Source organism: Amycolatopsis pigmentata (genome assembly GCF_042684065.1).
GTDB lineage: Bacteria > Actinomycetota > Actinomycetes > Mycobacteriales > Pseudonocardiaceae > Amycolatopsis_E > Amycolatopsis_E pigmentata.
Genome location: NZ_JBHUKR010000021.1, coordinates 654409 through 712079 on the forward strand (window position 1 = coordinate 654409; position 57671 = coordinate 712079).

Sequence of the window (57671 nt, forward strand, 5' to 3'; positions counted from 1 at the left end):
CGTGGTGTGGTGGACCAGCTCGTGTTCGCGGCGCCGCGCGCTGACGGTCTGCCCAATCTCGGCGTTCTGCACCGGTTCTGCAACCAGGTGTCGCGGACCGGGCGGCCGGGCTGCGGCCGGATCCTGCGGCGCGCGTGGCTCGGCTGGGCGACCGAGCAGTTCGAGGCACGCGGGTGGGAAAGGCGCTACGGCTTCAGGCATTACGACCGGCTCGGCCTGCACCCGGGCCGGGTGGCCTCGCCGCGGCTCTACCGCAAGTACTGGCGGATTCGCAAGATGCGCTGCGCTTCCCGAGCCTGCGACTACTACTCGGCGTAGCCGACTTTCCCCGCAAGCTACTAGGCGGTAGCGTGATCTCCGTCCGCGACGGGATGACGATGTGCGACGGAGGACTCGTGGTGGTTCGGTTGATCCTCGGTCTGGCGCTCACCGCGGTGGGAGTCGCCTTCGCCGCCGCCCGGGTGCGGTGGCTCTACCGCTTGATCCGCACCGGTCAGCCCGCTCACGGGCGCACCGAGCATGTCGGCGAGCGCATCCGGACGCATCTGGTGGAGGTCTTCGGTCAGCGAAGGCTGCTCAAGTGGACAGTGCCCGGCCTCGCGCACTTCTTCACCTTCTGGGGCTTCGTCATTCTCGCCTCGGTGTACCTGGAGGCCTACGGCGCGCTGTTCAATCCCGACTTCCACATCCCGCTCATCGGCCGGTGGCCGGTGCTCGGTTTCCTGCAGGACTTCATCGCGGTCGCGGTGTTCCTGTCGCTGATCGCGTTCACGATCATCCGGATCCGCCAGGCGCCGGAACGCAAGGAGCGGGCGTCCCGGTTCTACGGCTCGCACCTCGGCGGTGCCTGGCTGATCCTGTTCATGATCTTCAACGTCGTCTGGACGATGTTCCTGTTCCGGGGCGCGTCCGCGGCGGCGGGCACGTTCCCCTACGACTCCGGCGCCTACGTCTCGCTCGGGGTGGGTGACGCGCTGCGGCCGCTCGGCACCGGGTTCAACGATGTGCTCGAAACGGTCGGCCTGATGCTGCACCTCGGCGTCATGCTGTCGTTCCTGGTCATCGTGCTGCACTCCAAGCACCTGCACATCTTCCTGGCGCCGGTCAACGTCACGGTCAAGCGCATGCCCGACGGACTCGGCCCGGTGCTGCCGATGGAATCCGGCGGGAAGCCGATCGACTTCGAGGATCCCGGTGAGGACGACGTCTTCGGGCGCGGCAAGATCGAGGACTTCACCTGGAAGGGCATGCTCGACTTCGCCACCTGCACCGAGTGCGGGCGGTGCCAGAGCCAGTGCCCGGCGTGGAACACCGGGAAGCCGCTCTCGCCGAAGATGGTGATCATGGATCTGCGTGACCACCTGTTCGAGACGGCGCCTTACCTCATCGGAGGCAAACAGGACCGGCCCGAGGTGCCGCTCGTAGGCCCCGAGAGCGACGGTGGCGTCATCGACCCGGACGTGCTGTGGTCGTGCACCACCTGCGGCGCGTGCGTCGAGCAGTGCCCCGTGGACATCGAGCACGTCGACCACATCATCGACATGCGCCGTCATCAGGTGCTGATCGAGTCTGCGTTCCCGACCGAACTGGGCACGTTGTTCCGCAATCTGGAGAACAAGGGCAACCCCTGGGGCCAGAACAATTCGGAGCGTCTCGACTGGGCCAAGGACCTCGATTTCGAGGTTCCGGTCGTGGAGGGCGAACTCGGGGAAGACGTCGAATACCTGTTCTGGGTCGGTTGTGCCGGCGCGTTCGATGACAACGCACGCAAGACCGTGCGCGCCACGGCGGAGCTGCTGCACCTTGCCGGAGTGGACTACGCGGTGCTGGGCAACGGCGAAACCTGCACGGGCGACCCGGCCCGCCGGTCGGGCAACGAGTTCCTGTTCCAGATGCTGGCCCAGGAAACCAAGGAGAACCTCAACGCGCTGTTCGAGGGGCGTGAGCCCGCGCGTCGCAAGATCGTCACGACCTGCCCTCACTGCCTGAACACGTTGGGCCGCGAATATCCGCAGCTCGAAGGGCATTACGAGGTCGTGCACCACACCCAGCTCCTGAACAGGCTGGTGCGCGAGAGCAAGCTGACGCCGGTGGCACCGGAGAGCGGAACGCCGGTCACCTACCACGATCCCTGCTACCTGGGCCGCCACAACAAGGTCTACACGCCGCCGCGCGAGCTGGTCGGCGCCACCGGAGCCACGCTGTCCGAAATGCCGCGGCACGCCGACCGCGCCCTGTGCTGCGGCGCGGGCGGGGCGCGCATGTGGATGGAGGAGAAGATCGGCAAGCGGATCAACCTGGAACGGGTGGACGAGGCGATCGCGACCGAGGCGGGCACGATCGTGACCGGCTGCCCGTTCTGCAAGGTCATGATCAGCGACGGGCTGGTCCAGCGGCAGAGCGAGAGCACCGGTGAGGGCATGGACGTCCGCGACGTCGCCCAGTTGTTGCTCGAATCGGTCCATCGGGGGACCAAGTCTCCGGAACCGACCTCTTCGTGAACCCGGTGCGGTCGGCGGAGGGCCGGAAAATGGGTGGTTACTGGTTACGCCGGATCGAGCAGCTCGACCCGGTCGCCGACCATCACGAGATCTATCGCATCTCGATCGGTTTCGAATTCCCCTGGGACTACAACAGGGCACTGGAGTTCGCCCTGTTCCGGACCTACTGCGTGCCGAGTATCTCGCGGCTGCTGGACGCGACCGGGAATTCGAGAAGCGGCCGCAGAAACGTTACGACGACACGTCGCTGTTGATGGTCGCTGTTGATGGCGGAAATGGCCGAGCACGGCTACAACTCCCCGCGGGGCCGTGCCGCGCTCAGCGCGGTCAACCGCCAGCACGGTCATTACGCCATCAGTAACGACGACATGCGCTACGTGCTGTCCACCTTCGTATACGACCCGATCGACTGGATCGACGAGTTCGGCTGGCGTCCGTTGCACGACCACGAGCGGCAGGCCGCTTTTCATTACTTCCGCGAAGTCGGCAAACGCATGGCGATTCGCGAAATTCCGGAGGACTACGAGGAGTTCCGCGCTTTCAAGACGAAGTACGAGCGGGAGAACTTCCGTTTCTCGCCGACGAACCAGCGGGTCGGCACCTACACCCTGAACCTGTTCTGTTCGTGGTACCCCAAGCCGTTGCGGCCCGCTGCGGGCATGGCGGTACGCGGCCTGCTCGACCAGCCGATGCTGACCGCGTTCGGTTTCGAGCCTGCCCCAGCGTGGGTTGTCAGGCTGGTGCGCACGGGACTGCGCATCCGTGCCGCGGTGGTTCGTCTGCTTCCGCGCCGCCGCCACTCCAAGCTGATGAATCCCGTCACCCGTAGCTATCCCGGATACCCGGACGGGTACGAGCCCGGTCAGCTCGGCGCTTACGGACCTCCGGCGGAGATCGATCCGGAACTGCTCCGCCGATCCCGCGACTGATCACCGACGGCATCCGCACACCGCGCCGGGACTCATGAGCGTGAGTTCCGCGCCTACGCCTCCCAGTCGGTGAGCACGGCTTCGGTGTCGGCACCGGGAACCGGTGGGGGTGCGGGAGTCGCGGTGGGAGTGCGGGAAAAGCGGGGAGCGGGTGCTGCCTGGGGCACCCCGTCGATCGTGACGATCGTGTCCCGCGCGGCCAGGTGGGGGTGGGTCGCGACCTCCGAGAAGGAGAGCACGGGCGTGACGCACGCGTCCGTGCCGGCGAAGATCTCCGCCCACTCGTCCCGGGTCTTGGTGACGAACACCGCGGTGAACCGGGCGCGCAGTTTCGGCCAGCCCGACTGGTCGAGTTGCGCGGGCAGATCCTCACCGTCCAGCCCCAGACCGCTCAGCAAAGCCGCGTAGAACTGGGGTTCCAGCGCGCCGACGGCGACCCAGCGGCCGTCCGCGCAGGTGTAGGTGTCGTAGAAGGGCGCGCCCGTGTCGAGGAGATTGGCCCCGCGTTCGTCGGTCCACGCCCCGGCGCCGCGCAGCGCCCACATCATCTGCAGCAGCACGCTGGTGCCGTCGACCATCGCGGCGTCGACGACCTGGCCCCGGCCGGAGCGCTGCCGCTCCCACAGCGCCGCGAGGACGCCGGCGACCAGGAACATCGACCCGCCACCGAAATCGCCGACGAGGTTGAGCGGGGCCGTGGGCCGTTCACCGGCCCGGCCGAACGCGTGCAGCGCGCCGGTGAGCGAGATGTAGTTGATGTCGTGTCCGGCGCGCTGGGCCAAGGGGCCGTCCTGGCCCCAGCCGGTCATCCGGCCGTAGACCAGTCCGGGATTGACCTCGTGGCACTGTTCCGGACCGACGCCGAGCCGCTCCGCCACGCCGGGCCGCAGGCCTTCGAGGAGCACATCGGCCTTCGCGACCAGCCTGAGCACGATTTCGCGGCCCTCGTCGGTCTTGAGGTTCGCGGCCACCGACCGCCGTCCGCGCACCAGGTGATCGGGCTTGCCGCCGGCGACCTGGAGACCGCCCGACGGGCGTTCGACCCGGACCACGTCCGCGCCGAGGTCGGCGAGCATCATCGCCGCGTGGGGGCCGGGGCCGATGCCCGCGAGCTCCACCACCCGCAACCCGCTGAGTGGACCGGACAAGATCGCCTCCTCGTTGTGGACGCCTCGCCCCAACCTAACTTGTCCCTGCGTGGGGGCCAGGTTCAGCCTGGCTGAACGTTTTCACGGGAACTCGACCGCCGCCGACGTTGACAAGGCGAATCATGTCCGATCGGGACTTGTCGGTCACAGCCTGTTCACGATCCGTAGAATTCGTGTCCGCGCGGGTGGCCACGGCGTCGACCGCGTGGGACCGGGTGCGCGGTTCAATCGAGGCCGTCGTCGAGTTCGTTGCCACGCATCCCCAGCACGCACTCGCCGGCCTGGAGGGGTGGAACCAGGCGCGTTCGCTGCCCGGCCGGACCAAGCTCGCGCGGGCGAGTGCGGAGGGTCCGTCCGGCGTCGAACAGACGCTCATCGAGGGGCAGCGCTCGGGTGAGTTCGGCGAGTTCGACCCCCACGTGCTCGCCGTGATGTTCCAGCAGGCCGTCGACGCGGCGGTACTGGAGTCGGCGGTGCGCCCGGACACCGATCTGACCGCGTTCGCCGCCGAACTCGTCGCGTTGTTCGACCGTGCGATCAGGAGGAGACCGTGAGACAGGTAATGATCATCGCCGTCGGTTCGCGTGGTGACGTCGATCCCTGCACCGGAGTGGGTGCGCGGCTGCGCGCCGAGGGCCACCGCGTCACCATCGCCGCCGACCGCGCCTTCGAGCGCCTGGTCACCGCGGCGGGCCTGGAGTTCCGTCCACTATGGACTCGGCTGCGCGACCAAGGCGGCGCGGCCGAGGAGACGAGTCAGGGCTACGCGCGCGACGGGTTGTTCTCGCGCAGCGGTCTGGACATGCTCGCCGCCGCACGGCAGTTCATCCGCGAGACGAACGCCAACGTGGCCGAGATCGCCGCCGATCCGTCGGTGAATGTGCTGCTGTTCAACGCCTTGGGCGCGGCCGCCTATCACGTCGCCCGGGCGCGCGGCATCCCCAGCGCAGGCCTGCACCTGCAGCCACAGCTGCCGACCGCCGAGTTTCCGCCGACACTGTTCGGCCGATCACTGGGCCGGTTCGGCAACCGGGCGGCGTGGGCCGCACACCGGCTCACCGAGCGCTCGATGTTCGGCAACATCAACGAAATCCGCGCCGAGCACGGCCTGCCGCCGACCACCCTCGCCGCGACCCGCCGCGAGCAGGCGGCGACCGCATGGCCGATGCTGCATGGCTTCAGCCGGCACGTCGTGCCACGCCCACCCGACTGGCGGCCGGGCGCCGAGGTCGTCGGCTACTGGTGGCCATCGGTTCCCGCCGGCTGGACACCGCCCGAGGAACTGCGTCAATTTCTCGACGCGGGCACGGCACCGGTGTTCGTCGGCTTCGGCAGCGCCGACCCCGGCGACGCACCCCGGATCAGCGCGATCGTGGCGGGTGCGCTGCGCAGCGCCGGGCGGCGCGGGGTCATCCAGGCAGGCTGGGCCGATCTGGCGGTCCGCGGCGACGATCTGCTCACCATCGGCGAAGTCCCGCACGAGTGGTTGTTCCCGCGCGTGGCGGCCGTCGTGCATCCAGGCGGCGCCGGTACGACCGCCGCCGGGCTGCGCGCCGGCGTACCCACCGTGCCGGTTCCGATGACCGGTGACCACCCGTTCTGGGCGGCGCGACTGACCGCGCTGGGCGTCAGCCCGGGGCCCGTGCCGTTCAAGCAACTCACCGAAGAGCGGCTTGCGGACGCGATCCGCGCCGCCGTCGACGAACCGCGCTACGCACGGGCAGCGAAGTCGATCGCCGCCGACATCGCGACCGAGGACGGTGCGGCCGAGGTGGCACGCCAGGTCGAACGTCTCGTCCGACTCGGCGAGCCGCACTAGTGAGCCCCGCGCTTCCCCGGCACCGGTCGTCCGGAGTGCGTCATAGTTAATGGGGACGCAATACCGGGTCGGCACAATGCGCGGCATGCGTTCGCTGGGAGTGGTGCTTTCGATGCTGCTGGTGTCGGCATGCGGTGCGGCCGGTGGGACACCACCCCCGCCGTCGGCCGTGCCGGTTCCACCGGTGCCGGACAGCTTGAAGAAGCCGGATCGCCTGGGGGCCACGAGCTTCGCCTCGCACTGGCTCGATCTGATGGACTACGCCTACCGCACCCTGGATTCGGCTCCCCTGCACGGCCTCGGTCTGCCGAGCTGCCAGACCTGTACGCAGTTCACCGTCCAACTCGATCGTGACCGCTCGGCCGGCGCCCGCTACGAGGGCGGGCGCGTGCATTTCCTCAGCGCGGAACCGGAAAGCGTGGACGAAGGCAAGCAGGCGCGGATCGACGTGCTCTTCGACCAGGACGAGCTGAAGGTGCGGGACGGCAAGGACGCGGTCGTGGAAACCGTGCCGGAGAACCGGACCATCTTCGTGTTCGATCTCCAGTGGACGGACGCGGGCTGGCGGGCGGCCACCATCCGGCTCGGTCAGGAAAGCACGGCGAAGCCCACCCCGTGATCACCGACGGGCACGGCGCGTGGCGATGCCCAACGTGAGCGCGCCGAGCGCGGCCAGCGCGGCGATCCCCGCGCCCGCCCACAATCCGGGCGGGGTCCAATCCAGGGTGAGTTCTCCGGCGGTCACGCCGGGTGGCAGATCGACGGCGAGCAGGCCCGCGGGGCCGGTCGTGACCGGGATCTCCCGTCCGTCGACCCGTGCCTGGTAACCCGGCCAGGCGAGCCGGGCGAACACGAGCCGTCGTGAACCCTGGCCCGTCGCCGTGAACCGCACCGATTCGGAGGTGGAATCGCCGGAGGTGTCTTGCGTGACCGCGACGGCGGGCCCGGCCGACGAAAGCCTGCCTTCCGGCCAGGGAATCGACCCGGTGCGCCGTAGCACGGTCACCACCTGGTCGTGCTCCGTGACCTGCCAGCCTGGCGGCACGGTGATGCCGGGGACGAGCGCGTTTTCCACCACGATCGTCCGCAACCGCATGAGGTCCGCGACAGGCACACCCGAAGAAGTCGGCTGCCACAGATTGGGGTAGGCGCGCGCACACGAGGAGCCGAAGCCGTCGAGGCAGAACGTGTCGGAGAAGGCGCTGAAACCCATCCCCGTGTAGGAGTTGACCGCGTCGACGCCGGCCACCTGGTAGCTGTATCCGAACAGGAAGTACCGCCATGCCTTGTCCGGCCCCAGTCCCACGGTGTCCGACGCCGTCTGGAACGACGCGATCTGGAGGGTTTCGCCCTGGTACCGGTCGGCGAAGGCCGACCGCAGCGCCTTCACCGAATGTGGGTAGTAATACGGCTTGACGTTGAAATTTCCCGGGAACGCGGCGAGTTGCAGGCCCAGCACGGCGGCCGTGCCCGTGACGAGGACGGCGCCGAACGCGGCAGGCCCGTGGCGGTGTGCCCACACCGCGCAGGCGGTGAGCACCGCGACCACGCCAAGTCCCGCGAGGTCCCACCCGAGCCGCGTGGGCGTGGTCGCCCACGCCAGGTAGGTGCCGCCGAGCAGGATGCCTGCCGTGGCAAGGGCCCGCGTGCCCACGCGTGTGGTGCGGATCCCGTCCGAGGCGGCCACGGCCACCAGCACGGCCAGCCCGAGATAGCAGTATTCGACGAGCCGCAACGGCCACCGGAACATCCACAAACTCGACGGACCGAGAGTGAGGGCCAGGAACCCCAGCGTCACAACGAAAGCACCGGCGAGTGCCCGGTTCCGCAGCACGCGCCAGTTCAGCCAGGGCGCCAGCGGCAGCACGAACCAGGCGAAATACGTCGCGGGCACGCGGAGACCGTCGGCGCCGTCGAACGCCCGGATGCGGGGCAGGTAGCCGGGCACGCTCATGGCCAGCAGGTCGGTGCCGCTGGGCACGAGGAACCCGTCGTTGAGCACGCCCCACCCGGCGCGCCAGGTGACCGGGCCGGTCAGGGCCAGTGGCAGGAACACCAGCGGCACGACCAGCCCGACGCACACACCCAGGACCAGGATGATCCGGAACGCGCGCCACGACCGGCGAAGTCCCGCTTCCACGAGCAGGCCGAGGACGACGACGCAGACTCCGAGCACGCCGTAGGGGTTGCCGGAGGTGATCGCCAGCGCGCCGATCAGGAACGCCCAGAACGGGTTGAGCGCGCCACGCCCCGCTCGGTGTAGCGACCACCAGACAAAAGGGACACAGGCAAAGGAAATCAGGCCCGAAGCCCAGCTCGCGGTGTCGAAATAAAGGGTGAAACCGGAGAACGGCAAGGCTACGGCGACCGCCGCCGACGCCGCCCGCCGTGCTCCGTACTCGCGGCAGACGAGATAGGTGCCCAAGGCGAGCAGCACGAGGAATTCGGTTTTCACCAGCGCGGCCGCGATCGCGAGGTCCGGCAGTATCGCGACGAGCAGGAAATTGGCCACGTTGAGCGGGTTGTAGACGCCGAAAAGGGCCTCGCCGGCGACGTTGCCGCCCATCCAGGTGTGCAGGTCGAGCAGTGCCGGCCACTGACCGGACAGAACCAGGTGCCCCAGGTGGTACCACATCGGGAGGAACTGGGCGGCGCTGTCGTCCCAGTAGTAGAAGATGCGGTTGCCGATCAGGGGAAGCTGGGCGAGTACGGCCACCGCGACGCATACGGCAGTACCCGTGAAGAGCCCCGATCTTCGCACCGGAGCATCTTTCACGGACGCTCCGGGTACCGCAAGGTGTTCTCGGTCGCGTCCGTGCAAATTTCCCGTAGTGGTGGGAAAACCGCTTATCTTTGCACCCCACGACCATCCTCGGCGGCGGCGAACGCGAGATTGATCACCGGCCGCATCGGCTTCGACCGCAACGCGAGTTGGAGCGAGACTTACCGCCGAGTGGTCTCGGGTGCTTCACCGTTGTGTCGACCGGCGTCGGAGGCGGGGAACGACCACGACGGCACCGCGGCCTGACGGTGCCGGTCGCCGTGGACGTGACCGTTCGCCGGGCGGCGAGTGTGGTCCCGGTGTGCCGATGGGGGATTCTTTCGCGCGAAGGCGGTGTCCCCGGCCGAAGGCGGTTTCGCCGGAGCGCCGCGGCGGAGGAGCTTGGGGGAGGACGGCTTCACGGCCGGCAGTTCGATGGTCGGCCAGTTCGCCGAGGAAAAACCGAGCAGGGATTCCTCCGGCGGCAGGGGGTTCGCGTGCCGCTCATGTCTTCCGACGGGAAGGTGCCAGTTCAGCCTCAGCGCGAGCATGCGGACCGCGACGATCAGCGCGACGACTCCCAGGGTCACCTCTGTCCGCGGGATTCCGGTGCGGTAGCCGAGAGCCAGGAGAAACCCACCTCCCAGCGAGGGAAGGGCATAGATCTCTTCGCGCAGCACCTTGGGAGTCCGCCGCAAGAGCATGTCGACCACCGCGCCACCGGCCACACCGTTGGCCAGGCCCACCGCTGCCGCCGTGTACGCGGGGGCTCCGTGCTGGATCGCCGCGGACGCGCCCGTGATGGTGAACATGCCCAAGGCGATGGCGTCGGCGAACTGGATGACCGTCTTCAGCTTCGCGAGCCAGGGATAGCACAGGAAGACCAGCACCGCGGTGACCGCGCAGGCGACGAGGTACCACAAGGTGAGCAGGCCCAATGGTGGGTGAACGCCCAGGAGGATGTCACGGGCGATTCCGCCGCCCAAGGTCATGATCGTCGCCGTGACGACGACGCCGAACAGGTCGAGCCGCGCGCGAACGCCTTCGGCGGCTCCGGTGATCGCGAGGGCGATGATGCCGATCGCTTCCAGAATGCTGAGCAACGGTCAAGCTCCAGTCAGCGGCCCGCGCGCGACCGGGGGCTTGTTCCCGTTTGTCACGAACTTGTTACACACCGGCAGACCGTAGCAAGGACCTTTCCTCGTTGTCGGAAAGTTTCCCTCCTATACGCGGATGCGCCCCTTCGGGCAAGCACTAGGCCGATTCGCGGACCTTCAGGGATACCGGCAGCACCTCGCGGCCGGTGCGGATCTTCCGTCCCGCGAGCAGTGCCATCAACTTGACGACCATGTGCCGCACCTGCTCCACCGGGTCCTGGCGCACCGTGGTCAACGGCGGGGTCATCGCGCCGGCGAGCGTGGGATGGTCGTCGAAGCCCACGACGGCGACATCGGCGGGCACCGCACGGCCCGCGCGGTGCAGGGCCCGCAGCGCACCGGCGGCCATCAGGTCGCTGGCGACGAAGACCGCGTCCAGGTCGGGCGCTCGGGCGAGCAGCCGGTCCATCGCGGCGCGGCCGCCCTCGAGCGAGAAGTCGGCCTCCTCGACGAGATCCGTGATCCGGTCTTCGCCCGCGAAACCGGCCGCCGCCAGGGTCTTCCGCCAGCCGGAGAGCCGATCGCGGGCGGCGTTCTGGTCCTGGGGCCCGGCGACCGTGGCGATCCGCTCGCGGCCCGCGCGCAGCAGGTATTCCACGGCGAGGCGCGCGCCGTCCTCGTTGTCGAAGTCGACGACGTGCACGCCGCGTGAAAGATTCCCGGCCAGGCCGCCGAACACCACGGGAATCCGGAGCAACCGAAGCGCGCGGGGCAGTGGGTCCGCCCGGTGCGGCGCGAAGACGAGCGCTCCGTCGACGTGTCCGCCTTCCAGGAAACCGGCCGTCCTGGTCACGTCCTCGCGCCCGTCACAGAACATCAGCACCATCTGGATACCGAGCCGGGAGAACTCCCGGTACGCCGCGCGCATCACCACCGTCCGGTAGGGGTCGGCGAGCACCACGTCCTCCGGTTCGGAGAGCACGACGGCCACCGCGCCGGTGCGCCGGGTGACCAGCGACCGTGCCGCCTGGTTCGGGGAATACCCCAGGTCACGAGCGGCCGCGGCGACGGCTTCGCGAGCCCGGAAGCTCACGTTGGGGTCGCCGTTGAGCGCCCGTGAAGCAGTCGACCGGGACACCCCGGCGAAGGCGGCCACGTCCTCCAGCGTCGGCCGGTCGTTCTGCGTCACCTGGCGAATCCTCTCGGTAGCATTGCCCGATCAAGCACGCCCGGGCGCTCGTCTTGCCCGCGCTGTCGCGAACGCTCGTTTCACCTGGCAGCACGCCCTGACGGTGCGTCGGACGAGTCTGGTCCGACCTCGGTGGCGGCCTTTTCCTGGGAGCGCTCTCAAGATACTGTAAGTTGACACGGCTGGTTACAAGGGAGACACTCTCCGGTGTTCTGGGAGCGCTCCCAAAGCCCGGACATCACCAGGGGGGGTTCACGTGCGTTTCACGAGCCGGGACTCGTATTCCGATGCGGTGCGCAGTACACGTCCAAGACGCCCAAGCCCTGGTTCGATTCCCAGCTCTTCGACTCGACGATCAACCAGGGTGTAGTGAAAGGGTAGGTAGTACATGGCGGAGGACAAAGTGGACGGTGCCGGCGAGGGCACCGCGGTGGTGACACGGTCGCGGACGGGGACGCTGGCCGAACCGGCCGGACTGCCGGAGGCGACGTTGAAGTTCCCGACGGGATTCATGTGGGGGGCCAGCACGGCCGCGTTCCAGATCGAGGGTTCGACCACTGTGGACGGTCGTACCGACTGCATCTGGGATGCCTTCTGCCGCAAGCCGGGCGCGGTCTTCGGAGGTGACACCGGCGAGCCGGCGGCGGACCACTATCGCCGGTTCGGCGAGGATGTCGAACTGATCCGGCAAATCGGGCTCGGTGCCTACCGGTTCTCGATCGCCTGGTCGCGGGTCCGGCCCGACGGCGGCGCGCCGAACCCGCGGGGACTGGACTTCTACGACAAGCTCGTCGACGAGCTGCTGGCGGCCGGGGTCATGCCCTGGGCCACGCTCCTCCACTTCGACCTCCCGCAGGCACTGGAGGAACGAGGCGGCTGGGCCAACCGGGAAACCGCTTACCGCTTCGCGGAGTTCACCGAGACCGCGGTGTCCCGGCTGGGGGACCGGATCCCGTACTGGACCACGATCAACGAGCCGTGGTGTGTGGCCTTCCTCGGCTACGCCTCGGGGGTGCACGCGCCGGGCAGGCAGGAGCCGGAGGCGGCCGCCGCCGCCGCGCATCACCTGCTGCTGGCGCACGGGCTCGGGATGGCCGAGATCCGCGGGCACGCGCCGACGGCGCAGGCGGGGCTCACGGTCAACCCGTACCCGGTGCACCCGATCGATCCGGATTCCGAAGCCGACCGTGAGGCGGCCCGGCGGATCGACAACCTGCAGAACCGGTTGTTCTACGACCCGGTGCTGCTCGGGCGCTATCCGGACGACCTGCTGGAGGATCTGGCACCGTTCGGTTTCTCCGGGTACGTCCACGACGGCGACGTGGAGCTGATCTCCGCGCCCGTCGACCAGTTGGGGATCAACTACTACCGCGGCTACCGGGTGACCGGGCGGGAGTCGGTGCCCGCGGAACCGGCCGGGCTGGAGTGGATCGGCGCGAGCGACGCCCGGTTCGTGCCGGACCCGAGCCGCTCGCTGACCGCCTCGGGCTGGCAGGTGGAGCCGGACGGGCTGACCGAAGCGCTGCTGGACGTGCACCACCGGTACCCGTCGGTCCCGTTGTACGTCACGGAAAACGGCGCGTCGTACCCGGACCTCATGGGCGAGGACGGCGAAGTCGCCGATGCCGACCGGGTGGCCTTCCTGGCGGACCATCTGCGCGCGGCACACGACGCACTGGAGCAGGGCGTGAACCTGCGCGGCTATTTCTACTGGTCGCTGCTGGACAACTTCGAGTGGGCGGAAGGCTACTCGAAGCGGTTCGGGCTGGTCCACGTCGACTACCAGACGCAGGTCCGCACGCCGAAACACAGTGCCCGCTTCTACGCGGAGGTCATCGCCCGCAACGGCCTGGCCTGATACCTGCAAGGGTCCGTGTAAGAGCGCACTGAGTTGGAGGCGCGCAAGGCTGCCTCGGGGGTCCTTTGTGGATGGTGGTCGCGAAGGGCCCCCGAGGGTTCCACTTTCTACGAGCCGGGGCGGACGAACTCGACGACCGGGATGACCCTGGTCGTTTTGCGCTGGTAGTCGGCGAACTGTGGCGCTACGGCACACTGCCTCGCGTAGATCTCGTCCCGCTCGGGGCCGGTGATCGTGCGGGCCACCACGTCGAGGGTCTCGGTGCCGACTTCGACCTTGGTCTTCGGGTGGGCCATGAGGTTGTGGTACCACGCGGGCTGTACGTCGGCACCGGCCTTGCTCGCGAAGACGAAGAGCCGGTCGCCCTCGCGGAGATAGACGAGCGGCGTGACCCGCTCCTTGCCCGACTTGGCGCCGACGTGGTGCACCAGGATCATCGGCTTGCCCTCGAAGGGGCCACCGACCTTCCCGCCGTTTTCCCGGAATTCCGCGATGATCTTCTCGTTGAAGTCGTTCAGTTCGGCCATACCCGCACCCTATGCGGCACCGCGCCCGGAGGTCGATCAAGCGGGCCGGACGGGCCCGGTGGTCACCGGCCCTGGCACCAGGTCTCGACGCGGATGGCCGACTCGGGGACGAAGTGCTCGGCGAGGACGTCCAGTGCGCTGTCGGACATGGCGGAGGGAGCGCACAGCACCCACTCGTCGACCTTCGCGGGGTGGAGCCGGGAATCCAGCAGTTCCCCGAGCCGCTGGGGACACAACGTGCCCGGGTAGTACCGCTCGTCCGAAATCGCCAGCACGTCGGCGACGTTCTGGAAGGGCCGCCGCGCGGTCGTCGCGGGCCAGAGGTCGCGGTCGCGCTCGTCGGTGCGGAAATGCAGGACCCGCAACCGTCCTTCGAAACGCCGGGCCAGTCCGGTGACCTCCTCGGCGAACATCGTGTCCTCGCCGGACCGGTTGATGTACACCAAGGTCACGCGGCATCGCGGAACGGTCAGCGCCTGCGCGATCACCGGCAGTACCGGCGCGATACCGGCCGCCGCGGCGAGGACGACCACATGTTTCGCGCCCGGGACGAAGGCGGGTTCGCCCGCGGGAGGACGGACGTCGAGGAGATCGCCGGGACGTAGCGTCGTGGCGTGGCGGGAGAAGCGACCCGAGTTCTTGATCGCCACGCGCAGGCTGTCCTCGCCCGGCAGCGTGCAGATGGCATAGCGGCGGTGTAGTTCCTCGCCGTCCACGACGGCGCGCAGTTCGACGTGCTGCCCGGGCCGGAAGCGGAACTCCGATCGCAGTTCGTCCGGGACGTCGAGAGTCAACTCGACGGCGCGGGGGGTGAGCGGCCGGGTGGTGCCGACGCTCAGCACCCGGAACTCGCCCGCCCCTTCGGCGATGGCCGCCGCGGCGGCGCTTTTCGTCTCACGCCAGGCTTCGGGATAGCGATAGAACGGCAGTGCGGGGTTCGCCTTGTGCGCCTGGAGATAGCCGCGCTCACCCGGGGCCTGGTCTCTCGGACGCCAGTCGTGCCACCAGGTCACCGCGGCGAGCGCGAGCCGCTGGGGCAGGAGGTAGACCGGCACCAGGGACCAGCCCGCCCCGCTTCCCGCGACCGCGATGAGCACGCCGGGCACCAGCAGCACCATCGCCAGCGCCTCCGCGACCTCCAGTTGTGGCCGCTCGGCGCTGCGCCGCAGGTAGGCGCAGATGTGCCACACGTCGACCACCAGCCAGCGCAGGGGCAACTGCCACGCCGGTCCCCGGACGGCCCAGGCCCGCACCGGATCGGCCGGGTCACGATGCTGCTCCAGGTGCAGGTACCGCTCCGACGGGAATGCGCCGACCACCGACACGAACGGCATCGCCAGCCGGCCCAGCGCGGAGTTGAGCCAGGTCAGGCGTCCCGCGCTGTGATGGGCGCACTCGTGTACCACGACGGCCATGCCGGTCATGGCGGCGAAGTGCAGCGGCACCGTGACCCACCAGGGCACGCCGCCGGTCAGCGCCAGCCAGGTCGCGCACGTGCCCAGCGCCATGGCGCCGGTGAACAACAGCAGGGTCGGCAGGGCGACGGGCGGCAGGCGCAGCCGCACGGCAGGGAAACGAACCACGGCATGGGTTCCCACGTCGGCTGTCACGACCGGCTCCTGCGGCAAGGGGGCTGCTCGTCACAAGAAGGTAGACAAGCCTGGTTGAAATGTAAACGCGTGTCCTGATTCCGGGGTGATCCCACAGGGCAGGTCCGGTGTGGTCGGGCCGCTGGCCTAGACTCGGATGCCCGGGCACCCCTTTGCCCGCTTTCCGCCAACAATGTACGGCTCGAGGAGAACACGTTGAAGAGCACCGTCGAGCAGCTCGGCCCGACGCGAGTCAAGATCAATGTCGAGGTGCCGTTCGACGAACTGAAACCGAACTTCGACCGCGCTTACCGCAAGATCGCCCAGCAGGTGCGCATTCCGGGCTTCCGGCCCGGCAAGGTGCCCGCTCGCGTCCTGGAAAGCCGGATCGGCCGCGCGCCGGTGCTCGACGAGGTCGTCAACGAGGCCATTCCCGCGAAGTACCTGGAGGCCGTGCGCGCCGGTGACGTGCGCACGCTCGGCCAGCCGGACTTCGAGGTGACCAAGCTCGAGGACCGTGACGTGCTCGAGTTCACCGCGGAGGTCGACGTCCGGCCGGAGATCTCCCTGCCGGACGCCGAGAGCATCTCGGTGACGGTGGACGACGTCGAGGTCACGCAGTCCGACGTCGACGAGGAGCTGCAGAACATGCGGGCCCGGTTCGGCACCCTGCAGGGCGTCGACCGGCCGGCCGAGTTCGGCGATTTCCTCTCGATCGACCTGTCCGCCACCGTGGACGGTGAAGAGGTCGAGGAGGCCGCCACCACGGGGCTGTCCTACGAGATCGGCTCCGGTCAGCTCGTCGACGGCATCGACGACGCGGTGATGGGCGCCAGCGCCGGTGAGACGAAGACCTTCACCACCAAGCTGGTCGCGGGCAAGTACGCCGGGCGCGACGCCGAGGTTTCGGTGACCGTGCAGAGCGTCAAGGAGCGGGAGCTTCCCGAGGCCGACGACGACTTCGCCCAGCTCGCCAGCGAGTTCGACACCATCGACGAGTTCGTGGACAACCTGCGGGAACAGCTCGCCAAGATGAAGCGGGTGCAGCAGGGCGTGCAGGCCAGGGACAAGATCCTGGAGTCGCTGCTGGAGTCGGTGGACGTGCCGCTGCCGGAGAAGGTCGTCGAGGCCGAGGTCTCCAACCGGCGGCACGACGCGATCCATGATCTCGACCACAGCGAAGAAGCGCTGGCGGAGCTCCTCGAGACCGAGGGCCGGAGCGTGGAGGAGTTCGACACCGAGCTCCGGTCGGAGGCGGAGAAGGCGGTACGCACGCAGCTCCTGCTGGACGCGATCGCCGACGCGGAGAAGACGTCGGTCGACGACAACGAGCTCACCGAGCGGATCCTGTACCAGGCTCAGCGGTTCGGCGTCAGCCCCGACGAGTACGTGCGCCGGGCCCAGGAGTCCGGCCAGCTCGCGGCGATCTACGCCGACGTGCGCCGGGGCAAGGCGCTCGCGTCGGTGGTGCGCCGGGCCACCGTGACCGACGCCTCTGGTAACCGGGTCGATCTCGAGGAGCTCTTCGGCCGCGAAGGCTCCGAGGACGAGCAGGAGCCGGCCGCCGGGCAGGCGGAGGCGGACCAGACCGAGGTCGAAGCGGCCGAAAAGTAAAGCCCTGAGCGAACGCGGGCGGTGTCGGCCGTTTCGCGCTGCCCGTGTTCGTTAGGCTCGATCGCAGGATCTCCCAGTTGCGAAAAGGCAGGCTAGACGTGACGCAGCACAAGCTCGAGGCGCGGACCAGCACCGCGGGGCTCTCCTTGACCGACTCGGTGTACGAGCGGCTGCTCCAGGAGCGCATCGTGGTCCTCGGCTCCGAGGTCAACGACGACGTCGCCAACCGGATCACCGCGCAGCTGTTGCTGCTGTCCGCGGAGGACTCCGAGTCCGACATCCGGTTCTACATCAACTCCCCGGGTGGCTCCGTCACCGCGGGATTCGCCATCTACGACACGATGCAGCTCATCGAGCCCGACGTCGCGACCTACGCGATGGGCCTGGCCGCGTCGATGGGCCAGTTCCTGTTGTCGTCGGGCACCCCGGGCAAGCGGTACTCGCTGCCGCACGCCCGCATCCTGATGCACCAGCCGTCCGCGGGCGTCGGGGGCACCGCCTCCGACATCGCGATCCAGGCCGAGGTGTTCGGCAAGTGGAAGCAGGAGCTCGCCCGCATCACGGCCGACCAGACGGGCCAGTCCGTCGAGCAGATCATCCGTGACGGCGACCGGGACCGCTGGTTCACCGCCGAGGAGGCGCGTGCGTACGGCTTCGTCGACCACGTCCTGACCCGCGAGAACCAGCTTCCCTCGGCCGGCGGCCGCTGACCGGGGCAACGAGGAGACGCAAGCCATGAGTGAATTTCAGCTTCCCCGATCGCGGTACGTGCTGCCGTCCTACGTCGAGCGCACGAGTTACGGGATCAAGGAGTCCAATCCGTACAACAAGCTCTACGAGGAGCGGGTCATCTTCCTGGGCGTCCAGGTGGACGACGCGTCGGCCAACGACGTGATGGCCCAGTTGCTCCACCTGGAGCACGAGGACCCGGATCGTGACATCACCATCTACATCAACTCGCCGGGTGGTTCGTTCACCTCGCTGATGGCGATCTATGACACGATGCAGTACGTCCGTCCGGACATCACCACGGTGGCACTGGGCCAGGCCGCGTCGGCCGCGGCGGTGCTGCTGGCGGCGGGCACCAAGGGCAAGCGGCTCGCGCTGCCCAACGCCCGCGTGCTGATCCACCAGCCCGCCACCGAGGGCACCTACGGTCAGGTTTCCGACCTGGAGATCCAGGCGAACGAGATCGGCCGGATGCGGCGCCTGATGGAGGTCACCCTGGCCAAGCACACCAGCAAGACCCCCGACGAGGTCCGTGAGGACATCGAGCGCGACAAGGTGCTGACGGCCGAGCAGGCCAAGGACTACGGGATCATCGACGAGGTGCTCCCGTACCGGAAGGCCTCCGGCGGGATTTGATCACGACTTGGCGGCCGGTGCATGTCGTTCCACGGCACGCACCGGCCTCTTGGTCTAGCGTCGGTCCTCCCGTCCGGGGCTCCGGACGGGTACCGTCAGAGGCAACGCGGCAACCAGGTGCGCCGCCCGGCGCGCCGGAGGGGACAGGTCAACGGTCATGGCACGGATCGGCGACGGCGGGGACCTGCTGAAGTGTTCTTTCTGCGGGAAGAGCCAGAAACAGGTGAAGAAGCTCATCGCCGGCCCAGGCGTCTACATCTGCGATGAGTGCATCGACCTGTGTAACGAGATCATCGAAGAAGAACTGGCCGAGGCCGGTGACGTCAAACTCGACGAACTGCCCAAGCCGTTCGACATCCACGAGTTCCTGGATCAGTACATCATCGGCCAGACCGACGCGAAACGGACGCTCGCGGTCGCGGTGTACAACCATTACAAGCGGATCCAGTCCGACGACAAGACCGGCCCCAAGGACGCCAAGGACGAGCCGGTCGAACTGGCCAAGTCCAACATCCTGCTGCTCGGTCCCACCGGGTGCGGCAAGACCTACCTGGCGCAGACCCTGGCGAAGCTGCTGAACGTCCCGTTCGCCATCGCCGACGCGACGGCGCTGACCGAGGCGGGGTATGTCGGCGAGGATGTGGAGAACATCCTCCTCAAGCTGATCCAGGCGGCCGACTACGACGTCAAGCGGGCCGAGACCGGCATCATCTACATCGATGAGGTCGACAAGATCGCCCGCAAGTCGGAGAACCCGTCGATCACCCGGGACGTCTCCGGTGAGGGCGTGCAGCAGGCGCTGCTGAAGATCCTGGAGGGCACCACCGCTTCGGTGCCGCCGCAGGGCGGCCGCAAGCACCCGCACCAGGAGTTCATCCAGATCGACACCACGAACGTGCTGTTCATCGTCGCGGGGGCGTTCGCCGGGCTGGAGAAGATCATCAACGACCGGGTCGGCAAGCGCGGCCTCGGCTTCGGCGCCGAGATCCGCAGCAAGGCCGAGATGGAGGAGAGCGACATCTTCTCCGACACCATGCCCGAGGATCTGATCAAGTTCGGGCTGATCCCGGAGTTCATCGGCCGGCTGCCGGTGGTGGCGAGCGTGACGCACCTGGACAAGCCGTCACTGGTGCAGATTCTCACCCAGCCCCGCAACGCGCTGGTGAAGCAGTACAAGAAGCTGTTCGAGATGGACAACGTCGAGCTGGAGTTCACCAAGACGGCGCTCGAGGCCATCGCGGACCAGGCCGTCCTGCGCGGCACCGGCGCCCGTGGCCTGCGGGCGATCATGGAAGAGGTCCTGCAGCCGGTGATGTACGACATCCCGAGCCGCAACGACGTCGCCAAGGTCGTGATCACCGAGCAGACCGTGCGGGAGAACGTCAACCCGACCATCGTGGCACGCCAGCCGTCGCGCCGCCGCAGCACCGAACGTGGCGAGAAGACGGCCTGAGACACGCGCTCGGCAGGCACACGCTGAGTGGAATGCCTTTCGCACTCCGGGTAAACGCACCGGATAAGCTATCGGAATGAGCACGGAGGGGGCGGGGCCTCGTCGGGACGGTGACCCCGGGGGGCAGGACGCCGCTATGGACAAGGTTGTCCCCGAGGGCCGCGGCGATGTCCGCGGGATCAGCGATCTCACGTACCGGATCGTCACGCCGTACCTGCGGCACGCACGGCCACAGAAGATCGTCTTCATCGTCCTGGTGGTGCTGGCGGCCGTCTGTGTGATCGCCGCGGCCGTGCGGCTTTCCCCGTTGCCGCTGCTTTCGTTGCCACTGTTCGGCGTGGGCTACTACGCGCTGAGACGCGCGAGGACAGCGCTGGAGGACAGTCGTTTGCTGTTCTGGTCCTCGCTGTGCCTGGCCGCGACGCTCATCGGGTTCTGGGTGATGTCCGTGGTGGGCGGCTGGCTCCACTGAGCCGTCACCTCGTGGGGACGTGGCGGCCGAGGAAACCGATGACGTCGGCCACCACGGTGCGGTTGAAGGAGTCTCCATGCTTGCCCGGAGCGGTGTAGGCCACTTCGGGGCGGGTTTCGGCGATGAACCGGCGCGCCCCGGCGATGAACTGGTCCTCGGTGCCGCACCACACGCCGGTCGCCACCGCCTGGGTCGCCCGGGGGTGCCGCAATGGATCCATCGACGCCCAGTCGGACGAGCTGTGGAACGCGCCGCGCTTGCTCATTTCCGACCATGACGTGATCAGCGCGGGAGCGAGCAGCGCCAACGCATCCACCGGTTGGCGCCGGACGGCCCGGCGGCGGGCGTAGAGCAGCGCGCCGAAGCCTCCCATCGACATTCCGGTGCACGCGAAGGGCAGGCCCGCGGCGTCGCCCAGGCCGCGCTTGCGCAGCCATTGCGGCACTTCTTCGAGCAGCATCGCCATCGGGTCGTCGCCCGCGTGGTTCTCGTGCCAGTAATCGTCTCCGCCGTCGACGGCCACGAATCCGAACGCCGGCACGGCGTCATCGGCGACCTGGGCGGCCAGTTCGGGCACGGTGCCCGTCGGTGGCGCGGTGCGGGCGCGTCCGTGAAGTCCGTGCAGCAGCAGGGAAACCGGCAGGTTCCGTGGGGGAGCGGGGTCCGGCAGGAGGGTCACCAGATCCACCTCGCGGCGCCGGAAACGCGACCAGATTCGCTCCACCCTGGTGAATCCGGCCTGGGGCACCGGCTGCGCGGGCGCCACGCCGAGCGCGAGCTGGACGGCTTCGCCGATGGGCGGTGTCGCGGTGGCGGTGGCGGACGCCACGCCGGCGATGCCCAGGCCTACCGCGCCGCCGATCAGCAGTGAGCGGCGGCCGCGAGAGAACCGGCGCCCTCTTCGGGGCTCATCGGCCGCTGACCGGTCTTCCTCGGTGGGGTGCACGACTCAGGACGGTACCGTTTCCAGCACCCGGTGATCACCGGTGTAAAGATTCATGCTGGTGCCGCGCAGGAAACCGACGAGCGTCATCCCGCTCTCCTCGGCGAGTTCGACGGCCAGTGACGACGGCGCGGACACGGCGGCCAGCAGACCGATTCCGGCCATCGCCGCCTTCTGCACGAGTTCGAACGAAGCCCGTCCGGACACCAGCAAACCCGCTTGTGCCAACGGAATCCGGTTGTTCAGCAACGCCCAGCCGAGCACCTTGTCGACCGCGTTGTGCCTGCCGACATCCTCCCGTACGACGAGGAGCTTCCCGTCCGTGTCGAACAGACCCGCCGCGTGCAACCCGCCCGTGCTGGCGAAAACTTTCTGCTGCTCGCGGAGGGCGTCCGGCAGCGTGGACAGGATCGCCGGCGTGACCGCGAAACCGGAATCCGCGGGCGGGAACGACGTCTTCAGCTTCACCGCGTCGAGCGCCGCTTTCCCGCAGACGCCACACGAGGAAGTGGTGTAGAAGTTCCGTTCGACACTGGCGTCCGGGGCCGGCACGCCCTCGGCGAGGGCGACATCGAGCACGTTGTAGGTGTTGCGGCCGCTGTCGTCCACGCTGTCGCAGTAGCGCGCGCTGTGGACGTCCGCGGGAGAGGTGATCACGCCCTCGGACAGCAGGAACCCGTGCACGAGTTCGACGTCGTGTCCCGGGGTGCGCATGGTGACGGCCAGCGCGCGGCCGCCGATCCTGGTCTCCAGCGGCTCCTCGGCGGCCAGGGCATCCGGCCGCCGGCGCTGCCCGTCCGCGGTCAGCATGCGGACCGGCCTGCGCACGGTCACTCGGCCCATGGTTCCTCCGGATCGGTACTCTACCGCCTTTTGCCGAGCCGACGGCGGCTACGGCGGAAGCGGGTCTCGGCAAGCGGTCCGTCTCCTGCCCGCTTTCGGTCGGCTTGGTAAAAATTTGACACCGATTGTCGCGCCGGCACGTTGCTTGATATTAGATTGCGGACTCGCCTTCGTCCGTCCGCAAACCCAGCGTAGGGGAGCGTCATCGTGGCCGTCACGTTCCTGGACCGTTCCCGCACGATCGCACCGCCGGACTGGAGCCGCTGGCTCATTCCTCCCGCCGCGCTTTCGGTGCACCTCGCGATCGGCCAGGCCTATGCCTGGAGCGTGTTCAAGACACCGCTCGAAAAGTCCATGGGCCTGTCCGGCACGCTGAGTTCGCTGCCGTTCCAGCTGGCCATCGTCATGCTCGGGCTCTCCGCCGCGTTCGGCGGCACGCTGGTCGAGCGCAACGGGCCCCGGTGGGCCATGTTCGTGTCCATGGTCTGCTTCTCCAGCGGCTTCCTCGTCTCGGCGCTCGGCGCGGTGACCGGGCAGTTCTGGCTGGTGGTGCTCGGCTACGGCTTCATCGGCGGGGTCGGCCTCGGCATCGGCTACATCTCGCCGGTGTCCACCCTGATCAAGTGGTTCCCGGACCGGCCGGGCATGGCCACCGGCATCGCGATCATGGGGTTCGGCGGGGGAGCGCTGATCGCCTCGCCGTGGTCGGCCGGGATGTTGCAGTCGTTCGGGGCCACCAGCGGCGGGATCGGCGCGGCCTTCCTGGTGCACGGCCTGGTCTACGCGGTGTTCATGTCACTGTCGGTGTTCCTGGTGCGGGTGCCCGCGCCGGGCTGGCGGCCGGCCGGCTGGGAGCCTCCGGCGACCACCGGCGCGATGATCACCTCGGCCCGGGTGTCGGCCGCCACCGCGATCAGGACCCCGCAGTTCTGGTGCCTGTGGATCGTGCTGTGTTTCAACGTCACGGCGGGGATCGGCATCCTGGAGAAGGCGGCGCCGATGATCACCGACTTCTTCAAGGGGACCCCGGTGCCGGTCGGCACCGCGGCGGCGGCCGGGTTCGTCGCCCTGCTGTCGCTGACCAACATGCTCGGCCGGTTCGTCTGGTCGTCCACTTCGGACCTCATCGGGCGCAAGAACATCTACCGCGGCTACCTCGGCGTCGGTGCGCTGCTGTATCTCGTCATCGCGCTGACCGGCAACTCGTCGAAGCTGGTGTTCGTGCTGTGCGCGATGGTGATCCTTTCCTTCTACGGCGGCGGGTTCGCCACCATTCCGGCGTACCTGAAGGACCTGTTCGGCAGTCACGAAGTCGGCGCCATCCACGGCCGCCTGCTCACCGCGTGGTCGGTCGCCGGGGTGCTCGGGCCGATGATCGTCGACGGCATCGCCGACCACGAGAAGTCGGTGGGCAAGCAGGGACCGGACCTCTACACCATGTCCTTCGTCATCATGATCGTCCTGCTCGTGGTCGGCTTCGTGGCGAACGAGTTCGTGCGCCCGGTGCACCCGAAGCACCACGAACCAGGCGAAACCGGTGAGAACGCCGAGGCCCTCGTGGCCACCGAGGAGAGGAAGACCGCATGACGGGCACCCGGCGATCACTGCTGATGACGTTGGCCTGGCTGTGGGTCGGCGTGCCGTTCGCCTACGGCGTGTACCAGCTCATCCTGAAGGTCGTCCAGCTGTTCGGCGGATGATCCTTGTGCGGGCCGTTCTCCTCATGCGAGGGTCGTCTTGCGGACCCGCGTGAAAGGTGAGTTCCGATGACCCGTCCCGGCTTCCATCTCGCCATCCCGGTCGACGACCTCGACCGGGCGCGCCGGTTCTACGGCGGTGTCCTGGGCCTGAGCGAGGGCCGCTCCGACACGAAGTGGGTGGACTGGAACTTCCACGGCCACCAGGTCGTCACGCACGTCGTCCCGGGCGCGCGCGGCGAAGCGGGCCGCAACCCCGTCGACGGTCACGACGTGCCGGTGCCGCATTTCGGTCTCATCCTGTCCATCGAGGACTTCCACGAGCTCGCCGATCGGCTGCGGGCGGCCGGGACCGAGTTCGTGATCGAGCCCTACCAGCGGTTCGCGGGCGAACCGGGGGAGCAGTGGACGATGTTCCTGCTCGACCCGGCGGGCAACGCCCTGGAGTTCAAGGCTTTTCGCGACGAGTCCCAGCTCTTCGCGACCCACTAGTGCGCGGTGTGCTCCAGCCGGATGACGATGGCCTTGGACACCGGGGTGTTGGAGGTCCGGGCGACGGAATCCAGCGGCACCAGGGAGTTCGCCTCCGGGAAGTACGCCGCCGCGCAGCCCCGGGCCGTCGGGTAGGCCACCACCCGGAACCGCTCGGCCTTGCGCTCGGTGTCCTTCCACTCGGACACCAGATCCACCAGTTCACCGTCGGTGAAGCCGAGTCCGGCCAGGTCCTCGGGGTGCACCAGGACCACCCGCCGCGCGTCGGAGATGCCGCGGTAGCGGTCGGAAAGCCCGTAGATCGTGGTGTTGTACTGGTCGTGGCTGCGCAGCGTCTGGAGCAGTAGCCGACCGGGCGGAACCTCGGGGTACTCCAGTTCGCTCGTGGTGAAGTTGGCCTTGCCGTTCGCCGTCCCGGGGAACTGCCGGGAGTCCCGGGGCGGGTGCGGAAGCACGAAGCCGTCGGGCTCGCGGACCCGCGCGTTGTAGTCGTCGCAGCCCGGGACGACCCGGCCGATCCGGTCCCGGATGCGGTCGTAGTCGGTCCGGAATTCGTGCCACGGCACCGCGTGTTCGTCGCCGAGCAGCGTCACCGCGAGCCGGCAGACGATGTCCACTTCGGACAGAAGCTGGTCGCCCGCGGGACGGAGGCGGCCGCGTGAGGTGTGCACGCACGACATCGAATCCTCGACCGTGACGAACTGCTCGACACCGGAGCGCACGTCGCGTTCGGTGCGGCCGAGGGCGGGCAGGATCAGTGCGGTCTTCCCGTGCACCACGTGCGAGCGGTTGAGCTTCGTGGACACCTGCACGGTCAGTTCGCACGAGCGCAACGCCCGTTCCGTGAGCGCGGAATCCGGGGTGGCGGCGGCGAAGTTGCCCCCCATCGCGATGAACACCCTGCCGTGCCCGTCCCGCATCGCGCGGATCGCGTCGACGGTGTCGTACCCGTGCTTGCGCGGCACGGGAATGCCGAACTCCTGCTCCAGCGCGCTCAGGAACCGTTCGGGCATCTTCTCCCAGACGCCCATCGTCCGGTCGCCCTGGACGTTGGAGTGGCCCCGGACCGGGCACAACCCGGCGCCGGGCTTGCCGATCATGCCGCGGAGCAGCGCGAGGTTCGTGATCTCCTGGATGGTCGGGACCGCGTGCCGGTGCTGGGTCAGGCCCATCGCCCAGCAGTAGACGGTGCGCTCGGACTCGGCGATCATGCGCGCGATCTTCTCGATCTGCTCGCGGGGCAGGCCGGTCGCGCGGTCCACCGCCGCCCAGTCCAGCTCGCGCAGATTCTTCGCGTAGGTCTCGAACCCGTGCGTGGAGGAGGCGATGAAGTCCTGGTCGGCGACGGTGCCCGGGGCCGCTTCCTCCCAGGACAGCAGCAGATGGCCGATCGCCTGGAACAGGGCGAGGTCCCCGCCGAGCCGGATCTGCGCGAACTCGTCCGCCAGCGCGGTGCCCCGGCCGAGCAGTCCGCGCGCGTTCTGCGGGTTCTTGAACCGCATCAACCCGGCCTCCGGCAACGGGTTCACCGCGATGATCCGCGCCCCCCGCGCCTTGGCCCGCTCCAGCGCGGTGAGCATGCGCGGGTGGTTGGTCCCCGGGTTCTGCCCGACCACGACCAGGAGATCGGCGTGCTGGATGTCGGCCAGGCTCACCGACCCCTTGCCGACGCCGGTCGTGGCCGACAGCGCCGCTCCCGAGGACTCGTGGCACATGTTCGAGCAGTCCGGCAGGTTGTTGGTGCCGAACGAGCGCGCGAACAGCTGGTACAGGAAGGCGGCCTCGTTGCTGGTGCGACCGGAGGTGTAGAAGATCGCTTCGTCCGGTGTGGACAGTGCCCGCAACTTTTCGGCGACGAGCGTGAAAGCGTCATCCCAGGAGAGCGGTTCGTAGTGGGTCGCGCCCTCGCGCAGCACCATCGGATGCGTGAGCCTGCCCTGCTGACCGAGCCAGTAGTCGGTCTTGCCGGCCAGTTCCGCCACCGGATGCGCCGCGAAGAACTCCGGCCCGGCCCGGCGGAGCGTCGCCTCCTCGGCCACCGCCTTGGCGCCGTTCTCGCAGAATTCGGCCAGCTTGCGCCCCTCGCCGTCGGCCTCGCGCGGCTCGGGCCAGGCGCAGCCCGGACAGTCGAAGCCCTGCCGCTGGTTCACCAGGCGCAGCGCGCGGACGGTGCGTCCGGTGCCCATCTGCTCGACGCCGCGCACCAGGGAGACGGCGACGCCGGTCAGACCGGCGGCGTAGTCCTTGGGGGCGTGGACTTCGAGGCGGGACTCGTCGATGTCTTCGGTCGGGCCAGTGCGCTTCACAGCACTATCGTGCCTGCTCTGGCGTCCTTCGGGAAGCACCAAGCGCGCGATCGGCGACGGTCACCACGAGCAGGACCATGCCGACACCGAGCAGGGCCAAGGACAACTTGTGCAGGCCGGAGGAGGTCGCCTGGGTGCCGAAACACAGCGCGATCAGCGTGGACGCGGCGATCGCCCCGAGGTACTGGGCGGTGCGGAACAGCCCGCTGGCCGTGCCGATCTGGCCGGCCGGTGCCTGGCCGTAGAGCGCGGTCTGGTTCGTCACACTGGTCAGGCCCTGGCCGAGACCGAACACCGCGGCGATGGCGACCAGTTCGCCGAGCCAGCTCTTCGGGTCCACGAACAACAGCAGTGCCGCCCCACCGAGCAACGCCAGTGAGTTTCCGATCAGCCGCGCCTTGATGCCCGACGGTTTCCCGGAAAAGGCCGTGGCGAGCACCGCTACCGCCGACATCGGCAGTAGCACCGCTCCCGCACCGGACTCACTCAGCCCACGCGCGGACTCCAGCCACTGCACGTAACCGAACATGATCGAGTAGACGATCAGGAAGGCCAGCGCCTGGCGGAGGTAGGTACGCAACAGCGGGCGGTTGCCGGCGAGCATCCGCAGGTCGACGAACGGCTTGGCAGACCGCGTTTCCACGCGGACGAACACCGCGCCGAGCCCTGCCGTGACGGCGAGCAACCAGAGGTCGGACACCGCCGGTTTCATCACGAACAGCAGCAGGGCCAGCAACGTGGCGGAGAACAGCACGATGCCGGCCACGTCGATACGCTCCCGCTTCAGCCCGGCGCGGTCGTCCTTCGGGATCCAGAGCAGCGTCAGCACCACCGACGCCAGCCCGAGCGGAATGTTCACGGCGAAGATCGCGGACCAGCCCGCCAGCCCGATCAGCGCGCCGCCCAGCGCGGGCCCGATCACCATGATCGTCTGCCCCGACATGGCCAGGATCGACAGCACCCGGCTCGGCACGCCCGAGCCCGTCGCGTCGGCACGCTTGCGCAGCACGGCCATGGCGGCGGGGAAACCCGCGCAGGTGCCGACACCGAGCACGACCCGCACCGCGACCAGCCAGCCCAGCGAGAACGCGAACGTGCCCGCTACGCCCGCCACGATCACGGTGACCGCACCGGCGAGCAGTACCCGCCGCGGGCCGAATCTGTCGACGAACAGCCCGATGACCGGCTGTCCGACGGCGGTGGCGAGATACAGCGCGGTGAGCAGCCACGCCGTTTTTTCCGGGCCTGCGCCGAAGGTCCGTCCGATGGGGATGAGCGCGACGGCGATGAGGGTCGTGTTGATCGGGTTCAGCAGCGCGCCCGCGACCAGCGGGGTCACCAGACGCGCACCGAAAGTGGGGCGTGACGTCGTCGCGGTGGTCGTGTCTCAGTCCTCCTTCTGCGAGACCATCTGCGAATCGCGGGCCAACCGGGTAATGGAACCGGCCGAACGCGCCATCCGAAGGTCCGGCGCGTTCATCGACTGGCACTGAGCCAGGCGGCGTAGGAGTGGGACGGCTTCGACGAGGGTTCGGCGTTCCTCTTCGGTGAGTCCGGTCGCCAACGCGGCGGCGAGCCATTCGTCGCGGTGCTGCAGCACACCCCGTACGGTCTTCTGCCCGAGGTCGGACAGCGAGACGAGGATGCGCCGCCCGTCGTCCGGGTCACGCCTCCGCTTCAGATAGCCGAGTTCGTTCAGCACGCCCAGGGTGGCGGCCATCGACTGCTGGCGTACGTGCTCGGCGGCCGCCAGCGCCGCCTGCGTGGCCGGACCGTCCCGGTCCAGCCGGGCGAGCACGGACGACTGCGAAGGCGTCAGGACGTCGGCGTTGTCCACCTGGCGCAATCGCCGCCGCAACTGCCCGACCACGCCCCGCAACTCACCCGCGAGCTGCGCCACCTCGTTCCGGACCCGGGTCATGTACTCAGGCTAGACTGATGAGTCTGGGCTGTCGAATCCGCGCCCCAGGGCGGCAAACCGGGATATGCGCCGAATATTGGTCGCTCATCCGACAAAACAAGCAACGAAACTTCCTTTATGGCAGTTTGCGCGGCGCCCGGTTGCGCACGGGCGGATCGAGCCCCTGCTTTCGGCCGTGCGGTTGATCATTGTCGATTCGTCCGCCGCGACGCCGGTGCCTTTCGTGACCCAGGTCGGCCGTTGCCGATTCGCTGAGCGGGCAACAGAAGGAGGCGCTATGAAATCCCGGTTTTCTCGAGTCGCCGCCAGGGTTTCCCTGGCTGTCGGTGCGGCGATGGTCACCCTTCCCCTGACCGCCGACACGCCTCCCGGGCCACCCTGGGTTAAGGCTGGTGGTGGGTTCACATCAAGAGAAAGTTGCCTGGCGGATGCGGCGGATTTCGTTACCGAACCGCGGAATGGTGCTTTCGTGGGCTTCCAGTGTTATTTCAACGGAGGTACGTACGACGTATATGTGCTCCCTAAAGGCTGACTGTCCTCTCCGCGGCGCCGCACTTTGACCACAACCTGGCCGGCTCGGCCCTTCAGCAGGTGCTGCTGGTCGGCATGGGCGCGTTGAGGTCGAAGACCTTCGTCTGGTCGTCGCCGCCTTCGGGTGCGTGGAGGGAGTGTTCGCTGTAGGTGGGGGCCAGATACCCGGCTTTCGCCGGCCCGCACGCCATCGAGTACGTCCAGCCTTCGCCTGCGCCCAGCGAGAGACCCGCGTCGCGCTTCACGTACGGGGGGCTGGTGCGGATCACGTAATCGGCGGCCGTCCGCTGGAAGGCCTCGATGTCAGCCGGACTGGTGATCGGCCGGTAGTCACCGGGATCGAAGGCATAACCCACGACGTATTCGGCGTGCACCACCAACTCGGCTTCGCGGTCACCGAGACGCGCGCTCAGCCTTCCGTTGATCTTGGGTCCCGTCCGCAGCAGGTGGAAGCCGTCCGCGAGCATGGTGACGTAGTTGCCGAACTCGTTCGTGGAACGGTTGGCGAGGATCGGCCGGAGCCGGTCCTGCTCCGACGGCGTCAGCAACGCGAGATAGCCCGACGCGTCGTGGCTTTCCAGCACCCGCCGGTCGAGTTCGGCCGCGGCGATCAGCTTCTTCACGCGGTCGTAGGCGTCTTGGACGTCTGCCACCGAGAAGGTGCCGATCTTCACCGCCGCCGGCGTGGTCAGGCCGTCCGCGCTGTCGGCCCATGACTGCGCCGGAGTGTTGTCGAACGGACGGCTCAGGTCGACCTTGGCGAACTCCGGGATCGTGCTGGGTGCCGCCGAGGTCGAGTGGGCGCCGCTCACGGGAAGGGCGGCGCCCTGGTCGTGGGCGGTCGCCGTGCCCCAGCGGTAGACGCCGACGGCCGCGGCCAGCGCGGCGGCCAGCAGCACCGCCGTCCAAGCGAGCCGCTTGCCGCGCTTGGCCCGCCGTCGCTTGGCCCGCAGTTCGGTCCACGCCTCCTTCTCGGCGTGCCGCTGCCAGTCCGGATCCATCAGGTCCGGGTGATTCTCGAGAGAGCTGTCGTCCACGTCCGCTCGGGCCTTTCCGCTTTGCCGTCACGGTGCGAGTCGTTCAAGATCAGTGATCGTTACGAGCACCGGCGGGTAATGCGGATGCGGCGCGTCCGGCGAGGTTCGTACACTTACCAGCTGTGACGGAAAAGCCCCTTGACTCATCGGCCGAACTGCCGGGCGCGTGGAGCCCGGCCGACGAGGAAGCCGCGATCTACCAGCGCTGGGTAGACGCCGGCTACTTCACGGCGGATGCGGACTCGGACAAGCCTCCGTTCACTATCGTGCTGCCACCACCGAACGTCACCGGCAGCCTCCACATGGGTCACGCGCTCAACCACACACTGATGGACCTGATGACCCGGCGCCGCCGGATGCAGGGCTACGAGGTGCTGTGGCTGCCGGGCATGGACCACGCCGGGATCGCGACGCAGAACGTCGTCGAGCGGGACCTGGCCGCCGAAGGCCTCTCGCGGCACGACCTCGGGCGCGAGCGGTTCGTCGAGCGGGTCTGGGCGTGGAAGGCCGAGTACGGCGGCCGGATTCTCGCGCAGATGCGCAGGCTCGGTGACGGCGTCGACTGGTCCCGCGAGCGGTTCACCATGGACGAGAGCCTCTCCCGCGCCGTCCAGACCATGTTCAAGCGGTTGTACGACGACGGCCTGATCTACCGGGCCGAGCGCATCATCAACTGGTGTCCCCGCTGCCACACCGCGCTGTCCGACATCGAGGTCGAGCACTCCGAGGACGAGGGCGAGCTGATCTCGATCCGGTACGGCGACGGGGAGAACTCCATCGTCGTCGCCACCACCCGTGCCGAGACGATGCTCGGGGACACGGCCGTGGCGGTGCACCCGGACGACGAGCGCTACCGGCATCTGGTCGGCACCGAGGTCGAGCTGCCGCTCACCGGGCGCAGGATCCCGATCGTGGCCGACGAGCACGTCGACCCCGAGTTCGGCACCGGCGCGGTCAAGGTGACCCCGGCGCACGACCCGAACGACTTCGAGATCGGCAGGCGGCACAACCTGCCCATGCCGTCGATCATGGACGAGCGCGCGGTGATCACCGTGCCCGGCCCGTTCGAGGGGCTGGACCGGTTCGAAGCGCGGCCCGCGGTCGTGGCCGCGCTGCGCGAGCAGGGCCGCATCGTCGCCGAGAAGCGGCCGTACCTGCACGCGGTCGGGCACTGCTCACGGTGTGACACCGTGGTCGAGCCCCGCCTGTCGCTGCAGTGGTGGGTCAAGGTCGAGCCGCTGGCGCGCGCAGCCGGGGACGCGGTGCGCGACGGCCGGACCCGGATTCACCCGCCGGAGCTGGCCAAGCGCTACTTCGACTGGGTCGACAACATGCACGACTGGACGATCTCGCGCCAGTTGTGGTGGGGCCACCGGATCCCGGTCTGGTACGGGCCGGACGGGCAGATGGTCTGCGTCGGGCCGGACGAACAGCCTCCGTCCGGTGAGGGCTGGACCCAGGATCCCGACGTGCTGGACACCTGGTTCTCCTCGGGGTTGTGGCCGTTCTCCACGCTCGGCTGGCCAGAGTCCACAAAGGACCTCAAGCGGTTCTATCCGACCAGTGTGCTGTCCACCGGCTACGACATCCTGTTCTTCTGGGTGGCCCGGATGATGATGATGGGCTTGGTCGCGATGGACGGCGTCCAGCCCTTCGACCACGTCTACCTGCACGGTCTCATCCGTGACGCGCACGGCAAGAAGATGTCGAAGTCCCGTGGCAACGTGATCGACCCGCTGGAGTGGATGGACCGCTACGGTGCCGACGCCACCCGCTTCACGCTGGCGCGTGGCGCCAACCCCGGCGCCGACATGGCGCTGGCCGAGGAGTGGGCCGCGGGATCGCGCAACTTCGGCACCAAACTGTGGAATGCCACCCGGTTCGCACTCATGAACGGCGCGACGGTGGCCACGGCAGTGCCGCCCGCGGCGGAGCTGACCGAGGCCGACCGCTGGATTCTCGGCAGGCTGGCCCGGGTCGTGTCCGAAGTCGACGGACTCTTGGACGACTACCAGTTCGCCAAGGCGGTCGACCTGCTCTACCACTTCACCTGGGACGAGTTGTGCGACTGGTACCTGGAACTGGCGAAGGTCCAGTTCGCGGGTGAGCACGCCGAGGGCACCCGTGCGGTGCTCGGGCACGTGCTCGACGTCGTGCTCCGGTTGCTGCACCCGGTGATCCCGTTCGTCACCGAGCGGTTGTGGAAAGCGCTTACCGGCGGTGAGTCGATCGTCATCGCGTCGTGGCCGACGGCGGACGAGTCCTTTGCCGACGCGACGGCGGACAAGCGCATCGGTGACGTGCAGAAGCTGGTCACCGAGATCCGGCGGTTCCGCTCGGACCAGGGCCTCAAGCCGGGCCAGCGCGTCGCCGCACAGCTGTCCGGCGCGGGTTTCGCCGGGGTCGACGGGCACGAGGGTGCGATCTTCTCGCTCGCCCGGTTGACCGAGGCCGCCGACGGGTTCACCGCGAGCGCGGCGATCGACGTGTCCCTCTCCGAGGGCGTGGCGCACGTGGCGCTCGACCTGTCCGGCGCGGTGGACGTCGCCGCCGAGCGTAAGCGGTTGGAGAAGGATCTCGCGGTCGCGCAAAAGGAGTTGAAGCAGACCGAGGGGAAGCTCGGCAACGAAAGTTTCCTCGCCAAGGCACCGGCCGACGTGGTCGAGAAGATCCGGTCCCGTCGTGAGGTCGCGGCGGCCGACATCGACCGCATCACCGCCCGCCTGGACACGCTCGGAGTTTCTCCGTCCTGAACCGCGTGGTCCTCGCTAGGATCGCCGTCCGTGCGCAAGGTATCCGAAGCATGGTCGGCCATCGACGAGTGGCTCGAACGGCGCGTACCAGCGAGCGACCCGGCTCGCCACGCTCCCGCCACGCGGGCGGGAATAGCCGCCGCGGAGCAGGCGCTGGGCCTGAAGTTCCCGGCGGATCTCGTGGAGTCGTTGCTGTGCCACGACGGGCAGCCGAGGTATTGCGGTGATTTCCCCGGCTACCCGCTGTTGCCGTTGGAAGACATCGTCTCCACCCGGCAGATGCTGATGGAGGTCGCGGCCTCGGTGGACGAGGACGACGAAGGCATCGGCCGGGACGATGCCGACGACTGGTGGTGGCACGAGCAATGGCTGCCGATCGCCGACCTCGACGGCAGTGTCCAGCTTCTCGACTGCCGTCCAGGGCCGGGATACGGTCGTCTCGGTTCTCGGCCGAAGGACGACGTGGCGCATTTCGGTCCAGGGTGGGGCTGGCCGGATTTCGCCACCTATCTCGACGCGGTCGCGACAGCCATGACCCAGGGCGGCGACTTCGACGGCATGGTGCCGCACCTGACCGACGAGGGAGAACTCCGCTGGGCGTACCCCGACGAAGATCCTGAACTGACTCTCGTGCCGCGCTGACCGCCTGGCCCGGCGAGTGAGTCCGGTCAGGCGGCTTCGGTCGCCTTTTCGGCCACCCGCTTTTCGTTCCGGCGGCGGACGAAGCGTTTGTGGGTGTTCGGAATGACCAGGAGCAACAGGCTGTACGAGTAGACATCGGGCACGAAGACGGCCAGGAGAAGAGCGAGCAACAGGATCGCACCGGTCACCGCGGACCCGATCACGTCCTGGCGGGACACCGCACCGGGTTCCGTCGCCAGTTCCGGATCGCGGTAGACCATGAACTCCATCGCGGCGAGACAGATTTCGCTGGCCAGTACCACCGCTATGTAGAAGCCGACGGCGAACCGGTCACCGTTGAACACGGCCGTCATTTCGGTTTGAAACGGCAGGACCACGATGAACAGCAGCCACACCATGTTCCACCGGATCAGCCACCGGCTGTGCGTACCGACTTTCTCGAACAGTTGGTGGTGGGACAGCCACAGCCGCGCTATCACGACGAAACTGAGCAAGAAACTGTAGATCTGCCATTTGTGGTCGGCGATCAGTTCCGGCGCGGACAGATTTTCCTTGGCCCCTTCGGCGACCAGATCCGTCAAGGGGAGTACGAGGAGGGTGATCGCGATGGCCACGACCGCGTCCGTGAAGGCAACGAGCCGGCTCGGCGACTTTTTTGTTCGCACGGCTGGATTAAACACCATCCGGCCGTGCCCGCGCCTCTCGTCGCCCCCAGCGAAAACGGGACTTCGATACACGTCTAGTTCGCGCAGGCACCGATCAGCGCGGCGAGTTCGGGCCGCCGGGCATCCGCACGGATGGCGAGGAATGTCCGCATTCTCGGGGTCGGATTCCTGAGCGGGCGGAAGACCACTCCCGGGACGGTGAGCTGGCTCGCGTACGGGGCGTAGAGGACCGTCCACGTCGGTTTTCCGAAACCGACGGCGGCCAGGGTGTCCCGTGCGGTGGGGAATTCCTTGCCGAAGACGGGTTCGAAGCCCGCGCGCCGGCAGCTTTCCACGACCAGGTCGTACAGCGTCGGGTTACGGGCCCGGCCGGCCAGCCGCAGCGGGAGCCCGGCCAGTTCGGCGAAGTCGACCACTTCGGCGGCGGCGAGCGGGTGTGTGGCGGGAAGGGCCGCCAGAACCTCGTCCTCCCAGGCGGGCACGAAGCGCAGCCCGGTGCGTGCCCACTCGCCCCGGACCAGGGCCGCGTCGAGCTCCCCCGAGCGCACCCGCCGCAGGCGCTGCTCGGCCGGGGCGTCCACCAGTTCCAGGCCGACCTCCGGGGCCCGCCGGGCGAACTCGCCCAGCACGCGGTCGAGGTGATCGCCGAGACCGTCGCTGGTGCCGAGGCGGACCGTCGCCGCTTGTTCGGCCCGGAACCCGACGATCGCCTCCCGGGCCTGTTCCTCGGCCTCCAGCACGGCGCGGGCGTGCGGCAGGAAGCGTTGCCCGGCCTCGGTCAGCCGGACGCTGCGGGTCGTGCGGTCGAGCAGCGCCACGCCCAGTTCGCGTTCGAGCCGGCGCAGTTGCTGGCTCACCGCGGGCTGGACGATGTGCAGCCGTTCGGCGGCGCGGCCGAAATGTAGTTCCTCGGCCACGGTGAGGAAGTACCGCAGTTGCCGTAGCTCCATCGTGCAATCACCAACCCGCAATCATTGTACGAGTGAACGATTATTGGTCGTACCACCCGTCGCGAGATCGGCGATACCCCGATCAGCCCAGGAACCGGCCGATCGCGTCCGCGACACCGCGCATCCCGGCGAAGAACGGGTGGTACGCGGCGGCCGCGAGGGGGTTGTTGTACTGACCGTTGATCCATGGTGACGCGGAGCACGCGTCGTGCCCGAGCGACGGCCCGAAGGTGTCCACATAGGACGACCCGGTGTCCTGGGCGGCACCTGAGACGGCGTCGTTGAGCGCTTCCTCCACGCTGGTCAGCCAGGCGTAGTCACCATCGGCGAAAGGCAGGATGTCCGGACAGGTCCCTGACGGGGGCGCGATCCGCGGATAGCCGATGGCCAGCACCTTCGCCTGCGGAGCCCGCGCGTGGATCGCGGTCAGCACCGACGCGATGTTGCCGCGCGTCCGCGCGAGCGCGGCCTTGATCGTGTCGACCCCGTCGACGGTGAAATGCCGCTGGCACGGATTTCCGGTGGGGTCGGAGTCGCGGAGGCCGGGGCAGGTCCCGACGAGCGTGCCGAACACGCCGTAGTCGTTGCCGCCGATACCAAGAGTGACCAGGTCGGTGCCGGAGCCGACGGCGTCGAGCTGCGGTGGGTTCTGCCCGAGCGGCACGTCCTGCGGACTCGTCATGTCGGAGGTGTCGGCGCCGCTGCAGCTCACGTCGGTGAAGGACTGGACCCCCAGGCGGAGCGCCAGCTGCGCGGGATAGTCGGAAGTGGAACGGACGCAGCCCACGGGGTCGAGCCGGAGCAGGGGGATGAGGGGCCCCGCGGTGTAGGAGTCACCCAGCGAAACGTAATGGCGGAAGTGGCGCGTGGCCGCTGACGCGGTGAGGCCCGGTACCAAGGCGGCGAGCGCGACTACGGCGACAATGACGAGTCTTCGCATCCCCTCTTCCTAGCCGTTCGGCGGCCCCGGCACTGCCGCCGTTCGGGTGCTTCCGCTGCGCCGACGGCGGGGAAACCCGTGGCGTCGAGATCCGGTGACGCCATTCCGGCAGTCCGGGTACGGCGTCACCCCATGCGTTGTCACGAGACGCGTTCGTCCTTTGTGGACGATCCGGAGGTGGTCCGGACCGGTCAGCGATACGCGGACTGACCCGTGAGCACCTGGCCGAGAACGAGGGTGTGGATTTCTTCGGTGCCCTCGTAGGTGAGCACCGATTCCAGGTTGTTGGCATGCCGGATGACCGGATACTCGAGACTGATCCCGTTCGCGGCGAGAATCGTGCGGGCCGAGCGGGCGATGTCGATCGCCGCGCGCACATTGTTGAGCTTGCCGAAACTGACCAGTTCGGGCGGCAGGCCCTCGCCGTCCTTGCGGCGGCCGAGATGCAGGGCGAGCAGCAGGCCCTTGTTCAACTCGAGCGCCATCGAGACCAGTTTCTGCTGGGTCAGCTGGAAACCGCCGATCGGCCGGCCGAACTGCTCACGGGTCGTGGCGTAGTCCAAAGCCGTCTCGAAACACGAGCGGGCGGCGCCCAGCGCGCCCCAAAGGATTCCGTAGCGCGCTTCGGCAAGGCAGGACAGCGGACCACGCAGTCCGGTGACCCCGGGCAGCACCGCGTCCTCGGGCAGGCGGACGTCGTCGAGCACGAGTTCGGCGGTCGCGGACATGCGCAGGGACATCTTGTGCGTGATCTCCCGCGCGGTGAAACCCGGCGTGCCGGTAGGCACGAGGAACCCGCGGATGCCCTCCTCGGCGCGCGCCCACACCACCGCGACATCGGCGAAGGTGCCGTTGGTGATCCACATCTTGGTGCCGTTGAGCACCCAGTCCGAACCGTCCCGCCGTGCCGTGGTGCGCATGGCGGCGGGGTCGGACCCGCGATCCGGTTCGGTGAGACCGAAACAACCGATCTTCTCGCCGCGCGCCATGGCGGGGAGCCAGCGCTGTTTCTGTTCCTCGGAGCCGTACTTCCAGATCGGGAACATCGCCAGTGAACCCTGCACCGACACGAAGCTGCGCAACCCGCTGTCGCCGGCTTCGAGTTCCAGGCAGGCCAGGCCGTAGGCCACCGCGCTCGTCCCCGCGCAGCCATAACCTTCGAGGTGCATGCCCAGCAGGCCGAGGTCGGCCAGCGGCGCGATCAGGTGATGGGGGAATCGCGCTTCTTCGAACCACTCACCGGCGTGCTCGGTGACCTCCTTGCCCACGAAGGCACGGACGGTGTCGGCGATTTCGCGTTCTTCCGCGGTCAACAGGTCACGGACGCCGAGCAGGTCACGAGGATCCGGTGAGTTCACAGTGCGATCCTAAGCCGAGCCTGGATCAGTTTGCTCGCTTCGGGTCCACGCTCGATGGTTTCGCCCAGCCGGCACAGCAAGGCTTCCTGCCGGGCCGGACCGACCAGTTGAGCACCGGCCGGCAGACCGTCGCTCAGTCCGGCGGGAACGGTGAGCGCGGGACGACCGGTGACCGACGCCAGCGCGGTGAGCCGGTAATAGGCCTCCTCGATGGGCATCTCGTGACCGTCGATGTCGACGGTGTCACTTTCGGACGGAGCGGCGGTGACCGGGACGGTCGGCAGCAGGAGCGCGTTCACCTCGCCGAAGGCCTCGTCGACCTCCGCGCGTACGGCCGCCGCCCGGTCCAGGGCTTCGCGATAGTCGTCCTCCGACACCGCACGGCCCGCCCGCAGCATGTCGGCGGCCCGCCCGGCCAGCCCGTCCGGCCGCTCCTGGTAGGCGGTCCACCACTGCCGCGCGGACTCGGCGAGCATGATCGTGTAACCGGCGCCACGGGCCCGGCGACGGGTCACCGGCAGTTCGACGTGGACGATCTTCGCCCCCGCCGCGCGCAGCTCCTCCGCCGCCGCGTCGATCAGACGAGCCACCCCCGAGTCGATCCGGTCGCTCCAGAGACCGTCCGGCAGCCCGATGCGCAGGCCCTCCACCGGTGGAGCCGGTTCGACCGCGCCGCCGAGGATTTCATGGACCCGCAGGCATTCTCGTGCGGTCGCGGCGATGGGTCCCACCGTGTCCATGGACGGCGCCAATGGTGTGATCCCTCGCATCGACACCGTTCCGTGCGTGGGCCGCAAGCCCGCGACGCCACACAGCGCGGCGGGAATCCGGATCGAGCCACCGGTGTCGGTGCCGAGCGCGACCGGCACGCGCCCGGCGGCGACGGCGACGGCCGACCCCCCGCTGGACCCTCCGGCGTCCCGCGCCGGGTCCCACGGGTTGTGGCATCCCGGGGTCCGTACCGACCAGGCGAGTTCCGGCACCCGCGTCCGTCCTGACGCGACGTAGCCCGCGGCGCGGAGCCTCGCCCACACCTCGGCGTCCTCGGTGGCCACGTGGTGCCCGAGCCCGGGGGTGCCATTGCGGACGGTCTGTCCCGCGACGTCGATGAAGTCCTTGACACCGACCGGAATCCCGTCGCCGCCGTGGTAAAGCTCGACGAAGGCGCCGAAAGGGTCGCCGATTCCCCGGGTCATGACGACTCGAGGGGAGCGACCAGCAGCGGGATTCGCCGGAGGTCGGCCAGGGTGCGGGGCAATTCCGCCAGCACACAGATCGCGCGCATGCCGAGCGCTTCCGCCGGTTCCAGGTCGCGGACCACGTGCACGAGGTGGTTCGGATCGTCGTTGGCGAGGTCGCTGATCCACACCGGGCACCCGATCTCGTCCAGGGTGCCCGGTTCGAATCCAGGCGTGGGCATGCGGTTCCCTCTCAGTCGCGACGACATATCAGCAAATAACGCCAGAAGAACAGGGTCCGCACGGTGCGTCCCGGCAGCAGGGACGCCGACTCCCGGCGAACCTGGGGCATGGTCATCTTCCAGTCCGCGACCGGAGGGCCTGGCGCGGGGTCACGCCCACCGTTCAGCCGCTCACCGACTGCCACCGCGATCCGCGCGGCCAAATTCAGCGGCGGGCTCACGATTTCCCACTTCACCAGTTCCGGCACGGACCGCGGCTTCGCGAGGCCGAGAATCACCAGCACGCCGCCGGGTGCGAGTGCCTTCCACAGCGCTGTGACGGTCTCGAACGGCACGTGATGGATCGAGGCGATGGCGGAGATGAAGTCGTAGGTACCCAACGCGGCCCGCGTGACGTCCTCGTGACGATAGGTGATGCGCCCCGGCCCGGGACTGCCCAACGCGCGAGCGACTTCGAGGACGTCTCCAGCCGGGTCCATCGCGTCCACATCGAGCCCGCCGGAGGCCAGCCTCCGCGCGAACAATCCCGTCCCACAACCCACGTCCAGAGCCGTCTTCGCGCCTTCAGGGACCTGGCGCAGCAACAGCGGGTGGTAGTGGTGGTTGTGGTTGAACGGCATGGCGGCCAGGCTGCCATACCCCCGGAACTAGACTCGTCGATGTGGAAGACACCTACCCCGCGGAGTTGTCCGGTGGTGACAACTTCGTGGCCGGACCGCTGCCCGACGACCCTTCGGAAGCGAACCGGGAGCCGGAGATCTCGGACCACGAGGCGCGCCTCGAACTGCTCCGGGTCGAAGCCGAGCTGAACGAGCGGTGGCCGGAGACCCGCATCGAGCCTTCCCTGGACCGGATAGCCGCGCTCGCCACGGTGCTGGGTGACCCGCAGAAGACCTACCCGGTGCTGCACGTGGCCGGTACCAACGGCAAGGGCTCGACGGTCCGCATGATCGACGCGCTGCTGACCCGGATGGGCCTGCGCGTCGGCCGCTACACCAGCCCGCATCTGCAACTGGTCACCGAGCGGATCGCGCTGGACGGCGTGCCGATCCCGATCTCGCGTTATGTCGAGGTCTATCGCGACATCAAGCCGTACGTGGCCATGGTCGACGGGGCGGGCGGGCCGCCGATGAGCAAGTTCGAGGTGCTCACCGGGATGGCGTTCGCCGCGTTCGCGGACGCGCCGGTCGAGGTGGCGGTGCTGGAGACCGGCCTCGGCGGCCGGTGGGACGCGACCAACGTGGCCGACGCGCAGGTCGCCGCGATCGCCCCGGTCGGCATCGACCACGTCGACTACCTGGGCAGTGACATCACCAAGATCGCGGGGGAGAAGGCGGGCATCATCAAGCCGGGCAGCGTCGCGGTCCTCGCGGAGCAGGAGCCCGACGTGCAGCGCGTGCTGCTGGAACGCGCGGTCGAGGTCGACGCCACGGTCGCGCGGGCGGGCAGCGAATTCGGCGTGCTCCGGCGCGAGATCGCGGTCGGCGGGCAGTTACTCAAACTGCAGGGGCTCGGCGGGGTCTACGAGGAGATCTTCCTGCCGCTGCACGGCGTGCACCAGGCGAACAACGCGGCTCTGGCGCTGGCGGCGGTCGAGGCGTTCTTCGGTGCGGGCCAGGACCGTCAGCTGGTCGTCGAAGCAGTCCGTGAGGCCTTCGCCGAACTGGTGCTGCCCGGTCGGCTCGAACGCGTCCGTGCCGCGCCGACCGTCCTGCTCGACGCCGCCCACAACCCGCACGGCGCTCGCGCGCTCGCGGCCACGATCACCGAGGAGTTCGCGTTCCGCCGGCTGGCCGCGGTGGTCGGCGTGATGGCGGACAAGGACGCGCGCGGCATCCTGGAGGCGCTGGAGCCCGCGGTGTCCGACATCGTGGTGACCCGGAACTCGGCGTCGCGGGCGATGCCGCTGGACGAGCTGAACGACCTCGCGATATCGATCTTCGGCGAAGAGCGCGTGTACGCGGAGCCGAGCCTGGACACCGCGGTGGAGACCGCCGTGGCGCTGGTCGAAGAGGCGGACGACCCGGAGGAGCCGCTCGCCGGTGGCGGTGTCCTGGTGACCGGTTCCGTGGTGACCGCGGGCGAGGCCCGCACTCTGTTCGGCAAGGAGCCCGCATGACACCCCTTGTGTCAGCCCGCGGCTGTCAAGGTAACCACAGAGCGCGCCTTTTTTTGCCGGTGCTTTGTGGGGGGCACAGCCCCCCACGCCCCATGCTGCGGGCAAGCCCCCAGACCCCCTCACCGGGGCGGCAGGGCGCCTATCCGCCTGACGTGACGTGTAACGGCTGGGAGCGCCCTGTCGACACGATCGCGGTGGCGCGCAAGGCCGCGGAGGAACGAGCATGACCGACGACGGTGTCCAGCCGGGTCCGGATGTCGCGCGGGAGCGGGACGACTCCGGCGCCCGGACGGCCGTGCGCCCGCCCGCGAAGGACCCGATGAAGTCGTTCCGCGGGGTCATGGCCGGCGCGTTGATCCTGGAGGCGATCACGGTGGGCCTCGCGGTCCCGGTGGTGGCCCGGCTCGGCGGGGGAGTGGGGACGGCGGGCGGCTGGGTCGTGATCGCGGTGGCGGTCGCGCTCGTGGTGTGCTGCGGTTTCCTGCGGCGGACGTGGATCGTCCCGGTGATCCTGGCACTGCAACTGGCGTTGATCGCCCTGGTCGTCACGTTGCCCGCGGTCACCGTTATCGGGGTGGTGTTCCTCGCGTTCTGGCTGTGGGCACTGTGGCTGCGGCGGGACGTGGCGCGCCGCATGGCCGCCGGCCTTCTGCCCAGCCAGCAGGATCCGGACCGGACCGGCCACGACGGCCCCGCGTGAGGCGTCCCGGCCAGGGCTCCGCCCATGCCTCCGGTTAGGCTTCGCTCACCTTTATCGTCGTGAATTCGTCATTCAAGGAGACACATCGTCGTGAGTGAGCGCACTCTGGTTCTGGTCAAGCCCGATGGCGTCAAGCGCGGGCTCGTCGGCGAGGTCATTTCGCGGATCGAGAGCAAGGGCCTGACCCTGGCCGCGCTGGAGCTGCGGACGGTCGAGCGTTCGGTGGCCGAGGAACACTACGCCGAGCACAAGGAGAAGTCGTTCTTCGGCGAACTCCTCGAGTTCATCACCTCCGGCCCGGTCGTGGCGATGGCGGTCGAAGGCCCCCGGGCGATCACCGCGTTCCGTCAGCTCGCCGGTGGCACCGATCCGGTGGAGAAGGCCACTCCCGGCACCATCCGCGGCGACTTCGCCCTGGAGACCCAGTACAACCTGGTGCACGGCTCGGACTCGCCCGAGTCGGCCGAACGCGAGCTGAAGCTCTGGTTCCCCGACCTGTGATGCCGCGGGCGGCTCGCCGGTGCCCGCCACGGGACCGGCGATCCGCGCCGCGTGTGGGGTCCGGATAGGACAACCGAGCGAAAACTCGATCGATTTTTGTCGGTGCCTCGCCCTACGGTGCATGGTGTGCACGAAGAATCGCCTTTGGTGGAGGCCAAGGCACTGGTGAAGCGCTTCGGCGACTTCGACGCCGTGCGGGGGATCGACCTCGAGGTCCGGCGCGGCGAGGCGTTCGGCTTTCTCGGCCCGAACGGCGCGGGCAAGTCCTCGACGATGCGCATGATCGCCAGCGTGTCGCCACGTTCCGAGGGCGAACTGCGGGTGCTCGGCATGGACCCGAGCGTGCACGGGCCGCACATCCGGGCCCGGCTCGGTGTCGTACCGCAACAAGACAACCTCGACGTCGAGTTGACGGTCCGGCAGAACCTGCAGGTGTACGCCCGCTATTTCGGCCTCTCGCGAGCCACCGCACGCGCCAAGGCCACCGAACTGCTCGATTTCGCCCAGCTCTCCGACCGCGCGGACGCCGAGGTCGAGCCGCTCTCGGGTGGCATGAAGCGGCGGCTCACCATCGCGCGCTCCCTGGTCAACGACCCTGAGCTGCTGCTGCTCGACGAGCCGACCACCGGGCTCGACCCTCAGGCGCGGCATCTGTTGTGGGACAGGCTGTTCCGTCTCAAGGCCCAGGGCGTGACCCTGATCATTACCACGCACTACATGGACGAAGCCGAGCAGCTGTGCGACAGGCTGGTCGTCATGGACGGCGGCCGGATCGTGGCGGAGGGTTCGCCCGCCGGCCTGATCGCCCGTTACTGCACCCGCGAGGTGCTCGAACTCCGTTTCGCCCCAGGGGAACCGGTGCCGGAGGTCGCCGATCTCGCCGACCGGGTGGAGGTTCTGCCGGACCGGATCCTGCTCTACACGGCCGAAGGCGAGGCCGCGCTCGAGGCCGCCCACGGGCGGGGCGTCCGCCCGCTGTCCAGCCTGGTCCGGCGGGGCACGCTGGAGGACGTGTTCCTCCACCTCACCGGACGGACGCTGGTGGACTGATGACGACGCGATCGGCCGGCCGGGTGGTGGGGTCGTGGCACGCGGCCTGGCTCCGGTTCGAAGGCAGGTGGTCCTGGTATCGCCGGTACTGGCGCTCCAACCTCTACTCCAGTGGGCTCCAGCCGCTGTTGTTCCTGGCGGCCATGGGGCTGGGCTTCGGCTCCCAGGTGAGCGCGGGACCGGCGACCGGCGGGGTGTCCTACCTCCAGTACATCGCGCCCACCCTGCTGGTCGCCACGGCCATGCAGAACGCCGTCGGCGAGTCGACTTATCCCGTGCTGTCCGGATTCAAATGGCAGAAGGACTATCTCGCCGTGACCGCGACACCGGTCACCCCGGGCCAGGTGCTGGGCGGTCATTTGCTCTGGGTCTCGGTGCGGCTCCTGCTCTCCAGCGTGGTCTACGCGCTGGTCGCGCTCCTCTTCGGCGCCTGGATCAACGCGGGTGCCGCGGCGGTGGTGCCGATCGGCGTGTTCACCGGCCTGGCCTGCGCCGCGCCGGTCACCGCGCTGGCCGCGACCACCTACGACCAGGGCAGCCGGTTCAACGCCGTGTTCCGGTTCGTGGTCATGCCGATGACGCTGTTCGCCGGCACGTTCTTCCCGATCACCCAGATTCCCGTGGCGCTGCGGTGGCTGGCGTGGATCTCCCCGCTGTGGCACGGGAACGAACTGGCCCGCGGCGTCACGCTCGGCGGTCTCGGGCCGTGGGCCGCGCTGGGTCATCTGGCGTTCCTCGCGGCGGTGCTCGCGGTGGGAGCCGTGCTCGCCCACAAGTACTTCTACCGCCGGCTGGTGATTTGACGTGACGGAACTGTCCGCCCGGCCGGTGAGTCCGCTGCTGCGGATCCTTCCTCCCGGCCTGTACGCGGGCCGCGCGAGCAAGCTCGTGGAACGGTCCCTGCTGGCCTACGCCCGAGCCTGGTTCGTCTTCGTGTCCGGTGTCTTCGAGCCGTTGTTCTACCTCGTGGCGTTCCGCATCGGATTCGGCAGGCTGGTCGGCGAGGTCGCCGGTCCGGGCGGGCAGCCGATGAGCTACGTCGCGTTCGTCGCGCCCGCGCTGCTGGCCTCGTCGGCGATGAACGGCGCGGTGTTCGACTCGACGTTCAACGTGTTCTTCAGGCTCCGCTACACCAAGCTCTACGACGCGATGCTGGCCACCCCGGTCGGCCCGCTGGATATCGCGCTGGGCGAAATCTCCTGGGCCGTACTGCGTGGCGCGCTCTACGCGCTGGCGTTCTTCGGTGTGATGCTGGCGATGGGCCTGGTGTTCTCGCCGTGGGCGCTCCTGCTGGTCCCCGTCGCGATCCTGGTCGCGTTCACCTTCGCCGCGATCGGCATGGCGTGCGCGACCTTCCTGAAATCGACCTCCCAGTTCGACTTCATCCAGCTCGCCGTAGTGCCGATGTTCTTGTTCTCCACCACGTTCTACCCGCTGTCGGTCTACCCGCCGGCGCTCCAGATCGTGGTGCGGATCAGCCCGCTCTATCACGCCGTGGAGCTGACGCGGGACCTGTCCGTGGGCGTGGTCGGCTTCGGCCTGCTCGGTCACCTCGCGTACCTGATCGCCCTCGCGGCCCTTGGTCTCTACGGCGCATACCGCAGGCTCGCCCGCATGCTGCTGAAGTGATCAACGCAAAGTGACCGGTCCGGGACTCTGGGACACCGACGGCCTCCGGGGAAGCCGATCGGCGGGACTTCGCCCGGGAGTGCCTGGTACCGAGTAGGCCGCGGTGCGCGTGCCATGTGGGATACTCGAATTGGCCGCCACGCCCTCAAGGCGCCGGTGGCCCGGTGACATGCCGGAAGAGCACCAGGTCGTCGCCGCTCAGGGCGGGCGGCTCGACGACGTGGGACGTGGCTTGGGAAGTCGCGAGCCCGTCCGGCACGCCATCGAGCGGACCTGCCGTCGGCGGGCCGCCGGGTCAGCCCGGCGTCGTCGTGGTGAGAGAGGCACAGGATTCCCGCCGTCGGTGACCACCACGGCGGAACAGACGAAACAGAAGGGGCCCCTGCGCGGCCGCGTCCTTCCGGTGGGTAAGCCGGTAGACGCGCCCGGGGGCGGAGGAGATGTATGTCGAACTTTGACACGCCCGCCGACAGCACCGGCGGGAGTATCGCCACATCCACGGCAGGGAGCACGCTGGGCGAACTACCGCCCCGCGTCCGGGTGCACGCGCTGGCGAAGCTGCTCGGCCTGAACAGCCGGGACATCATGGCCAAACTGACCGAACTCGGGGAGCCCGTCCGCAGCGCGCAGTCCAGCGTGCCCCGCGACACCGCCGTCCGGGTCGCCGAGGCACTGACCGGGCAGGCCGTCACGCCCGAGCCGGAACCCGAGCCTGAGCCGGAGCCGCAGAAGCACCCTGAAGCCACGCCCGCTCCGATGGCCCACGCCCCGGTCTTCGCCGCGCCATCGCCGTTGTTCCTGCCGCCCGAGCCGCAGCCCGCCCCCCGGCGCGAGCCTGCTCCCCGGCGCGAGCCCGCCGCCCGGCGTGAGCCCGTCGTCGAGGAGCCTGAGAGCCCCGAGCCGGAACCGCTGGACAAGGACTCCGGAGACGAGGACGAAAACGGCAACCGCCGGCGGCGTCGTCGTGGTCGCCGCGGTCGTGGGCGTGGCAAGGGTGGCGACGAGACACCGGTCGGCGAGACCGAGGAGCAGACCGAGACCGCGACGAAGGCCGAGGCCGAAGAGCCGGCCGAGTCCGACGGTGACACCGCCGGAGAACCCGAAGAAACCGACGAGTCCGACAGCGTCAGCCGTCGCCGCCGCAGGCGCCGTCGTCGGAAGAGTGCCGACGAGGATGTGACCGAGTCCACCGACGACCCGCCGAACACGGTGGTGCACGTCCGGGAGACCAAGGCCGAACCGGACAAGAACGGCAAGTCCGACGGCGTCCGCAGCGTGCGTGGCTCGACCCGGCTCGAAGCCAAGCGGCAGCGGCGGCGTGACGGCCGCGAGGCGGGGCGGCGGCGCGCGCCGATCCTGTCCGAGGCGGAGTTCCTGGCCCGCCGCGAGTCGGTCGAGCGGACGATGGTGGTCTCCGAGCGAGGCGAAAACACCCAGATCGGCGTGCTCGAGGACGGTGTCCTCGTCGAGCACTTCGTGACCTCGTCGGGCAGCGGGTCGATCGTCGGCAACGTCTACCTGGGCCGTGTCCAGAACGTGCTGCCCTCGATGGAGGCCGCGTTCGTCGACATCGGCCGCGGCCGCAACGCGGTGCTCTACGCAGGTGAAGTGGACTGGGACGCCGCCGGGCTGGAAGGCAAGTCCCGCAAGATCGAGCAGGCCCTTTCGACCGGTGACAACGTCCTGGTGCAGGTCACCAAGGACCCGGTCGGCCACAAGGGCGCGCGCCTGACCACGCAGATCTCCCTGCCCGGCCGGTTCCTGGTCTACGTCCCGGCCGGAGGCGCCACCGGGATCTCCCGCAAGCTGCCGGAGAACGAGCGTCGCCGGCTCAAGGACATCCTCAAGCGGATCGTGCCCGAGGACGCCGGTGTGATCATCCGGACCGCGTCGGAGGGAATCAGCGAGGAGGAACTCGAGCGTGACGTCCGGCGGCTGAAGGCCCAATGGGAGGTCATCAAGGAGAAGGCCGACAGCGCGAGCGGCAAGAAATCCGGCGCGCCGGTCATGCTCTACGAGGAGCCGGACCTCCTGGTGAAGGTCGTCCGGGATCTGTTCACCGAAGACTTCGTCAAGCTCGAGGTGCAGGGCGACGAAGCCTGGGACACCATCAACGGCTACGTCCAGCACGTCGCGCCCGATCTCACCGAGCGCCTCAAGCGCTACGTCGGAACCGGCGACGTGTTCGCCGACTACCGGATCGACGAGCAGATCACCAAGGCGCTCGACCGCAAGGTGTGGCTGCCTTCCGGTGGCTACCTGGTCATCGACCGCACCGAGGCGATGACGGTGATCGACGTCAACACCGGCAAGTTCACCGGCTCCGGCGGCAACCTCGAGGAGACGGTGACCCGCAACAACCTGGAGTCGGCCGAGGAGATCGTGCGCCAGCTACGGTTGCGTGACATCGGCGGCATCATCGTGATCGACTTCATCGACATGGTGCTGGAGTCGAACCGCGATCTGGTGCTGCGGCGGCTCACCGAGTGCCTCGGCCGTGACCGGACCCGGCACCAGGTCGCCGAGGTGACCTCGCTGGGCCTGGTGCAGATGACCCGTAAGAAGGTCGGGACCGGCCTGCTGGAGGCGTTTTCCACCACCTGCGAACACTGCAAGGGCCGTGGCGTGGTCGTCTCCACCGAACTGCCCCGCGCCAACGGAGGCGGCAACGGGGCCAACGGTGGCCACCAGCACGGCTCGCGGCGTTCCCGTGGCCGGAGCAAGGTCGAGGAGCCCGCACCCGAGGCCCGCGCCGACGCCGCCGGACCGACGCCGGAACAACGGGAGTCGGTCGTCACGGCGGTTCAGGCGATCGCGAACGCGGCCAAGCTGGCGTCCTCCGGCAAGGACCAGCCCAAGGACGATCAGGACAGCGACCGTCCCGACGACACCACGCAGAACGACCGATCGCCGGAAGCCGAGACGGAGAGCGGTCGGCTGCCGGAAGCCGAGGGCGAACCGGCCACCGAATCGCCCGTGGACACCGAGCCTGCGCCGGCTCAAGCCGAGGTGACCACCTTGGAACAGGCCGAGGTGACCACCTTGGAACAGGCCGAGGTGACCACCTTGGAACAGGCCGAGGTGACCACCTTGGAACAGGCCGAGGTGACCACCTCGGAACAGACCGAGGTGACACCGGAGGAGGCCGGCACGGCACAGACGCTCTCCTCGCCTGTCGCCCCGACGTCAGCCTCCGAGGGTGAGCCGGTCACCGAGCCTGCACCGGTCGCTGAGGCCGTATCGCCTTCCGAGTCCGAGACGGCCGAGCCGGAGCCGGTTGCCGAGGTCGGTTCCACCCCCGAGCCCGAGCAGACTGCCGCGCCCGAGCAGACTGCTGAGCCCGAGCAGAGTGTTGAAGCCGAGCCGAGTGTTGAGGCTGAGCAGAGTGTTGAGGCTGAGCAGGCTGCTGAGCCCGAGCACGTTGCTGCGACCGGACAGGCCGCTGAGACCGAGCAGGCCGTCGGCGCCGAGCCGGTTGCCGAGGACCACCGGCCGGTCGACGAGGGCGCGTCGAATGGCGCGGCCAGGACCGCTCTGTGGTCCCCGCAACCGGAGACCTCCGGCGAGGCCGAGGCGGCGTCCGTCACAGAGCCGGTCACGGAGCCGGTCACGGAACCCGTCACTGAGTCCGCGCCGGAGCAGGAAGCGGCCGAAGAAGCGCCGCAGGCGGACACCGAGACGTCCGAGTCGCAGCCGAGTGCCGAGCCGTATCCCGTTGGCGAGTCCCAGCCGGCCGCACAGCCACAGCCTTGGACCGCGGAACCGCAGCGTCCGGAGGCCGAGTCGCCCTCGACGGCTGAGGAAGACACGGCTGAGGAAAACGCCGAGACGCATCACGAGGCGCAAGCCACGGAGCCTTCGGAAGACGACTCAGAGACTGACCAGGCTTCCTCGGGCCGTGTCTCGCACCGTCGCCCCCGACGTGTGGCTTCGCGTCCCGCGGGCCCGCCGGTGCACGTGTCCGACCAGACCTAGATCGGGTTAGGCCACCCCGGCCTCATCGAGGGCCGGGGTGGCATATAAGCTTCACTATGGCCCGCCGCGCGTGGGCCATATGGCGCGACCCAAGGACCGTCACAGCGCGGGCCGGGCGCGAGCCCCCACCCATAGTCGAGTAAGCAGGAGACTTCCGTGTCGGCGTACGCGATCGTCAAGACCGGCGGCAAGCAATACAAGGTGGCCGTCGGCGACGTCGTCGAGGTCGAGAAGCTCGAGGGCGAGCCGGGCACCGAGCACACCTTCCCCGCCGTGCTGTTCGTCGACGGCGACGAGGTCACCACGAACGCCGACGCGCTGGCGAAGGTCTCGGTCACCGGCAAGGTCGTCGAGCAGACCAAGGGCCCCAAGATCCGCATCCACAAGTTCAAGAACAAGACCGGCTACCACAAGCGGCAGGGCCACCGGCAGCGGCTGACCCGTGTCGAGGTCACCGGGATCAGCAAGTAAAGGAGCTGAGCAATGGCACACAAGAAGGGTGCATCCAGCTCCCGTAACGGCCGCGACTCCAACCCTCAGTACCTGGGTGTCAAGCGGTACGGGGGGCAGGTCGTCAAGGCGGGCGAGATCCTCATCCGCCAGCGTGGCACCAAGTTCCACCCCGGCGTGAACGTCGGCCGCGGTGGCGACGACACCCTGTTCGCGCTCGCCGCGGGCGCGGTCGAGTTCGGCACCAAGCGTGGCCGCAAGACGGTCAACATCGTCCCGGCCGAGGTCTGACCGGGCACACGCGAGACCCTTGACGAGGGGTGGGCCGGAACACACATCCGGTTCCACCCCTCGTTGGTTTTTCAGGTCCTTCGGCAGATGACCGATCGGACCAGAGGAGAGAGGCAGACATGGCGTCCCGTTTCGTTGACCGCGCGGTGATCCAGGTGGCCGCCGGTGACGGCGGGAACGGATGCGCGTCGGTGCACCGCGAGAAGTTCAAGCCACTCGGCGGTCCCGACGGTGGCAACGGCGGCAACGGCGGCGACGTCCTGCTTGTCGTCGACCCGAACGTGCACACGCTTCTCGACTTCCATTTCCGCCCGCATGCGAGTGCCGGAAACGGTAAGCAGGGGCAGGGCGGCAACCGCGCGGGCGCGGCCGGTGATTCCCTCGAACTGAAGGTGCCCGACGGCACCGTCGTCCTCTCCGAGGACGGTGAAGTGCTGGCCGACCTGATCGGTGCCGGCACCACGTTCGTCGCCGCACAAGGCGGCCGTGGCGGCCTCGGCAACGCCGCGCTCGCGTCGAAAGCCCGGAAGGCACCCGGCTTCGCCTTGCTCGGCGAGGCCGGCGAGGTTCGCTCGCTGGTGCTCGAGCTTCGCTCGGTCGCCGATGTCGGCCTGGTCGGATTCCCCTCGGCGGGCAAGTCGTCGCTGATCTCGGTGCTGTCCGCGGCCAAACCGAAGATCGCCGACTATCCGTTCACCACGCTGGTGCCGAACCTCGGTGTCGTCACGGGGGGAGAGACCGTCTTCACCATGGCCGATGTCCCCGGCCTGATTCCGGGCGCCAGCGAGGGCCGTGGCCTGGGACTCGACTTCCTCCGGCATATCGAACGGTGTGCGGTGCTGGTGCACGTCGTCGACTGCGCCACCTACGAACCGGGCCGGGATCCAGTGTCCGATGTGGACGCTCTGGAGACCGAGCTGGCCCGCTACACCCCAGGGCTCGGTGGCGATCTGGCCGGTCGCCCGCGGGTGGTCGTGTTGAACAAGATCGACGTTCCCGAGGCGGCCGAACTGGCGGAGCTGGTCAAGCCCGACTTCGAGGCGCGGGGGCTGCCGGTCTTCGAGGTGTCCACGGCATCCCGGAAAGGGCTCCGCGAACTGACTTTCGCGCTGGCCGGCATCGTCGAGGAGTACCGCGCCGCGCAGCCCACTCCCGAAGCCGAGCGGATCGTGCTCCGGCCCCAGGCTGTCGGCGACACCGGTTTCACGGTCGAGCCCGATCCGGACGAGCCCGGCGGGTTCATCGTCCGTGGTGCCCGTCCCCAGCGCTGGGTCCGGCAGACCAACTTCGGCAACGACGAGGCAGTCGGATACCTCGCCGACCGGCTCAACCGGCTGGGCGTCGAGGAAGCGCTCGCCCGCCAGGGCGCGGAGCCCGGCTGCCCGGTGACGATCGACGGCGTCACGTTCGACTGGGAGCCCTCCACCCCGGGAGTCGCGACGTACTTCGCCGGCCGCGGCACGGATGTCCGGCTCGAGGAGCATGGCCGGGTCACGGCCGCGCAGCGTAAGGAGGCCCGCCGTGTGCGGCGGGACGGCGTTCCCGAAGCCGAACTGGACGAAGACAGTTGAGCGTGACCAGGAAGGCCGTCGCGGACGCGGAGCGGCTGGTGGTCAAGGTCGGATCTTCGGCGCTCACCACCGCGGGCGACGGGCTCGACGTCGGCAGGCTGAACGCGCTTGTCGATGCCGTCGCGGGGCGGATCGGGCGCGGTAGCCAGCTGGTGCTGGTGTCGTCCGGGGCGATCGGCGCCGGCCTCGCGCCGCTCGCTCTCGGTAAACGTCCGCGTGACCTCGCCACCCAGCAGGCCGCCGCGAGTGTCGGCCAGCTGGCCCTGGCGCACGCCTACGCCGAATCCTTCGGCCGCTACTCGCTGACCGTCGGACAGGTGTTGCTGACCTCCGATGACGTTGTCCGCCGTTCGCACTACCGCAACGCGCAGCGGACGTTCTCGCGGTTGCTGTCGCTCGGCGCGGTGCCGGTCGTCAACGAGAACGACACGGTCGCCACCGAAGAGATCCGCTTCGGCGACAACGACCGGCTGGCCGCGCTCGTCGCGCATCTCGTCGGCGCCGACGCACTGGTCCTTTTGTCCGATGTGGACGGACTCTACGACGGTGATCCGCGTGACGGCGCGACCCGTATGGTCTCCGAGGTCGCGAACGAGTCCGATGTGGACGGTATCGCGGTCGGGATGTCCAGTTCCGGTCTGGGAACCGGCGGCATGGTCTCCAAGCTCGCCGCGGCCAGGACGGCGGCCGCGGCGGGTATTCCCGTGCTGCTCGCCGCCGCCGCCCAGGCCTCTCGCGCGTTGACCGCGGCCGACGTCGGCACGGCGTTCGCCGCCGCGGGGTCTCGCCTGTCCGCCCGCCGGTTCTGGCTCGGGTACGCGGCGGGGCCCACCGGCCGCCTTCACCTCGACGCAGGCGCCGTGGCCGCGGTCGTGCGGAGCAGGCGTTCGCTGCTCGCCGCCGGGATCGTCGGTGTGGACGGCGATTTCCAGGCCGGGGACGTGGTCGAACTGGTCGGCCCGGAGCACCGGGTGGTCGCCCGCGGCGTGGTCGCGTTCGACGCCACCGAATTGCCCGAGCTCATCGGCCGTTCCAGCCACGAACTTCCGCCCGAACAGCGTCGCGAGGTCGTCCACGCCGACGATCTGGTTCCGCTGCGCTGACCGGGGACCGTGGCCGCGCCGGCCCCGGAGGACGGCGTCGAGGCGCACTCGGACGATCGGGGAGAGGCCTGTCTTCATCACTTCGTCCTCAGTTCGTGCTGGCCAGCGAGAAGGGCAGGACCGCGGGAGCGCCGGCCCGCCGGAGCAGCCGCGCCGCCACGGTCATCGTCCAGCCGGTGTCGACCAGATCGTCCACCAGCAGGACCGGTCCATCCACAGTGGACAGATTGGCGGCGAGATCGTCCGGCAGGTCGAATCGCCGCCACAGGTCGGCGACGCGCTGCGCACTGTTGGCCTTGCGTGGCCTGTAGTCCTGGGCGCTGAGTGTGCCGAGGAAGCGCAGCCGGCCGACCTGTGCGAGACGGGTGGCCAGGCTTTGCGTGAGCCGGGGGCGGGTACCGGAGGGCAGCGCCACCACACCCACCGGGCGCCGTGCCCAGTCCCACGCGGCGAGCACCGACACGCACGCGGCGAAAACGGGCTCCGGTACCTCACCGTCCTTCGCGTCGAGTCCGGTGAGTTCCCGCAGTTTGGTACCCCACCCCATGTCGGTGAGCCGGCCGAGGGCCCGTCCGGGCTCGGCCTGCTCGGCGGCCGCGATCCGGCCGGAGAGCGGGACATCCAGTACGCCAAGCCCGGACGGCCACTGGCGCCGGGGCGCCAGCTCGTGCCCAGGGCGCCGGAGCCGCCGCGCGGTCTCCTCCACCAGCCCGTCCGCGATCGCTGCCGGGCGGCGCTCTCCGGTGCAGTTGTCACACCGTCCGCAGGGCGCCGCCCCGGGGTCGTCGAGTTCGCGCCGGAGGAATTCCATGCGGCATCCCGTCGTGGACTGGTAGCCGAGCATGGCGGCCTGCTCGGCCTGGCGCGCCTCGTTGACCCGGGCATAGCGCTGCCGGTCGTAGTGCCAGTCCTGGCCGGTGGCCTCCCAGCCGCCGCGGACACGCCGCACCGCACCGTCCACGTCCAGCACCTTGAGCACCATGTCCAGCCGCGATCGGGACAGTTCCACCATCGGCTCCAGCGCGACTGTCGACAATGGACGGCCAGCCCGCGCGAGGGCGTCGAGCACCTGGCTCACCCGCTGCTCGTCGGGGAAGGCGAGCGAACCGAAATAACGCCATATCTCACGGTCTTCCTCGCCGGGCAACAGGATCACCTCGGCCCTGACCACCCCGCGCCCGGCGCGGCCGATCTGCTGGTAATAGGCGATCGGCGACGACGGCGCGCCGAGATGCACGACGAAACCGAGGTCCGGCTTGTCGAATCCCATGCCCAGTGCCGAAGTGGCGACGAGCGCCTTGACCCGGTTCGCCAGCAGATCCTCTTCCGCCGCCTCACGTTCGGCCGGTTCCGTCTTGCCGGTGTAGGCGGTGACCTCGTGACCGTGCTCGCGAAGCAGGCCGGCCACGTCGTGCGCCGCCGCGACCGTCAGCGTGTAGATGATCCCCGAGCCGGGCAGCTCTCCCAGCCGCTCGGCCAGCCAGGCGATCCGTGCCTCGGTGGTGGGCACGCGGACCACCGAGAGGCAGAGACTTTCCCGGTCGAGCGGGCCGCGCAGCACCAGCGTGTCTCCCGCGTCGCCCATGCCGAGCTGCTCGGCCACGTCGGTGACGACCCGGTCGTTCGCGGTGGCGGTGGTGGCGAGCACGGGGACACCCGTGGGGAGACTCGCGATCAGCGTGCGCAGGCGCCGGTAATCCGGCCGGAAGTCGTGACCCCAGTCGGACACGCAGTGCGCCTCGTCGACCACGAGTAAGCCGGCCGTCGCGGTCAGCTTCGGGAGCACGCCGTCGCGGAAATCGGGGTTGTTGAGCCGTTCCGGGCTCACCAGCAGGACGTCGGCCGCCCCGGTCGCGATCTTTTCCGAAACCTCGTCCCACTCCTGTGGGTTGGCCGAGTTCATGGTCGTGGCGTGGATGCCGGCGCGGGCGGCGGCCGTGATCTGGTTGCGCATCAGGGCCAGCAGCGGTGAAACGATCACGGTCGGTCCGGCACCGCGCTCCCTCAGCAGTGCGGTGGCCAGGAAGTACACCGCGGACTTGCCCCACCCGGTGCGCTGGACGACAAGGGCGCGGCGACGCTGCGCGACGAGTGCCGCGATCGCGGTCCACTGATCGTCACGCAGGACGGCGGTCTCGCCGGCCAGTGCGCGGAGCACGGTCTCGGCACGTTCACGGAGCAGGTGAAGGTCCACGGGAACACCTTTACCGCACGGCGCCGACGATTTCGCGACGAGCACCGTGCGAATGGACCGTTGGCACGTATTGTGATGAGCACCACAGGTCGAGGGCGCGTCAACGTCCTCGCGGCCGGTTATTCCCTCAGGCGTTCCGGTTCTCGCTGGAGAACCGGTCCCCACCGGAGGTTCCCCTCGGATCGCCGGTGGGAGACGAGGCCGGGGCCCTCACCAGGGAGGGAGGGGTCCCGTGCCTCGGCGCTCTATACGCTTCATGCCATGTCACGTCGCATCGGGGTCATGGGCGGTACGTTCGATCCGATCCACAACGGCCACCTCGTCGCGGCCAGCGAGGTGCAGCACCGGTTCGACCTCGACGAGGTGGTCTTCGTGCCGACCGGGCAGCCCTGGCAGAAGACCGGCCGCACGGTGACCAGGGCCGAGGACCGTTATCTGATGACGGTGATCGCCACGGCGTCCAACCCGGTGTTCTCGGTCAGCCGGGTGGACATCGATCGCGGCGGCGAGACCTACACGGTGGACACGTTGCGCGATCTCCACCGCGAATATCCCGGCGACGAACTGTTCTTCATCACCGGTGCCGACGCTCTCGAACAGATCCTCACCTGGCACAACGTCGACGAACTGTTCACCTACGCGCACTTCATCGGCGTCACCAGACCCGGCTACCGCCTCAACGACCACCACCTGCCCACCGGCAAGGTGAGCCTGGTGGAGGTGACCGCGATGGCGATCTCCTCGACCGCGTGCCGTGAGCGCGTCGAACGCGAAGAGCCGATCTGGTACCTCATACCGGACGGCGTAGTCCGGTACATCGACAAACGCGGCCTCTACCGGAAGGACTGAGGCGTGGGCGCGCGGCCGGTGAACAGCGGGGGAACCGGAGCGTAAGCGTCGTCGTAGCGCCACGGCCGGGCGGGTACTCTCGTTGGACCGACAGCTTGAAGCCATGAGGGAGCAGGAGTGGCAGCGACGTCCCAAGCACGAGAAATGGCGGCCGTCGCCGCGAACGCGGCGGCCGACAAGAAGGCCACCGACATCGTGGTGCTGGACGTCTCGGAACAGCTTGTGATCACCGATCTGTTCGTGATCGCGTCGGCACCGAACGAACGGCAGGTCGGCGCGATCGTGGACAACATCGAGGAGAAGCTGCGCCTCGCCGGACACAAGCCGGTCCGGCGGGAAGGCGCGCGGGAAGGCCGCTGGGTGCTGCTCGACTACATCGACGTCGTGGTCCACGTCCAGCACGACGAAGAACGGTCCTTCTACGGGCTGGAGCGGTTGTGGAAGGACTGCCCGCGTGTCGAGGTCGAGGGCCTGACCAGCCCCGGGGCGGTGCGGTGACCCTGCGTCGGGTCGTGCTCTGGCGGCATGGGGAGACCGACTTCAACGCCGCGGGGCGGATGCAGGGCCACCTCGACACCAAGCTCACCGAGGTCGGCTGGAACCAGGCCCGGTTCGCCGTGCCCGCGCTGGCCCGGTTCGAACCGGACGTGGTCATCGCGTCCGACCTGCGCCGCGCCACGGACACCGCGACGGTGTTCACCGAGTCCATGGGCGTGCCGTTGCGGATCGACAAGCGACTGCGGGAAACCCGCCTCGGCGAGTGGCAGGGGCTGACCGGCGAAGAGGTCGACGCGAGCTGGCCGGGTGAACGCGACCGCTGGCGGTTCGACGCGACGTGGGCGCCGCCGGGCGGGGAGTCACGGGTCGAGGTGGCGGCCCGCGCCGCCGAGGTGGTCTCCGACCTCTGCGACAGCGCGGAGGAATTCGGCACCGTGCTGCTCGCCGCGCACGGTGGTCTGATCACGGCGTTGACCGCACGCCTGTTGTCCCTGCCCGTCGCCGCCTGGCCGCAGTTGGGCGGCATCGGCAACTGCCACTGGGTGGAGCTGGGCCGTCGCGAAGAAATCTGGCGGCTGCACGCCTACAACGCCGGAATGCACGGCTGAGATGGCCGACGGTAAGCCGGTACGGCTGCTGGTCTTCGGTGACTCACTGAGCTTTCACGGACCCACCGGTCCCTGCGCGGCGGACGAGGCCCGGCTGTGGCCGAACGTCGCGGCGGACGCGCTCGGCGGCGGGGCGGACCTGGTGGCCGGATTCGGCTGGACGGCGCGGGACCTGTGGTGGTCCCTCATCGGAGACCCTCGCGTGTGGGCCGACCTCCGGCGGGTGGACGCCGTCGTGATCGCGGTGGGCAGCATGGACCCGTTGCCGTCGCCGTTGCCGACCTATCTGCGGACAGGCCTGCGCTACCTTCGTCCACCGTGGTTGCGGCGGAAGGTGCGCAAGGCCTATCTCGCCGCCCAGCCACGGCTCGCGGTGGCTTTGCGGGGCCGTCCGGTGGCGCTGCCCAAGAAGCTCACGCTCCATTACCTCGACAAGTCGGTGTACGCGCTTCGGGTGCTCAGGCCCGATCTTCCGATCGTGGCGATCTTGCCCAGCGTCCATCGCGCGCCGTCGTACGGCGGCGTCTACACGCAGCGGGACGCCACCGCGGAGGCCATCGCGGCCTGGGGCAGTCGCGCGGACGTCCCCCTGCTCGACCTGTCCGCCGTGGTGGGCGACCACGTGCTCGGCGGGCAGGGCAATCCGGACGGTATGCACTGGGGCTGGGAGGGGCACACGAACGTGGGCAAGGCGATGGCCGCCCTCATCGGACCACTGCTGGACCAGGCCCGGTGAGCGTGCACGGCCATGGCGAACCGGGTGAAGACCGCCCTCGCCCCGTAGGCTGACGGCGTGCCGGTCGCCGTCATCACTGACTCCACCGCCCATCTGCCCGAAGGCTTCGCCGAACGGTTCGGCGTCCGCGTGGTGCCGTTGCACGTCCTGATCGACGGGGCGGCGGCACTGGACGGGATCGAGGTGGGTCCGCAGGCGCTGGCCAAGGCACTGGGGGAGCGGCGGATCGTCACCACTTCGCGCCCGACTCCCGGCGAGTTCGTCGCCGTGTACCGGGAGGCCCTGGCCGGCGGTGTCGATTCGATCGTCTCGGTCCACCTCTCCAGCGAGATCTCCGGCACCTGGGAGTCGGCGGTCCTGGCCGCCCAGGAGGTCGGGCCCGACCGGGTGCGGGTGGTGGACTCGCGCAGCACCGCGATGGGGCTCGGATTCGCCGCCCTGCACGCCGCACGTGCCGCGGCCCGAGGCGCCACCGCAGAAGAGGCGGAGCGAGCCGCGGTGGAGGCCGCTGGGCGCGCGGAGACGCTGTTCGTCGTGGAAACCCTGGAGTACCTGCGAAGGGGCGGCCGGATCGGCC

52 protein-coding genes and 2 pseudogenes (2 of these 54 only partly in view) are annotated in these 57671 nt (G+C 69.0%); 34 read left to right on the forward strand and 20 right to left on the reverse strand.

All coding sequences use genetic code 11. The features are described 5' to 3' along the window. The 4 genes from ACFSXZ_RS34355 to ACFSXZ_RS34370 all read left to right on the forward strand — a co-directional run. A protein-coding gene (locus ACFSXZ_RS34355) for a hypothetical protein (RefSeq protein ID WP_378269976.1) crosses the window boundary here: on the forward strand, positions 1–318 show its 3' portion. It extends 72 nt beyond the left edge of the window; the window shows 318 of its 390 coding nt (coding positions 73–390); the start codon falls outside the window, past its left edge; its stop codon occupies positions 316–318. A gap of 77 nt (positions 319–395) precedes the next feature. Next, positions 396–2501: a (Fe-S)-binding protein gene (locus ACFSXZ_RS34360; protein WP_378269978.1), complete on the forward strand. Its 2106-nt coding sequence runs from the start codon at positions 396–398 to the stop codon at positions 2499–2501. Beyond that, positions 2498–2755, forward strand: coding sequence for a hypothetical protein (locus ACFSXZ_RS34365; protein WP_378269979.1), 258 nt, complete (start codon positions 2498–2500; stop codon positions 2753–2755). Before ACFSXZ_RS34360 ends, ACFSXZ_RS34365 begins: the two co-directional genes overlap by 4 nt. A gap of 12 nt (positions 2756–2767) precedes the next feature. Continuing rightward, positions 2768–3430 (forward strand): oxygenase MpaB family protein, encoded by a 663-nt coding sequence (locus tag ACFSXZ_RS34370; RefSeq protein WP_378269980.1) that lies wholly within the window; start codon positions 2768–2770, stop codon positions 3428–3430. 53 nt (positions 3431–3483) lie between these two features. Here ACFSXZ_RS34370 and ACFSXZ_RS34375 read toward each other — a convergent pair whose 3' ends face one another. Next, positions 3484–4578 carry a CaiB/BaiF CoA transferase family protein gene (locus tag ACFSXZ_RS34375; RefSeq protein WP_378269981.1) on the reverse strand — a complete coding sequence of 365 codons (1095 nt, stop codon included), beginning with the start codon at positions 4576–4578 and terminating at the stop codon, positions 3484–3486. 173 nt (positions 4579–4751) lie between these two features. On the opposite strand from ACFSXZ_RS34375, the gene ACFSXZ_RS34380 reads away from it, so the two are divergent. The 3 genes from ACFSXZ_RS34380 to ACFSXZ_RS34390 all read left to right on the forward strand — a co-directional run bounded on the left by ACFSXZ_RS34380 (position 4752) and on the right by ACFSXZ_RS34390 (position 7016). Further along, a complete protein-coding gene (locus ACFSXZ_RS34380; RefSeq protein WP_378269983.1) occupies positions 4752–5132 on the forward strand; it encodes a hypothetical protein in 381 nt (126 codons plus the stop codon). After that, positions 5129–6397: a glycosyltransferase gene (locus ACFSXZ_RS34385; protein ID WP_378269985.1), complete on the forward strand. Its 1269-nt coding sequence runs from the start codon at positions 5129–5131 to the stop codon at positions 6395–6397. Before ACFSXZ_RS34380 ends, ACFSXZ_RS34385 begins: the two co-directional genes overlap by 4 nt. A gap of 85 nt (positions 6398–6482) precedes the next feature. Next, positions 6483–7016 (forward strand): DUF6318 family protein, encoded by a 534-nt coding sequence (locus tag ACFSXZ_RS34390; protein WP_378269987.1) that lies wholly within the window; start codon positions 6483–6485, stop codon positions 7014–7016. On the opposite strand, the gene ACFSXZ_RS34395 is transcribed toward ACFSXZ_RS34390, so the two are convergent. The 3 genes from ACFSXZ_RS34395 to ACFSXZ_RS34405 form a co-directional block, all read right to left on the reverse strand. Next, a complete protein-coding gene (locus ACFSXZ_RS34395) occupies positions 7017–9158 on the reverse strand; it encodes a hypothetical protein (RefSeq protein ID WP_378269989.1) in 2142 nt (713 codons plus the stop codon). Between the two features lie 182 nt (positions 9159–9340). Beyond that, positions 9341–10261, reverse strand: a complete 921-nt coding sequence (locus tag ACFSXZ_RS34400) for a trimeric intracellular cation channel family protein (protein ID WP_378269990.1) — start codon at positions 10259–10261, stop codon at positions 9341–9343. Between the two features lie 151 nt (positions 10262–10412). After that, complete coding sequence (locus ACFSXZ_RS34405; protein WP_378269992.1) at positions 10413–11444, reverse strand: LacI family DNA-binding transcriptional regulator; 1032 nt, start codon at positions 11442–11444, stop codon at positions 10413–10415. A gap of 490 nt (positions 11445–11934) precedes the next feature. On the opposite strand from ACFSXZ_RS34405, the gene ACFSXZ_RS34410 reads away from it, so the two are divergent. Beyond that, entirely contained in the window at positions 11935–13302 is a 1368-nt protein-coding gene (locus ACFSXZ_RS34410) for a GH1 family beta-glucosidase (protein ID WP_378270098.1), read from the forward strand. 107 nt (positions 13303–13409) lie between these two features. Here the strand turns inward: ACFSXZ_RS34410 and ACFSXZ_RS34415 are convergent, their stop codons facing one another. Beyond that, positions 13410–13829, reverse strand: coding sequence for a nitroreductase family deazaflavin-dependent oxidoreductase (locus ACFSXZ_RS34415; protein ID WP_378269994.1), 420 nt, complete (start codon positions 13827–13829; stop codon positions 13410–13412). A 62-nt stretch (positions 13830–13891) separates the two neighbouring features. Next, complete coding sequence (locus tag ACFSXZ_RS34420; protein WP_378269995.1) at positions 13892–15439, reverse strand: fatty acid desaturase; 1548 nt, start codon at positions 15437–15439, stop codon at positions 13892–13894. Positions 15440–15634: 195 nt separating this feature from the next. On the opposite strand from ACFSXZ_RS34420, the gene tig reads away from it, so the two are divergent. The 5 genes from tig to ACFSXZ_RS34445 all read left to right on the forward strand — a co-directional run bounded on the left by tig (position 15635) and on the right by ACFSXZ_RS34445 (position 20322). After that, complete coding sequence (gene tig, locus ACFSXZ_RS34425; RefSeq protein ID WP_378269996.1) at positions 15635–17032, forward strand: trigger factor; 1398 nt, start codon at positions 15635–15637, stop codon at positions 17030–17032. Positions 17033–17130: 98 nt separating this feature from the next. Continuing rightward, positions 17131–17742 (forward strand): ATP-dependent Clp protease proteolytic subunit, encoded by a 612-nt coding sequence (locus ACFSXZ_RS34430; protein WP_378269998.1) that lies wholly within the window; start codon positions 17131–17133, stop codon positions 17740–17742. A gap of 25 nt (positions 17743–17767) precedes the next feature. After that, positions 17768–18397, forward strand: a complete 630-nt coding sequence (locus ACFSXZ_RS34435) for an ATP-dependent Clp protease proteolytic subunit (protein WP_378269999.1) — start codon at positions 17768–17770, stop codon at positions 18395–18397. 157 nt (positions 18398–18554) lie between these two features. Next, the gene (clpX, locus tag ACFSXZ_RS34440; protein WP_378270000.1) at positions 18555–19850 is read left to right on the forward strand and encodes an ATP-dependent Clp protease ATP-binding subunit ClpX; all 1296 of its coding nucleotides are present in this window, start codon (positions 18555–18557) and stop codon (positions 19848–19850) included. A 136-nt stretch (positions 19851–19986) separates the two neighbouring features. After that, entirely contained in the window at positions 19987–20322 is a 336-nt protein-coding gene (locus tag ACFSXZ_RS34445) for a hypothetical protein (RefSeq protein ID WP_378270001.1), read from the forward strand. A 4-nt stretch (positions 20323–20326) separates the two neighbouring features. On the opposite strand, the gene ACFSXZ_RS34450 is transcribed toward ACFSXZ_RS34445, so the two are convergent. Both ACFSXZ_RS34450 and fdhD read right to left on the reverse strand, forming a co-directional pair. After that, positions 20327–21268: an alpha/beta hydrolase gene (locus ACFSXZ_RS34450; protein ID WP_378270003.1), complete on the reverse strand. Its 942-nt coding sequence runs from the start codon at positions 21266–21268 to the stop codon at positions 20327–20329. A gap of 3 nt (positions 21269–21271) precedes the next feature. Further along, positions 21272–22108 (reverse strand): formate dehydrogenase accessory sulfurtransferase FdhD, encoded by an 837-nt coding sequence (gene fdhD / locus ACFSXZ_RS34455; RefSeq protein ID WP_378270004.1) that lies wholly within the window; start codon positions 22106–22108, stop codon positions 21272–21274. Positions 22109–22315: 207 nt separating this feature from the next. Here fdhD and ACFSXZ_RS34460 point away from each other — a divergent pair, with 207 nt between their 5' ends. The 3 genes from ACFSXZ_RS34460 (at position 22316) to ACFSXZ_RS34465 (ending at position 24297) form a co-directional block, all read left to right on the forward strand. Then, positions 22316–23695 carry an OFA family MFS transporter gene (locus tag ACFSXZ_RS34460; RefSeq protein ID WP_378270006.1) on the forward strand — a complete coding sequence of 460 codons (1380 nt, stop codon included), beginning with the start codon at positions 22316–22318 and terminating at the stop codon, positions 23693–23695. Continuing rightward, the gene (locus ACFSXZ_RS41295; protein WP_449224301.1) at positions 23692–23808 is read left to right on the forward strand and encodes an MFS transporter small subunit; all 117 of its coding nucleotides are present in this window, start codon (positions 23692–23694) and stop codon (positions 23806–23808) included. The genes ACFSXZ_RS34460 and ACFSXZ_RS41295 overlap by 4 nt, the downstream gene beginning before the upstream one ends. A 66-nt stretch (positions 23809–23874) precedes the next feature. Further along, on the forward strand, positions 23875–24297 hold the full coding sequence (locus ACFSXZ_RS34465; RefSeq protein WP_378270008.1) for a VOC family protein: 423 nt from the start codon (positions 23875–23877) through the stop codon (positions 24295–24297). Here ACFSXZ_RS34465 and ACFSXZ_RS34470 read toward each other — a convergent pair. The 4 genes and pseudogenes from ACFSXZ_RS34470 to ACFSXZ_RS34485 all read right to left on the reverse strand — a co-directional run bounded on the left by ACFSXZ_RS34470 (position 24294) and on the right by ACFSXZ_RS34485 (position 30092). Beyond that, positions 24294–26603 (reverse strand): FdhF/YdeP family oxidoreductase, encoded by a 2310-nt coding sequence (locus tag ACFSXZ_RS34470; protein ID WP_378270010.1) that lies wholly within the window; start codon positions 26601–26603, stop codon positions 24294–24296. The genes ACFSXZ_RS34465 and ACFSXZ_RS34470 overlap by 4 nt on opposite strands. Before the next feature lie 4 nt (positions 26604–26607). Further along, a complete protein-coding gene (locus ACFSXZ_RS34475; RefSeq protein ID WP_378270012.1) occupies positions 26608–27942 on the reverse strand; it encodes an MFS transporter in 1335 nt (444 codons plus the stop codon). A 150-nt stretch (positions 27943–28092) separates the two neighbouring features. Further along, positions 28093–28524 (reverse strand): annotated as a pseudogene (locus tag ACFSXZ_RS34480) (MarR family transcriptional regulator); the annotation flags it as partial. A 584-nt stretch (positions 28525–29108) separates the two neighbouring features. Continuing rightward, positions 29109–30092 (reverse strand): hypothetical protein, encoded by a 984-nt coding sequence (locus tag ACFSXZ_RS34485; protein ID WP_378270013.1) that lies wholly within the window; start codon positions 30090–30092, stop codon positions 29109–29111. 122 nt (positions 30093–30214) lie between these two features. Between ACFSXZ_RS34485 and ACFSXZ_RS34490 the strand changes: the two genes are divergently transcribed. Together ACFSXZ_RS34490 and ACFSXZ_RS34495 are read left to right on the forward strand one after the other, a co-directional pair. Beyond that, positions 30215–32845: a valine--tRNA ligase gene (locus ACFSXZ_RS34490; protein ID WP_378270015.1), complete on the forward strand. Its 2631-nt coding sequence runs from the start codon at positions 30215–30217 to the stop codon at positions 32843–32845. Positions 32846–32875: 30 nt separating this feature from the next. Further along, a complete protein-coding gene (locus ACFSXZ_RS34495; RefSeq protein ID WP_378270016.1) occupies positions 32876–33487 on the forward strand; it encodes an SMI1/KNR4 family protein in 612 nt (203 codons plus the stop codon). Positions 33488–33513: 26 nt separating this feature from the next. Here the strand turns inward: ACFSXZ_RS34495 and ACFSXZ_RS34500 are convergent, their stop codons facing one another. The 7 genes from ACFSXZ_RS34500 to ACFSXZ_RS34530 all read right to left on the reverse strand — a co-directional run bounded on the left by ACFSXZ_RS34500 (position 33514) and on the right by ACFSXZ_RS34530 (position 39440). After that, complete coding sequence (locus ACFSXZ_RS34500) at positions 33514–34152, reverse strand: TMEM175 family protein (protein WP_378270018.1); 639 nt, start codon at positions 34150–34152, stop codon at positions 33514–33516. 74 nt (positions 34153–34226) lie between these two features. Further along, complete coding sequence (locus tag ACFSXZ_RS34505; RefSeq protein ID WP_378270019.1) at positions 34227–35102, reverse strand: LysR family transcriptional regulator; 876 nt, start codon at positions 35100–35102, stop codon at positions 34227–34229. 82 nt (positions 35103–35184) lie between these two features. Then, positions 35185–36042 (reverse strand): SGNH/GDSL hydrolase family protein, encoded by an 858-nt coding sequence (locus tag ACFSXZ_RS34510; protein WP_378270020.1) that lies wholly within the window; start codon positions 36040–36042, stop codon positions 35185–35187. A 191-nt stretch (positions 36043–36233) separates the two neighbouring features. After that, positions 36234–37400: an acyl-CoA dehydrogenase family protein gene (locus ACFSXZ_RS34515; RefSeq protein WP_378270021.1), complete on the reverse strand. Its 1167-nt coding sequence runs from the start codon at positions 37398–37400 to the stop codon at positions 36234–36236. Further along, the gene (locus ACFSXZ_RS34520; protein ID WP_378270023.1) at positions 37397–38596 is read right to left on the reverse strand and encodes an amidase; all 1200 of its coding nucleotides are present in this window, start codon (positions 38594–38596) and stop codon (positions 37397–37399) included. Before ACFSXZ_RS34520 ends, ACFSXZ_RS34515 begins: the two co-directional genes overlap by 4 nt. Continuing rightward, complete coding sequence (locus ACFSXZ_RS34525) at positions 38593–38820, reverse strand: hypothetical protein (RefSeq protein WP_378270025.1); 228 nt, start codon at positions 38818–38820, stop codon at positions 38593–38595. The genes ACFSXZ_RS34520 and ACFSXZ_RS34525 overlap by 4 nt, the downstream gene beginning before the upstream one ends. 11 nt (positions 38821–38831) lie before the next feature. Next, positions 38832–39440, reverse strand: a complete 609-nt coding sequence (locus ACFSXZ_RS34530; RefSeq protein ID WP_378270027.1) for a class I SAM-dependent methyltransferase — start codon at positions 39438–39440, stop codon at positions 38832–38834. A 41-nt stretch (positions 39441–39481) separates the two neighbouring features. Between ACFSXZ_RS34530 and folC the strand changes: the two genes are divergently transcribed. The 11 genes and pseudogenes from folC to proB all read left to right on the forward strand — a co-directional run bounded on the left by folC (position 39482) and on the right by proB (position 52209). Then, complete coding sequence (folC, locus tag ACFSXZ_RS34535; protein ID WP_378270029.1) at positions 39482–40939, forward strand: bifunctional tetrahydrofolate synthase/dihydrofolate synthase; 1458 nt, start codon at positions 39482–39484, stop codon at positions 40937–40939. 319 nt (positions 40940–41258) lie between these two features. Continuing rightward, positions 41259–41639, forward strand: a complete 381-nt coding sequence (locus tag ACFSXZ_RS34540; RefSeq protein ID WP_378270099.1) for a DUF4233 domain-containing protein — start codon at positions 41259–41261, stop codon at positions 41637–41639. A 90-nt stretch (positions 41640–41729) separates the two neighbouring features. Beyond that, positions 41730–42140 carry a nucleoside-diphosphate kinase gene (ndk, locus tag ACFSXZ_RS34545; RefSeq protein ID WP_378270030.1) on the forward strand — a complete coding sequence of 137 codons (411 nt, stop codon included), beginning with the start codon at positions 41730–41732 and terminating at the stop codon, positions 42138–42140. 117 nt (positions 42141–42257) lie between these two features. Continuing rightward, on the forward strand, positions 42258–43190 hold the full coding sequence (locus tag ACFSXZ_RS34550; protein WP_378270101.1) for an ABC transporter ATP-binding protein: 933 nt from the start codon (positions 42258–42260) through the stop codon (positions 43188–43190). Then, positions 43190–43993, forward strand: coding sequence for an ABC transporter permease (locus tag ACFSXZ_RS34555; protein WP_378270032.1), 804 nt, complete (start codon positions 43190–43192; stop codon positions 43991–43993). Before ACFSXZ_RS34550 ends, ACFSXZ_RS34555 begins: the two co-directional genes overlap by 1 nt. A 1-nt stretch (position 43994) precedes the next feature. Next, positions 43995–44819, forward strand: coding sequence for an ABC transporter permease (locus tag ACFSXZ_RS34560; RefSeq protein WP_378270033.1), 825 nt, complete (start codon positions 43995–43997; stop codon positions 44817–44819). A 444-nt stretch (positions 44820–45263) separates the two neighbouring features. Next, positions 45264–47930, forward strand: a pseudogene (locus tag ACFSXZ_RS34565) (translation initiation factor IF-2 N-terminal domain-containing protein); the annotation flags it as partial. A 1020-nt stretch (positions 47931–48950) separates the two neighbouring features. Further along, positions 48951–49265, forward strand: a complete 315-nt coding sequence (gene rplU, locus ACFSXZ_RS34570) for a 50S ribosomal protein L21 (RefSeq protein ID WP_378270035.1) — start codon at positions 48951–48953, stop codon at positions 49263–49265. A gap of 12 nt (positions 49266–49277) precedes the next feature. Then, positions 49278–49535: a 50S ribosomal protein L27 gene (gene rpmA / locus ACFSXZ_RS34575; protein ID WP_378270037.1), complete on the forward strand. Its 258-nt coding sequence runs from the start codon at positions 49278–49280 to the stop codon at positions 49533–49535. Positions 49536–49654: 119 nt separating this feature from the next. After that, positions 49655–51106, forward strand: a complete 1452-nt coding sequence (gene obgE / locus ACFSXZ_RS34580) for a GTPase ObgE (RefSeq protein ID WP_378270038.1) — start codon at positions 49655–49657, stop codon at positions 51104–51106. Next, on the forward strand, positions 51103–52209 hold the full coding sequence (proB, locus tag ACFSXZ_RS34585; protein ID WP_378270039.1) for a glutamate 5-kinase: 1107 nt from the start codon (positions 51103–51105) through the stop codon (positions 52207–52209). The genes obgE and proB overlap by 4 nt, the downstream gene beginning before the upstream one ends. Positions 52210–52297: 88 nt before the next feature. Here proB and ACFSXZ_RS34590 read toward each other — a convergent pair whose 3' ends face one another. Continuing rightward, the gene (locus ACFSXZ_RS34590; protein WP_378270041.1) at positions 52298–54403 is read right to left on the reverse strand and encodes a RecQ family ATP-dependent DNA helicase; all 2106 of its coding nucleotides are present in this window, start codon (positions 54401–54403) and stop codon (positions 52298–52300) included. 261 nt (positions 54404–54664) lie between these two features. On the opposite strand from ACFSXZ_RS34590, the gene nadD reads away from it, so the two are divergent. The 5 genes from nadD to ACFSXZ_RS34615 form a co-directional block, all read left to right on the forward strand. Further along, positions 54665–55252, forward strand: a complete 588-nt coding sequence (nadD, locus tag ACFSXZ_RS34595; RefSeq protein ID WP_378270042.1) for a nicotinate-nucleotide adenylyltransferase — start codon at positions 54665–54667, stop codon at positions 55250–55252. A gap of 117 nt (positions 55253–55369) precedes the next feature. Further along, positions 55370–55750: a ribosome silencing factor gene (gene rsfS, locus ACFSXZ_RS34600; protein ID WP_378270043.1), complete on the forward strand. Its 381-nt coding sequence runs from the start codon at positions 55370–55372 to the stop codon at positions 55748–55750. Then, complete coding sequence (locus tag ACFSXZ_RS34605; RefSeq protein WP_378270045.1) at positions 55747–56358, forward strand: histidine phosphatase family protein; 612 nt, start codon at positions 55747–55749, stop codon at positions 56356–56358. The genes rsfS and ACFSXZ_RS34605 overlap by 4 nt, the downstream gene beginning before the upstream one ends. 1 nt (position 56359) lies before the next feature. Next, positions 56360–57094 (forward strand): diglucosylglycerate octanoyltransferase, encoded by a 735-nt coding sequence (octT, locus tag ACFSXZ_RS34610; protein ID WP_378270047.1) that lies wholly within the window; start codon positions 56360–56362, stop codon positions 57092–57094. A gap of 57 nt (positions 57095–57151) precedes the next feature. After that, positions 57152–57671, forward strand: the 5' portion of a protein-coding gene (locus tag ACFSXZ_RS34615) for a DegV family protein (RefSeq protein WP_378270048.1). It continues 338 nt past the right edge of the window; 520 of the gene's 858 nt are visible here — the first part of the coding sequence; its start codon is at positions 57152–57154; its stop codon lies off the right edge, out of view.

What these genes read in the sequence shown, in the direction of transcription:
- ACFSXZ_RS34465 (WP_378270008.1), top strand. Translation starts at nt 23,875, where the DNA reads ATGACCCGTCCCGGCTTCCATCTCGCCATCCCGGTCGACGACCTCGAC.
- ACFSXZ_RS34530 (WP_378270027.1), bottom strand. Translation starts at nt 39,440, where the DNA reads ATGCCGTTCAACCACAACCACCACTACCACCCGCTGTTGCTGCGCCAG.
- ACFSXZ_RS34520 (WP_378270023.1), bottom strand. Translation starts at nt 38,596, where the DNA reads ATGACCCGGGGAATCGGCGACCCTTTCGGCGCCTTCGTCGAGCTTTAC.
- ACFSXZ_RS34505 (WP_378270019.1), bottom strand. Translation starts at nt 35,102, where the DNA reads ATGGAGCTACGGCAACTGCGGTACTTCCTCACCGTGGCCGAGGAACTA.
- ACFSXZ_RS34415 (WP_378269994.1), bottom strand. Translation starts at nt 13,829, where the DNA reads ATGGCCGAACTGAACGACTTCAACGAGAAGATCATCGCGGAATTCCGG.
- ACFSXZ_RS34435 (WP_378269999.1), top strand. Translation starts at nt 17,768, where the DNA reads ATGAGTGAATTTCAGCTTCCCCGATCGCGGTACGTGCTGCCGTCCTAC.
- obgE (WP_378270038.1), top strand. Translation starts at nt 49,655, where the DNA reads ATGGCGTCCCGTTTCGTTGACCGCGCGGTGATCCAGGTGGCCGCCGGT.
- fdhD (WP_378270004.1), bottom strand. Translation starts at nt 22,108, where the DNA reads ATGGGCCGAGTGACCGTGCGCAGGCCGGTCCGCATGCTGACCGCGGAC.
- ACFSXZ_RS34370 (WP_378269980.1), top strand. Translation starts at nt 2,768, where the DNA reads ATGGCGGAAATGGCCGAGCACGGCTACAACTCCCCGCGGGGCCGTGCC.
- ACFSXZ_RS41295 (WP_449224301.1), top strand. Translation starts at nt 23,692, where the DNA reads ATGACGGGCACCCGGCGATCACTGCTGATGACGTTGGCCTGGCTGTGG.
- nadD (WP_378270042.1), top strand. Translation starts at nt 54,665, where the DNA reads ATGTCACGTCGCATCGGGGTCATGGGCGGTACGTTCGATCCGATCCAC.
- ACFSXZ_RS34525 (WP_378270025.1), bottom strand. Translation starts at nt 38,820, where the DNA reads ATGCCCACGCCTGGATTCGAACCGGGCACCCTGGACGAGATCGGGTGC.
- rpmA (WP_378270037.1), top strand. Translation starts at nt 49,278, where the DNA reads ATGGCACACAAGAAGGGTGCATCCAGCTCCCGTAACGGCCGCGACTCC.
- ACFSXZ_RS34540 (WP_378270099.1), top strand. Translation starts at nt 41,259, where the DNA reads ATGAAGTCGTTCCGCGGGGTCATGGCCGGCGCGTTGATCCTGGAGGCG.
- clpX (WP_378270000.1), top strand. Translation starts at nt 18,555, where the DNA reads ATGGCACGGATCGGCGACGGCGGGGACCTGCTGAAGTGTTCTTTCTGC.
- ACFSXZ_RS34390 (WP_378269987.1), top strand. Translation starts at nt 6,483, where the DNA reads ATGCGTTCGCTGGGAGTGGTGCTTTCGATGCTGCTGGTGTCGGCATGC.
- octT (WP_378270047.1), top strand. Translation starts at nt 56,360, where the DNA reads ATGGCCGACGGTAAGCCGGTACGGCTGCTGGTCTTCGGTGACTCACTG.
- ACFSXZ_RS34445 (WP_378270001.1), top strand. Translation starts at nt 19,987, where the DNA reads ATGGACAAGGTTGTCCCCGAGGGCCGCGGCGATGTCCGCGGGATCAGC.
- ACFSXZ_RS34555 (WP_378270032.1), top strand. Translation starts at nt 43,190, where the DNA reads ATGACGACGCGATCGGCCGGCCGGGTGGTGGGGTCGTGGCACGCGGCC.
- ACFSXZ_RS34510 (WP_378270020.1), bottom strand. Translation starts at nt 36,042, where the DNA reads ATGCGAAGACTCGTCATTGTCGCCGTAGTCGCGCTCGCCGCCTTGGTA.